Below are 56,768 nucleotides of genomic sequence, written 5' to 3' on the forward strand. Positions count from 1 at the left end.
CCGCTACGAAGCGACCGTGCTGGTCGCAGCCATCAACGAGTGGCTGTGACCAGCACTTTCACAACAGGCCCTAGTCGCGTCCCCCATTGCCGTTCCCGTTCGACTGGCCCTGCCACCAGCCCTCCGGGATCGAGAACGTCGGCGTCGGGAACGTGCCGCCGTCCGATCCGCCGTTGCCCCCGCCGTTGTCGCCGCCGCCGATCAGGCCGCCGATGACGTTGTCGTCGCCGTTGTTGCCGTCGTCGCCCTCGTCGTCGTCATCCCTGTCCCTGTCGCGGTCCTTGTCGTCAGGGATGTAGATGGTGTTGAAGTCCTCGACGGGCTTGCCCTCCAGGGCGCCCACCATGGCGTCCCGCCAGATCGGCCCCGGCACCTTGCCGCCGTAGACCAGGTCGTGGTACTGGCCGCCGATGTAGATGTTGCGCATCTTGACCTTCTGGGTGGCGCTGCCGACCCAGACGGCGCCCGAGAGGTTCGGCGTGTAGCCGACGAACCAGGCGTTGCGGCGCTCGTCCGTCGTACCGGTCTTGCCGGCGCTGTCGCGGTCGGTGAGGCCGGCCTCCCGGCCCGTACCGGAGTCGACCACGCCCTGCAGCAGGCTGCTGACGGTGTCCGCGGTCTTCTCGGACATCGCGCGCGAGCAGGTCGACTTCGGCACCTCCAGGGACTTCTGCTGGCCGCCGACCTTCTGCGAGATCGACTCGATGGCGATCGGCGTGCAGTACATGCCGCGGGAGGCGAAGGCGGCGTACGCGCTCGCCATCGTCAGGGGCGAGAGGCCGACCGAGCCGAGGGTGACGGCGGGCGTCTCCGGGAGCTTGTCGCCGTTGCCCTGGCGGACGTGGAGCTTGTCGGTGACGTTGACCACCGGGCACAGGCCGATGTCGGCGACCATCTGCACGAAGTAGGTGTTCACCGACAGCTCCATCGCCTTCTTCAGGCGGTAGGGGCCGCGCTCCGACTCGCTCTCGTTCTCGAGCTTCTCGCCCCTCCGGTTGGTCCACGGCGCGCTCTCGCACGTCTGGACCGGGCTCGGGTACTCCATCTGGTACGGCGACGAGTACTGCTGCGTCGGCGGTCGGCCCTCCTCCAGCGCGGCCGCCGCGACGAACGGCTTGAACGTCGAACCGGTCGGGAAGCCGAAGTTGGAGCCGCCGTACTTCGCGTCGACCGAGTAGTTGTACTCGGTCTCGTTCTTGCCGTAGCCGTACGGCTTCGACTGGCCCATGCCGAGGATCTTGCCGGTGCCGGGCTCGACGAGGGTGGCCGCGGCGGCGACCTTGTCGTCCTGGTTGACGTGGTCCTTGAGGGAGGCCTGGACCGACTTCTGGGACTGCGGGTCGAGGGTCGTCGTGATGGTCAGGCCGCCCTGGTTCCAGATCTTGGCGCGGGCCTCGCGGTTCTTGCCGAAGACCGGGTCGGCGAGGAACACCTTCTCGACGTACTTGCAGAAGAAGCTGGCGCCCTTGACCGCGGTGATGCAGCCGTTCTTGGGCTTGCTGACCTTCAGGCCCAGCGGGGTCTTCTTGGCCTCGTCGGCCTCCGCCTGGGGGACGTCGCCGAGGTCGGCCATGCGCTGCAGGACGACGTTGCGCCGCTTGGTGGCCTCGGCCTCGTCGTTGACCGGGTCGTAGCGGCTGGGCGACTGGACGATGCCGGCGAGCAGCGCGGCTTCCTGGAGCTTGAGGTCCTTGGCGGACTTGGAGAAGTAGCGCTGGGCCGCGGCCTCGACGCCGTACGCCTGCTGGCCGAAGAACGTGATGTTCAGGTAGTTCTCGAGGATCTTCTTCTTGCCGAGCTCCTCCTCCACCTGGATCGCGAACTTCAGCTCCTTGATCTTGCGGCCGAGGGTCTGCTGGGTGGCCTGCGCGACCTTCGTCGCGTCGTCGCCGGCCTCCTCGACGAAGACGTTCTTGACGTACTGCTGGGTCAGCGTGGAGGCGCCCTCGCTGACGCCGCCGCTCTGGGCGTTGCGGTTGAGGGCGCGCAGGACGCCCTTCAGGTCGACCGCGCCGTGCTGGTAGAAGCGGGCGTCCTCGATCGCGACGATCGCCTGCTGCATGTACGGCGAGATGTCCTTGAGGTCGACCACCGTACGGTCGCGCGAGTAGACCGTGGCGATGGTGCCGCCCTCGGCGTCCAGGATCGTGGTGCGCTGGCTCAGCGGAGGTGTCTTGAGGTTGGCCGGGAGCTCGTCGAAGCTTTCGACGGACCCCTTGGCCGCGAGCCCCAGCGCGCCGACGGCGGGCAGCGCGATTCCGGCCAGCACGGCTCCCGCGAGCACACTGACACCGAGGAACTTGGCGGCCTGCTGCGTCGGCGACAGACCACCGCCCGAGCGGTTCTTTGGCATGGGGGCAGCCTAATCCGTAGGAATGAGCGATCCGAGTGCGGGCGGCCGTGAGTCACGGCACGGCAAAGCGCACCGCAGGCCTTCCCATTCGCCGGACAGGCGTGCAGGCCTTGGCCTAAGCTGCTCTCAACTGTCACAGCAACGCGGCCACGTATCAATACGTCCGGCGACCCCGAATCGTTCTGGCGATGGCCCACTTTTTTGGTGGGGGCGTGTCCGAATCCGCCTTGTGTGTCATCCGGCGTCCGTTGTGACTCAGTGGAACTGTCCCGGTTTGCCGGGAAAGTTACGCATGTCGTCAGCTCACTCCCCCGGGTGATCTGCCGCTTACCCATAGTCCGTTCGGGCCATTCAAGATTGGGCCCGAAGGGGGTGTTGCGCTGTGCCCACCTTCCGTAACGTCCTCAACTGGCGGCGGTGAATATGCCGCTGCCGCCGTGGGGGAGCCTCGATTCGGGAGAGGACGGCGCCGGTATGGGCTGGGTAACCGACTGGAGTGCGCAGGCGGCCTGCCGCACTACCGATCCGGATGAACTGTTCGTTCAGGGAGCAGCGCAGAACAGGGCCAAGGCGGTGTGCACCGGATGCCCGGTGCGCACGGAGTGCCTGGCGGACGCGCTGGACAACCGCGTCGAGTTCGGCGTGTGGGGAGGAATGACGGAGCGGGAGCGCCGAGCGCTGCTGCGCAGGCGGCCGACGGTCACCTCGTGGCGCCGGCTGCTGGAGACCGCGCGCACGGAGTACGAGCGCGGGGCGGGCCTGCTGCCGCTCGACGACGACGAGGTGTACGAGAACTACGCGGCGGTGGGCTGAGGGGGCCACCCCGTCAGGCGCCTCAGGCGGGGGCCACGAGGCCGTCCCCAGGAACCGACCGCGGTATCACGCCCCGGGATCGGGCAGCTCCGGCCGCTGGGCCGCGAGCCGGTTTCCGATGTCCCGCAGCCCCACGAGGTCATGTACGTCGCCGGGCAGCGCGGCCACTTCGGTCACCGCCACCTCGGGGTGGAGCGCGGTGAAGCGGTCACGCGTGCGCTGCTCGCGGGAGAGCAACTGCATCCGCTCGGCGTGCAGCCTCAGCAGGCCTGCGGTGAGCTGGTCGACGGACCGCTCCACATGCGGCGCGATGGGCTGTGGATCGACGTGCTGTGGGTCAACGGACTGTGGGCCCACGGGCGGCGGCTCGTCCGTGGCTGCGGATCGCTCCAAGTCCGCGGCGGGGGAGCCTGCGTCGGGAGCCGATGCCTCGGATGTGGCTGCCTCGGAAGTGACCGATTCTGAACTGTCGTACGTGTCGGGGGAGTTACGAAGTCCAGCTTTCCCGCCCTCCTGATCGACAATGCGGGGCTCTTCAAGATTTTCCGCGGCGGCGAGCGCCCGCTCGGCCGACAGCCGGTCGGCGCCGCTGCCGTGGACCCGGTTGAGCACCAGACCCGCCAGCGGCATGTCCTCGGCGGCCAGCCGCTCCACGAAGTACGCCGCCTCCCGCAGCGCGTCCCGCTCCGGCGCCGCCACCACCAGGAACGCCGTCCCGGGCGCCTGAAGCAGCTTGTACGTGGCGTCCGCGCGCGTGCGGAAGCCGCCGAACATCGAGTCCATGGCGGCCACGAAGGTCTGTACGTCCTTCAGCAACTGCCCGCCGAGCAGCTTGCCGAGCGCTCCCGTCATCATCGACATGCCGACGTTCAGGAACTTCATCCCCGCGCGTCCGCCGACCTTCGCCGGGGCCAGCAGGACCCGGATCAGCTTGCCGTCGAGGAAGGACCCGAGCCGCTTGGGCGCGTCCAGGAAGTCCAGCGCCGAGCGGGACGGCGGGGTGTCCACGACGATGAGGTCCCACTCGTCCCGGGCCCGCAACTGGCCCAGCTTCTCCATCGCCATGTACTCCTGCGTGCCCGCGAAGCCCGCCGAGAGCGACTGGTAGAAGGGGTTGCCCAGGATCGCGGCCGCCCGCTCGGGGTCCGCGTGCGCCTCGACGATCTCGTCGAAGGTGCGCTTCATGTCGAGCATCATCGCGTGCAGCTCGCCCTCGCCCTCGACGCCCTTGACCCGGCGCGGGGTGTTGTCCAGCGAGTCGATGCCCATCGACTGGGCGAGCCGGCGGGCCGGGTCGATGGTCAGCACGACCACCTTGCGCCCGCGCTCGGCGGCCCGCAGGCCCAGCGCCGCCGCGGTGGTGGTCTTGCCGACGCCGCCCGAGCCGCAGCACACCACGATGCGGGTCGTCGGGTCGTCGAGCAGCGGGTCGAGGTCGAGGGCGCGCGCGGGGGACAGATGCGGGGGGTGCGCGGGGTGGTGCGGCTGGCGAGCGGCGTCGTGTGCGTGGGCCGGTTCCGGACTCATGACATCCCCTGCTTCCGACGTACCGCGTACGGCTCCCGACGTACCGCGTACGGCTTTCGACGTACCGTGTACGGCTCCCGACTAGTGAACGGACTCATGACAGGCCCTGTTCCCGCAGCTCGTTCGCGAGTTCGTACAGGCCCGCCAGGTCCATGCCCTCGGCGAGCAGCGGCAGTTCGTGCACCGGCAGCCCCAACTCGTCCAGGACCGCCCGCTGCTCGTGCTCCAGCGCGTGCCGCTCGGCGTACTCGTCGGCCTGCGTCAGCAGCGGGTCCACCAGCTTCTCGGCGTTCCCGCCGCGCCGTGCCCCGCCGAGCCCGGCCGAGGACAGCGACTTGGCGAGGGCCGCGCGCGGGACGCTCCGTACGAGTTCCAGGTCGGTCGCGTCCAACACCTCGGGCCGCACCATGTTCACGATGACCCGCCCGACCGGCAGCCGCGCCGCGCGCAGCTCGGCGATCCCGTCCGCGGTCTCCTGGACGGGCATCTCCTCGAGGAGCGTCACCAGATGCACGGCCGTCTCCGCCGACTTCAGCACCCGCATCACGGCCTGCGCCTGATTGTGTATCGGCCCGATCCTGGCGAGCCCCGCGACCTCGTCGTTGACGTTCAGGAAGCGGGTGATGCGCCCGGTGGGTGGCGCGTCCATGACGACACAGTCGTAGACGAACCGTCCGGCCTTGTCCTTGCGGCGCACCGCCTCGCACGCCTTACCGGTGAGAAGCACGTCTCTCAGCCCCGGTGCGATGGTGGTGGCGAAGTCGATCGCGCCGAGCTTCTTCAGGGCCCGGCCCGCACCGCCCATCTTGTAGAACATCTGGAGGTAGTCCAGAAGGGCCAGTTCGGGGTCTATGGCGAGGGCGTACACCTCCCCGCCCCCAGGAGCGACGGCGATCTTCCGCTCCTCATAGGGCAGCGCCTCTGTCTCGAAGAGCTGCGCGATGCCCTGCCTGCCCTCGACCTCGACGAGAAGCGTCCGCTTCCCCTCGGTGGCGAGGGCGAGCGCGAGCGCGGCGGCGACCGTGGTCTTTCCGGTCCCGCCCTTGCCGCTGACGACCTGGAGCCTGCTCACGTCTTCGAGCCTAACCAGTCGGTGCGCCGGGCACGCGGCAGCCTGTGGATAACTTGGGGGCGGTCGGCCGCGTGGCGCCCCGTGGCCAACGGATAAAGTCGGCCACATGACCAAGTGGGAATACGCAACCGTGCCGCTGCTCGTCCATGCCACGAAGCAGATTCTGGACACCTGGGGCGAGGACGGCTGGGAGCTCGTCCAGGTCGTGCCCGGGCCGAACAACCCCGAGCAACTCGTGGCCTACCTGAAGCGGGAGAAGCAGGCATGAGCGCGGTCGAGGCGAAACTCGCCGAGCTGGGCCTGACGCTTCCGGAGGTCGTGCCGCCGCTCGCCGCGTACCAGCCGGCGGTCCGGTCCGGCGCGTATGTCTACACCGCCGGCCAGCTCCCCATGGTGGAGGGCAAGCTTCCGGTCACCGGCAAGGTGGGCGCGGAGGTCACCGCCGAGGAGGCCAAGGACCTCGCCCGCGTCTGCGCACTGAACGCCCTCGCGGCCGTGAAGTCGGTGGCGGGCGACCTGGACCGCATCGCGCGCGTGGTGAAGGTCGTGGGCTTCGTGGCGTCGGCCTCCGACTTCACGGGGCAGCCCGGTGTCATCAACGGCGCGAGCGAGCTCTTCGCCGAGGTCCTGGGCGACAAGGGCGTGCACGCGCGCAGTGCGGTCGGCGTGGCCGTGCTTCCGCTGGACGCGCCGGTCGAGGTCGAGGTTCAGGTGGAGCTGACGGAGGCGTAGGCCTTCGGGGGTGCGGTCTGTCCGGGGGTGTCCCGGGCAGACCGATCAGCGGCCGTGCCGGCCTGGCTTTGTGCCTGCCGTGCCTGGCGCCGTGCCGAAAATGGGCGGCGCTCCGGCTCTACGGCGGGGCACAGTGACCCCCATGGCCGGAACCGTTCAGGGCAGGGGGCTCGACGCCCAGGGGTACATCGCGCGCGAAGGGTCCCTCGGGCTTGTTCCGCGTGGCTTCCGGCACATCGTCGCCGCCGCGCGGGACCGTCTGCCGGCCGTGTTCGGGGCGCGGCTGCACAGCGCCTACCTCTACGGGTCGATCCCTCGCGGCACCGCGCGCGTGGGGCGCAGCGACCTGGATCTGCTGGTCGTCCTGCACGAGGAGCCCGGAGCCGAGGACCGGGCGCGGGCCCGGGCGCTCGATGCGGCGCTGGACGAGGAGTTCCGGGAGATCGACGGGGCCGGGACGCTGCTGGAGAGCCGGGCGCGGGTGCTGAGCGAGCTGGAGAGGCACGACCTGGGATGGTTCGTCGCCTGTCTGTGTACGCCGCTGCTCGGCGAGGATCTCGCCCGGCAGCTGCCGCGCTATCGCCCCGACTCACTGCTCGCCCGTGAGACCAACGGGGATCTCGCCCTGCTGCTGCCCCGCTGGCGCACCCGCATCGCTGACGCCGACGTCGCCGACGACGCCGACCGGGCCCGGCGGCGGCTCGTGCGGTTCATGTCCCGGCGTCTCGTCCGTACCGGCTTCACACTCGTCATGCCCCGCTGGAACGGCTGGACCAGCGATCTGAACGACATGGCCGAGGCCTTCGGCACGTACTACCCCGACCGGGCCCGGCAGATGCGGGCGGCGGCCGTGCTCGGGTACGAGCCGGTCGGGGATGCCGGCGTGCTCCGCTCCTACGTCGACGACCTCGGGCCCTGGCTCGCCGAGGAGTACGCGCGCGTGCACGGCATCAAGGCGCCGCGGCCCGATCGGCCGGCCTAGGCCGTTCGACGCTGGTCCGGGCCGGACTAGATGAGCCCGTGCTCCTCCAGGTAGTCCATCTGCGCCCGCACCGACAGCTCCGCCGCCGGCCACAGGGAGCGGTCCACGTCCGCGTACACATGGGCGACGACCTCGGCCGGGGTGCCGTGGCCGTCCTCGACCGCCGTCTCGACCTGGGCGAGGCGGTGGGCGCGGTGGGCGAGGTAGAACTCGACGGCGCCCTGGGCGTCCTCCAGGACGGGGCCGTGGCCCGGGAGGACGGTGTGCACGCCGTCGTCGACCGTGAGGGACCGCAGGCGCCGTAGCGAGTCCAGGTAGTCGCCGAGGCGGCCGTCGGGGTGTGCGACGACGGTTGTGCCGCGGCCCAGGATCGTGTCGCCGGTCAGGACGGCGCGGTCGGCCGGGAGGTGGAAGGAGAGGGAGTCGGCGGTGTGCCCGGGCGTCGGTACGACGCGCAGCTCCAGGCCGCCGACGGTGACCACGTCCCCGGCGCCCAGCCCTTCGCCGCCGAGTCGCAGCGCCGGGTCGAGGGCACGCACGCGCGTGCCGGTCAGTTCGGCGAAGCGGGCGGCGCCCTCTGCGTGGTCGGGGTGGCCGTGGGTGAGCAGGGTCAGGGCGACGCGCTTGCCGGACTTCTCGGCCATGGCGACGACGTTGCGCAGATGACCCTCGTCCTGCGGGCCCGGGTCGATCACGACGGCCAGGTCGGAGTCCGGCTCGGAGACGATCCAGGTGTTGGTGCCGTCCAGGGTCATCGCGGAGGGGTTGGGGGCGAGGACGTTGACGGCGCGGGGGGTGGCGGGGCCGGTGAGGACCCCGCCTCGCGGCTGGCCGGGGAGGGCTGCGGCGTCCGTCATGCGTGGGGGCCTTCCGGGGCTGCGGGTGCGGTCATGTGGGGGTTCCGGTTCCGCCGGTCGGGATGTGCTTGGTGAACTCGTCGTGGCCGGGCCAGGCGAGCACGATCTCGCCGTCCTCGAGGCGTGCCTGCGCCAGGACGGGGGTGAGGTTCCGGGCCGGGGCAGCGGCGAGGGCCTGGGCGGCGCTGTCGTACGGGGTCAACTGGCGCAGTGTCGCGATGGTGGGCGGCATCATCAGCAGCTCGCCCTTGTCGTAGGAGGCGGCGGCGTCCGTGGGGCGGATCCATACCGTGCGGTCGGCCTCTGTGGAGGCGTTGCGGGTGCGCTGGCCCTCCGGGAGGGCGGCCACGAAGAACCAGGTGTCGTAGCGGCGGGGCTCGAACTCCGGGGTGATCCAGCGTGTCCAGGCGCCCAGGAGGTCGGAGCGCAGGGCGAGTCCTCGGCGGTCGAGGAACTCGGCGAACGACACGTCGCGGGCGACCAGGGCGGCGCGGTCCCTCTCCCAGCCGTCGCCTGTGGTGTCGCCTACGACGGAATCGGCGGTGGGGCCGGCCAGGAGGACGCCTGCTTCCTCGTACGTCTCCCGTACCGCGGCGCACACGATCGCCTGAGCCGTGGCCTGCTCGACGCCGAGCCGCTGGGCCCACCACGCGCGCGTGGGGCCCGCCCAACGGATGGGCTGCTCGTCGCGTGGGTCGACGCCGCCGCCGGGGTAGGCGTACGCGCCGCCGGCGAAGGCCATGGAGCTACGGCGGCGCAGCATGTGCACGGCGGGGCCGGTGCTGGCGTCCTTGAGCAGCATGACGGTGGCCGCCCGTTTCGGGGCGACGGGGGTGAGGCTTCCGTCCGCGAGTGCGCGGATACGGTCCGGCCACTCCGGTGGGTACCACTGCCCGTTTGCCATGGGCGGAGGCTATCTCTTGGTGGGCGGATGTTCGAGGGGTGGTCTTGGGGCGTGGCTGGTGGGTGGGGGTTCGCGTTGATGCCTGCGGCGCCGCTGCGGGTGTGTGGGGGTTCGCGTAGCGCCTGCGGGTGCGTTGTGGGTCGGGGCCGTGCGGGGGGTGCCCGTCCTCGGACCGGCGGTTGGGGTTGGGCAGGGTGGTCATCGTTTCTTGACGCCGGCCACTGCGGGCGGACACCCCCCGCCACGGCCCCTTCCCGCCGTACGCGGCTGCCCGTGCGTGGGGGTGCGCCTCCTCGCAGGCAGGAACGCTAGCGCGAGCGCTTTGCCAGGCGCTCCACGTCCAGCAGGATCACCGCGCGGGCCTCCAGGCGCAGCCAGCCGCGCTGGGCGAAGTCGGCCAGGGCCTTGTTGACCGTCTCGCGGGACGCGCCGACAAGCTGGGCCAGCTCCTCCTGAGTGAGGTCGTGGACGACGTGGATGCCCTCCTCGGACTGCACGCCGAAGCGGCGGGAGAGGTCCAGGAGCGCGCGGGCCACGCGGCCGGGGACGTCCGAGAAGACGAGGTCGGACATCGCGTCGTTGGTGCGGCGCAGGCGGCGGGCCACGGCGCGCAGCAGTGCGGTGGCCACCTCGGGGCGGGCGTTCAGCCAGGGCTGGAGGTCGCCGTGGCCCAGGCCCAGCAGCTTGACCTCGGTCAGCGCGGTGGCGGTCGCCGTGCGCGGGCCCGGGTCGAACAGGGACAGCTCGCCGATGAGCTCCCCGGGGCCGACGACGGCGAGCATGTTCTCGCGGCCGTCGGGGGATGTGCGGTGAAGCTTGACCTTGCCCTCGGTGACGACGTAGAGCCGGTCGCCCGGGTCGCCCTCGTGGAACAGGGAGTCGCCACGTGCGAGGGTCACCTCACTCATGGAGGCGCGCAGTTCCGCGGACTGCTCGTCGTCGAGAGCCGCGAAGAGCGGGTTGCGCCGCAGAACGTCGTCCACGAGTTCTCTCCTTGTCGACCTGCTCAGGGGATCTTGCTCCCCCTTGGTACCAGGGGACCGTGCTCCCCATTTTGCCGGACGGTCCAAACAGTGTGATCTGTCACAAGGATGCCGCACACATGTCCCGAGGTAAGCGGCAGGGGTCCAATTGGGGGCCGATCATCGGGGTCCGGGGCGGATGTCGGTGGTGGGCTTTAGGCTGGCCGGGTGTCCAAATCGCCGGTGAGAGCACAGGCCAAGGGGGCTGGGCGGGTGGTTGTACATCGCGATTCCGCTGTGGGCGAACAGGACCCCGGTGGCGGAAGAAAAACGGCAAAAGCGGCGAAAAAGGCGCCGGGCGGGACGGCTTCCGGTGGCGGGAAAGAGGCGGTGAAGAAAGCGGTGAGTGCGAAGAAGGCGGCTGCCAAGAAAGTGACCGCCAAGAAGGCGATCGCCAAGAAGCCCGTCGTCGCCCCTGCGAAGGCCTCCGTCGCCGCGAAGGGTGCCTCGGCCGTCAAGACCGTCGGGGCCAAGCCGTCGACCGCCCTCGTCCGTCGGGCCCGGCGTATCAACCGCGAGCTCGCCGAGGTCTATCCCTACGCCCATCCGGAGCTGGACTTCGACAACTCCTTCCAGCTCCTGGTCGCCACCGTGCTGTCCGCCCAGACCACCGACCTGCGCGTCAACCAGACGACCCCGGCGCTGTTCGCCAAGTACCCGACCCCCGAGGACCTGGCCGGTGCCAACCCGGAGGAGGTCGAGGAGATCCTGCGGCCGTGCGGCTTCTTCCGGGCCAAGACCAGGTCGGTCATGGGGCTGTCCAAGGCGCTGGTGGAGAACCATGGGGGTGAGGTTCCCGGGCGGCTGGAGGAGTTGGTGAAGCTGCCGGGGGTGGGGCGCAAGACGGCGTTCGTCGTTCTCGGCAACGCCTTCGGGCGGCCCGGCATCACCGTGGACACGCACTTCCAGCGGCTGGTGCGGCGCTGGCAGTGGACCGAGCAGACGGACCCGGACAAGATCGAGGCCGAGATCGCCGCCCTGTTCCCGAAGAGCGACTGGACGGATCTGTCGCACCATGTGATCTGGCACGGCCGGCGCATCTGCCACGCCCGCAAGCCCGCGTGCGGCGCCTGCCCCATCGCGCCGCTCTGCCCGGCGTACGGCGAAGGCGAGACGGACCCGGAGAAGGCGAAGAAGCTGCTGAAGTACGAGAAGGGCGGCTTTCCGGGGCAGCGGCTCAAGCCGCCGCAGGCCTATCTGGACGCGGGCGGGAAGCCGGCTCCGCCGCTGGGGGCCGGATGACGGGGCGGGAGGCCCGGGCGGAACGATCTAGGTGCCCTCGGGCGTTGGACTCGGCAGGACGACGGGGGTGGCTATGACGAGGGCGAGCGATACGCGGGACGGGTCAGTGGTGCTCAGCAAGGATGGGCTGCCGGGGTGGCTGGAGCCCGTGGTGCGGGTGGTGGAGACCGTCGAGCCGCTGGAGCTGAGCCGCTTCCTGCCGCCAAAGAGCGGGGCCGGGCGGCAGTCCGCCGTACTGATTCTCTTCGGTGACGGTGAGCGCGGGCCCGAGCTGCTGCTCATGGAGCGGGCCAGTTCGCTGCGGTCGCACGCCGGGCAGCCGTCCTTTCCCGGTGGCGCCCTCGACCCCGAGGACGGCGACCCGCAGGCCGACGGGCCGCTGCGGGCCGCTCTCCGCGAGGCCGAGGAGGAGACCGGGCTCGATCCGAGCGGCGTCCAGCTCTTCGGGGTCCTGCCCAAGCTGTACATCCCGGTCAGCGGCTTCGTCGTCACGCCGGTGCTCGGCTGGTGGCGGGTGCCCAGTCCGGTCGACGTCGTCGATCCGAACGAGACGGCGCGTGTTTTCACCGTCCCCGTGGCGGATCTCACGAATCCGGACAACCGCGCCACGACCGTCCATCCCAGCGGCCACAGAGGTCCGGCATTTCTGGTCGAATCGGCACTGGTATGGGGCTTCACAGCCGGAATCATCGACCGTCTGCTCCATTTCTCGGGCTGGGAGCGGCCCTGGGACCGGGGCAAGCAGGTCCCGCTCGACTGGCGGTCATGACAGGGTGTCTGCCGTGGACCGGAGAGTGACGAGGCGAGGCCTGAATCGGTGAACGTGCTGGACATCCTGCTGCTGGTCGCCGCCGTCTGGTTCGCGATCGTGGGCTACCGCCAGGGCTTCGTCGTCGGCATCCTGTCGGTGATCGGCTTCCTCGGCGGCGGCCTCGTGGCCGTCTATCTGCTGCCGGTCATCTGGGACGCGCTGACCGACAACGCCGAGGTCAACACGACCGCCGCCGTCGTCGCGGTCGTCGTCGTGATCGTCTGCGCCTCCGTCGGCCAGGCCCTGACCACCCATCTCGGCAACAAGCTGCGCCGGTACATCACCTGGTCCCCGGCCCGCGCCCTGGACGCGACCGGCGGCGCCCTCGTCAACGTGGTCGCGATGCTCCTTGTCGCCTGGCTGATCGGTTCCGCACTCGCCGGGACGACACTGCCGACGCTCGGCAAGGAGGTCCGTAACTCCAAGGTGCTGCACGGCGTCTCGCAGGCGCTGCCCGACCAGGCGAACACCTGGTTCGCGGACTTCTCCTCCGTGCTCGCGCAGAACGGCTTCCCGCAGGTCTTCAGCCCGTTCGCGAACGAGCCGATCAACGACGTCCAGCCGCCCGACCCGGCCCTGGCCAACAGCCCGGTGGCCACCCGCGCCCAGCGATCCATTGTGAAGGTCATGGGCACGGCGACGAGTTGCGGCAAGGTCCTGGAGGGCACCGGCTTCGTCTTCGCCGACCGCCGGGTCATGACCAACGCGCATGTCGTCGGCGGTGTCGACGAACCCACCGTCCAGATAGGCGGAGAGGGCAGGCGGTACGACGCGAAGGTCGTCCTCTACGACTGGGAGCGCGACATCGCCGTACTGGACGTACCGGACATGGACGCGCCCGCGCTGCGGTTCACCGCCACCGACGCCGAGAGCGGCGACAGCGCGATCATCGCGGGCTTCCCGGAGAACGGGGCGTACGACGTGCGGGCCGCGCGGGTGCGCGGGCGCCTGCCGGCCAACGGCCCGGACATCTACCACCGCGGCACCGTGCGCCGTGACGTCTACTCGCTGTACGCGGTCGTCCGCCAGGGCAACTCCGGCGGACCGCTGCTCACGCCCGAGGGCAAGGTGTACGGCGTGGTGTTCGCCAAGTCGCTCGACGACGCCGAGACCGGCTATGCGCTCACCGCGGACGAGATCCAGGAGGACATCGTCAAGGGGCGTACCGCCAACCAGCAGGTGGACAGCGACAACTGCGCGCTGTGACGTTCGGGTCCGGCGTCAGCCGCGCGGGTGGCGCAGGCGCACCGAGACCCAGCGCGCACGACGGCGCAGGATGCGCGGAATGCCCACCCGGGGATCGGCGCTCGCTATCTGCGGGGCGCTGCCCCGTTGGTGGGAGCTCAGGCCACTGGCCGAGCGGCGATTGCGTGCTGCGTCACTGTAGTCGTGCGTCCAGCCCATACCCCGACGTCTGCCCCTGCCCCATGGTCGATAACCGCCTCACGCGCCCCCAATTGGCCTATGCGCCGGGCAATTGGCTGTTCGTAGTACAGGTGTTCAGTTCCGGATACCGGGCGCATCGGCGCGGTCACCGATCGGGTTCGGGGTCTTTCAGCCAGTTGATGAGTTCGGTGGAGAAAGCGACCGGGTCCTCCTCGTGCGGGAAGTGCCCGAGGCCGTCGAACAGGCGCCAGCGGTACGGCGCTTCGACGTACTCGCCGGAGCCGGCCGCGCTGCGGGTGCGCATCACCGGGTCGAGGGAGCCGTGCAGATGCAGCGTCGGCACGCGCACCGGTCGCTTCATACGCCGGTTGAACTGGATGCCGTCGGGGCGGGCCAGCGAGCGCACCATCCAGCGGTACGGCTCGATCGAGCAGTGCGCCGTGGACGGGATGCCGATGGCGCGGCGGTACGTGTCCACCGCGTCGTCGTCCGGCAGGCGCGGGCCGGACCAGTCCCGGATCAGCCGGCCGACCAGCGCCCCGTCGTCGGCGGTGAGCCGCCGCTCGGGAATCCAGGGGCGCTGAAACCCCCAGATGTAGGAACCCGCACTCGTCTGCTTGACGTCGGAGAGCATCGCCGAGCGCCAGCGCCGGGGGTGCGGCATGGACGCGACCGCGAGCCGTCGCACCAGCTTGGGGCGCATCACGGCCGCCGTCCACGCGAGGTATCCGCCCAGGTCATGGCCGACCAGCGCGGCGTCGGGCTCGCCGAGCGAACGGACCACGCCGGTGATGTCGAGGGCGAGGTTGGCCGGGTCGTAACCCCGCGGCGTACGGTCGCTGCCGCCCACCCCCCTCAGGTCCATCGCCACCGCCCGGAACCCCGCGTCGGCGAGCGCGACGAGCTGGTGCCGCCAGGTCCACCAGAACTGCGGGAAGCCGTGCAGCAGCAGGACCAGCGGGCCGTCGCCCAGCTCGGCGATGTGGAAGCGCGCACCATTGGCGGCCACGTCCCGGTGTGTCCAGGGACCATCCAGTCGTACGACCGAGGCCGGTTGCGGCGTAGGGGCGGCGGGATCCGTCATGACGACGAGCGTGCCACAGCCTCGATGGCCGCCGGTTCCCGGATCTCCAGCTCCGGAGCGGGGGCCGACCGCGGGTGCGGCTTGGCCTTCTGCAGGACACCCGCGGTCTCCTTCACCGAGGCGGCGACCTTCTGCGGGCCCTTGCTCTTCTTGGCCTTCTTCGCGAAGACGACGCCGATCAGCCCCAGGACGACGGCGACGAGGACGTTCGCCGCGAAGGACAGCACGAAGCAGATCGCGAGGTTCCAGTCGCTCCAGGTCCGAATGCCGTACGCGAGGGCGAAGTTCAGCATCGGCAGGGAGAACAGCAGGACACCGCCGGCCACCATGAACAGGCCGCCGCTTGTCGCACCGCGCTTGACGTCCTGCTTGAGCTGCGCCTTCGCCAGGGCGATCTCGTCATGCACCAGCGCCGACATCTCGGTCGTGGCCGAGGCGAACAACTGGCCGATGCTGCGTTCGGCGCCGACCGGGCTGCCGTCGGGTGCGCTCATCGCGGTCTCCCTCGTAGTCACGGTTCCGTCTTCCGCCTGAGTGCGTACGGTTCCGTCTTTTGTACCGTCCCGTCAGATCATGCCCGACGGTGCTCCTCCTCGCCTGCCCTGCCCGCCACTTCGGCAAGCGCGTGGCGTGCGGCGGCCTTCTCCTCGGCGAGGCGGCGGTGCTCGGCGGCCTTGTGTTCGAAGATGGCGGCCATCCGAAGGTGGTACTCCGGCTCGTCCTGCTCGTAGATGTCCGGGATGCCGTCGGCGTCCTCGTCGCGGTCCTCTTCCTCGCACATCCGGCGGTACTTGGCGTTCCGTATCTTCAGCAACACCGTCGCCAGGGCCGCCGCGGTGAGCGAGCCGAGTAGTACGGCGGCCTTGATCTCGTCGGTCAGGGTGGCGTCGCCCTCGAAGGCGAGCTCGCCGATGAGCAGCGAGACGGTGAAGCCGATGCCGGCGAGGGTGGCGACGGCGAACACGTCGGCCCACTCCAGGTCGTCGCTGAGGGAGGCCCTGGTGAAACGTACCGTCAGCCAGGTGCCGCCGAAGATGCCGACCGTCTTGCCGACCACGAGACCGAGGACCACGCCAAGCGTCTCCGGCTCGGTGAACACATCGCGCAGCGCGCCGCCGGAGATGGCCACACCGGCGCTGAACAGCGCGAACAGCGGCACGGCCAGGCCGGCCGACAGGGGCCGTACGAGATGCTCGATGTGCTCGCCGGGGGAGTGCTCCTCGTCCTCGTGGCGATGGCAGCGCAGCATCAGGCCCATCGCCACGCCCGCGATGGTGGCGTGGACGCCGCTGTTGTACATCAGGCCCCAGATCACCAGGGCGAGCGGGATGTACACGTACCACCCGCGTACGCCCTTGCGCAGCAGCAGCCAGAACACGCCCAGGCCGACGACGGCGCCGCCGAGCGCGGCGAAGTTGATCTGGTCGGTGAAGAAGACCGCGATGATCAGGATCGCGAACAGGTCGTCGACGACGGCGAGCGTGAGCAGGAACGCGCGCAGGGCGCTCGGCAGGGAGGTGCCGATGACGGCGAGCACGGCGAGGGCGAAGGCGATGTCCGTGGCGGTCGGGACCGCCCAGCCCGCCAGTGAGCCGTCCGCGGTGACATTGGTCACGACGTAGACGAGCGCGGGCGCCGCCATCCCGCACACCGCGGCGACGACCGGCAGCACGGCCGCCTTGGGGTCTCTGAGATCGCCGGCCACCAGCTCACGCTTGAGCTCGATCCCGGCGACGAAGAAGAAGATCGCGAGCAGCCCGTCGGCCGCCCAGTGCTCGATCGACAGGTCGAGGCCGAGGGCCTCGGGGCCGAGGTGGAAGTGGCTGACGCTCTCGTAGCTGTCGTGCAGCGCGGGTATGTTCGCCCAGAGCAGCGCGGTGATCGCGGCGAGCAGCAGCAGGACACCGCCGACCGTCTCGGTGCGCAGCGCGTCCGCTACGAAGTTCCGCTCGGGCAGGGAAAGACGTCCTAGGGCCTTGCGGGAGGGAGCGGGGGGACGGGGCGCAGCCACGTGGAGACCTCCGGTCGGTGGGTAGGACAGAACACTTGCCGACCAGACTTCCCGGCACACCTGAGGACATATTTGTTTTGCTTAGCTTACCTAAGGGTGGCCGGAAGTGCATCCGTCGATGTCCACCGTACGTACACGAAGGGCACCCGGCGCGCTTGCCGCCGGGTGCCCTCGGGGGTTGTGCTCAGCCCTCGGCCGTGCTCAGTCCTCGCTCGGCGCCGCCGGAAGCTTCGCCTGGATGAGGTCCATGACGGTCGAGTCGGTCAGCGTCGTCACATCCCCGAGCTGGCGGTTCTCGGCTACGTCCCGCAGCAGCCGGCGCATGATCTTGCCGGAGCGGGTCTTGGGCAGCTCGGCCACCGGCAGGATCCGTTTCGGCTTGGCGATCGGGCCGAGGGTGGCGCCGACGTGGCCTCGCAGGTCGGCGATGAGGTTCTCGTCCTCGGCGTTCGCCGTGCCGCGCAGGATCACGAAGGCGACGATGGCCTGTCCGGTGGTCTCGTCGGTGGCACCGACGACGGCGGCCTCGGCGACCGACGGGTGGGAGACGAGCGCCGACTCCACCTCGGTGGTGGAGATGTTGTGGCCGGAGACGAGCATGACGTCGTCCACGCGGCCCAGCAGCCAGACGTCCCCGTCGTCGTCCTTCTTCGCCCCGTCACCGGCGAAGTACTTGCCCTCGAAGCGCGACCAGTACGTGTCGATGAACCGCTGGTCGTCGCCCCAGATGGTGCGCAGCATCGACGGCCACGGCTCGGTCAGGACCAGATAGCCGCCACCGCCGTTGGGCACCTCGTTCGCCTCGTCGTCGACGACGGTCGCACAGATGCCGGGCAGCGGACGCTGTGCCGATCCGGGCTTGGTCTCGGTGACGCCCGGCAGCGGTGAGATCATCATCGCGCCGGTCTCGGTCTGCCACCAGGTGTCGACGATCGGCGTCCGGTCGCCGCCGATGTGCTTGCGGTACCAGATCCACGCCTCGGGGTTGATCGGCTCACCGACCGAGCCGAGGACGCGCAGGCTGCTCAGGTCGAACTTCGCGGGGATGTCGTCGCCCCACTTCATGAACGTACGGATCGCGGTGGGCGCCGTGTACAGGATCGTCACCCCGTACTTCTGCACGATCTCCCAGAAGCGGCCCTGGTGCGGGGTGTCCGGCGTGCCCTCGTACATCACCTGCGTCGCGCCGTTCGCCAGCGGCCCGTACACGATGTACGAGTGGCCGGTGACCCAGCCGACGTCGGCGGTGCACCAGTAGACGTCGGTCTCCGGCTTGAGGTCGAAGACGGCGTGGTGGGTGTACGCGGCCTGGGTGAGGTAGCCGCCGGAGGTGTGCAGGATGCCCTTCGGCTTCCCCGTCGTACCGGACGTGTACAGGATGAACAGCGGGTGCTCGGCCTCGAAGGCCTCGGGGGTGTGCTCGGCGGACTGCCGCTCGACGATCTCGTGCCACCACACGTCACGGCTGTCGTCCCAGTCGACGTCCTGGCCGGTACGCCGTACGACGAGCACATGCTCGACGTTGTCCACCTTGCCGATCGCCTCGTCCACGGCCGGCTTGAGCGCGGACGGCTTGCCGCGCCGGTAGCCGCCGTCGGAGGTGATGACGACCTTGGCGTCCGCGTCCTGGATACGGGTGGCGAGGGCGTCCGCCGAGAAGCCGCCGAAGACGACGGAGTGGGCGGCGCCGATCCGGGCGCAGGCCAGCATCGCGACCGCCGTCTCCGGGATCATCGGCATGTAGACGGCGACCCGGTCGCCCTTCTGAACTCCCAGCTCCAGCAGGGCGTTGGCGGCCTTGGCGACCTCGTCCTTGAGCTGGGCGTAGGTGATGGCGCGGCTGTCGCCGGGCTCGCCCTCGAAGTGGATGGCGACCCGGTCGCCGTGCCCGGCCTCCACATGCCGGTCCACGCAGTTGTACGCGACGTTGAGCTCGCCGTCCTTGAACCACTTCGCGAACGGCGGGTTCGACCAGTCCAGCGTCTCCGCCGGCTCCTTGGCCCAGGTCAGCCGGCGGGCTTGCTCGGCCCAGAAGCCGAGCCTGTCAGCCTTGGCCTGTTCATACGCCTCCGCCGTGACATTGGCGTTGGCGGCCAGGTCGGCGGGGGGTGCGAACCTGCGCTCTTCCTTCAGCAGGTTGGCCAGGCTTTCGTTGCTCACGACATCTCCCTTTCCCAGGGTGTCCGTTGTGTCCCAGGCCACAGCTCATCAGACCCGAGGGCCCGATGACAAGGGTCGACGGAAAATTGGTTTAGACCTGTCACGGAGGTGCGGACCGAGCTGCTGTCGGTGCCGGGTCATTCGTTCCCACGGATGCCGGAGTGAGGCGGTTCATCTGTGTAATCCCTTTCACATCCGGGCCGTGTGCAGGCGAAACGGGGAGCCGGTGGAGCACGGCGGCCCCGCACCGGACGGGGCCGCGCTCACCTCTCGCCCGTCAGACCGACAGGTCCGCCACCCCCACGTGATCGAACACCTCGTCCCCGCGCCCCTCGGCGAGCAGATACGCCTGTGCCTCGCCCACGTGGAAGTACATCCCGTGCAGCTCCAGCGCCCCCGCCCGCAGGGCCCGGGCCACCGACTCATGGGCGCGCAGATGCTCCAACTGCTGGACCACGTTGGTCAGGCAGAGCTGCTCGACCGCGTCGGCCGGTGCCCGCCCGGCGAGCCGGGCCCAGGGCCGGCTCTCGTCGGACAGCCGCTCCAGGCTCGGTCGCCCATGCCGCAGCCACCGCCTGAGCGGGGTCTGCGGGCCGTCGGGCTCGGAGGCGAGCAGCGCCTGCATGGCCCCGCACCCGGAGTGCCCGCACACCGTGATCGACCGCACCCGGAGCACGTCCACGGCGTACTCGATCGCGGCCGCCACCGAGTCGTCCCCACTCTCCTGGCCGGGCTGGGGGCACCTCCCGGCGTCGGCCGGGGGAGGGACGAGGTTGCCCACATTGCGCACCACGAACAGGTCGCCGGGACCACTGGAGGTGATCATCGATGTGACCAGCCGTGAGTCGGCGCAGGTGAGGAAGAGCTGCGAGGGCTGCTGCCCCTCCCGCGCCAGCCGCGCCAGCTCGCCCCGCACCAGGGGCGCGGTGTTGCGCTGGAACGCGCTGATGCCACGGGCCAGTTGACGCGCGCTCGGCCAGCTGTCGTCGGCGCCACCGCCGCCGCCCGCACCGGCCGGGCTGTCCTCGGGTCTGCGGGACTCGACGGTGCCGTCGGCGGCGCTGGGTGCGCCGGACTCGCCGGCCGTGTCGAGCTTGCCGGTGCCGTTGGCGGTGTGGGCGTCGGTGGGCGCGCCGGACTCGTCCGTGTCACGGGTCCCGGTCGCCGGGGCTCCCTCTGGCCGCCCGTCGCGGGACGGGGCTGCTGCGGTCTCGGGGATCTCGCACTGGTGGTTGCGCCAGGGCGTCCAGGGGTGGCAGCGGCAGTCGGCGGACTCGGCCGTGGATCTCCCGGCGTCGGCATTCAGGCCGGCCGGTCCCGTCGGCTCACCGATCCGGACCCCGGCCTTGCGGCCGACCAGCTCGACGGAGCCGCCGTGCGCGGTGTGTGTGTTCTGCCAGTCCTGCAGTGACTCGTACGCCGCGTGGTCCATGAACGAGCCGTCCAACTCCACGACGGCGTCGGCACCCCGGGGTACGAGATGCAGGGCCCGGCTGAGCCGTGGCACCGCGAGGAACGTCAACTGTCCTCGTACCTGTACGTGATGGACTCCTTCCTTCTCGTCGTGCGTGATCCGGGTGCGGGTGAGGCGGTGCAGGGCGACGCCGACGGCCATGGCGATGCCCAGGGTGACGCCCTCCAGGACGCCGAGGAACACCACGCCGAGGGTGGTGACGGCGTACACCAGCACCTCTCGGTGGCGGGTCACCGTGCGGATGTGGTGCAGGGACACCATCTGGATGCCGACGGCCATCACCAGGGCGGCGAGCGAGGCGAGCGGGATGAGCTCCAGGATCGGGACCATCAGCAGCGCGGCGACTACTACGAGAACGCCGTGCAGCATCGTGGAGTTCCGGCTGACGGCACCGGCTCGCACATTCGCGGAACTGCGCACGGCGACACCGGCGATGGGCAGTCCGCCGAGTGCGCCGGAGACGACGTTGGCAGCGCCCTGGCCGAGCAGTTCGCGGTCCAGGTCGGAGCGGCCGACGTGGGCGGAGACCTCCGGTCGGCCCGCGACCAGCTTGTCCACGGCGACCGCGCCGAGCAGCGACTGCACGCTGCACACCAGCGTGATGGTGAGCACGGCGGCGACGAGGCCGAGCACCGGGCCCTCGGGGAGTGCGGCCAGCGCGTGGCTGCTCCAGGACGGCAGGTCGACCTTGGGCAGGTGGAGCCCGGCGATCGAGGCGGTCGTGGTGGCGGCGGCCACGGCGACGAGCGGGGTCGGCACCTTGCGCAGCCAGCGGCCGATCCGGCCGGGGAGCCGGGGCCAGACCACCAGCAGGGCGAGGGTCAGCGCGCTCACCGACAGGGCGGCGGGATGGATGCGGGCCAACTGGCCGGGCAGCTCGCGCAGGTTGTCCGGGACCGAGCTGTGCGGGGTGCCGCCGAGGACGATGTGCAACTGGGCCACGGCGATGGTGACGCCGATGCCGGCGAGCATGCCGTGCACGATGGCGGGGCTCACGGCGAGCGCGCCGCGCGCCACGCGCAGGAGTCCGAGGCCGAGTTGGGCGAGGCCGGCGAGGACGGTGATGGCGCAGGTCGTGCGCCAGCCGTAGCGCTGGATGAGCTCGGCGGTGACCACGGTGAGTCCGGCGGCGGGGCCGCTGACCTGGAGCGGGGCACCGCCGAACCGCCCGGCGACCAGTCCTCCGACGGCGGCGGCGACGAGGCCGGCCTGGAGGGGCGCGTCGGTGGCCAGGGCGATGCCCAGGGACAGGGGGAGTGCGATCAGGAAGACCGCGATCGAGGCCGACACATCGGCGCCCGCGATACGAGGAAGGCGGGGCCGGGTCGGGGGTGGGCTGTGGGGTTCGTGGACGTGCTCTTTGCGATGTGGTTCGTCGGCGCGGGTGGGAACGCAGGCTGACATGTTTCCCGTCTCCTCCGGGTCAGCGCGGTCGCGTATCTGGTGGTCCCCCGCTCGGGGCGAGGGGTCGGGTCGCGGCCGTGTGGGCACGGCGTGCAGCGGCGGGATGTAACAGTCGGTAAACGAATCGTAATGCAAAGTAAAGGGAGGGAATAGTTTTTCCGAGCAAATGGACTAATAAATCCTCCTAGAGAGTGAAGTGGTTAATTAGTCGGCTTGTCGTACTAATTCCTTCGCGATCTCCGTGCGACCTTTGCGGCGCTGTCGGCACCGAGAGAAGGAAAGAAGGTGGACGGAACATGGCCGCCACCCGCAGGTCCACCGCCCCCCGCGCCATCGCCGCGACGCACAGGATCGCGGCGGGCTCCGCCGTCGCCGCGGTCTGCGCCGCGTCGCTCGCCGGCTGTACGAGTGGTCAGGACGCCACCGGGCGCGCCGCGCCCGGGCCGCACAAGGCCAAGCCGGGGGCGCCCGCACCCCGGAGCGCGCCCCGCCTGATCGGCGACGGGTCGACCGCGTACACCGGCGCGCAGCCGCATCTGCCCAGACCCGAGCGGATGAAGCCGGGCCAGAAGCCCCCGCAGTTCGTGGTCTTCTCCTGGGACGGCGCCGGCGAGGACGGCCAGAAGCTGTTCTCCCACTTCCGCAAGGTCGCCAAGGCGAACAACGCGACGATGACGTACTTCCTCAGCGGCGTGTACATGCTGCCGGATCACAAACGCGACCTCTATCGGCCCCCGCAGCACTCTCCGGGCCGCTCCGACATCGGCTTCAACGACGAGGAGGGCATCGCCGACACCGTGCGGCAACTGCGCCATGCGTGGCTGGAGGGCAATGAGATCGGCACCCACTTCAACGGCCACTTCTGCGGCGGCAACGGCGGAGTCGGCGAGTGGTCGGTGGAGGAGTGGAAGGACGAGATCACCCAGGCGAAACGATTCGTCAAAACCTGGAAGACCAATACCGGGATGACCGAGGCGGCCCCCCTGCCCTTCGACTACGACAAGGAGCTGATCGGCGCCCGCACGCCCTGTCTGGAGGGCCGGAAGAACTTCGTGAAGGCCGCCCGCGAGATGGGCTTCCGCTATGACTCCAGCGGCGTCAACAACCAGCTCTGGCCCACGAAGAGGGCGGGGCTGTGGGACCTGTCCATGCAGCTCGTGCCGTTCCCCGGGCACTCCTACGAGCAGCTCACCATGGACTACAACTTCATGGTCAACCAGTCGGGCACCACGAGCCAGGGCGACCCCGACAAGCACGAGTTCTGGGGCGACCAGATGCGCGACGGCCTGCTCATGGGCTTCCGCCGGGCCTACGACGGCAACCGCGCGCCCCTGATCATCGGCAACCACTTCGAGTCCTGGAACGGCGGCACCTATATGCGCGCCGTCGAGGAGGTCATCGAGGCCGTCTGCAACAAGCCCGACGTGCGCTGTGTCTCCTTCCGGCAGCTCGCCGACTGGCTGGACGCCCAGGACCCGGCCGTCCTGAAGAAGCTGCGCACCCTGGGAGTCGGCGAGGCCCCGAAGCAGGGCTGGGCCGCCTTCCTGTCGAAGCATCCGGCTCCGGCCCCGAAGGGGGTGCCCGGGGCGCCGGCGGTCAAGCGGTAGAAGTCATACGGGAGTTGTCCTCGGGCAGGGTGGCGGGGCTTTCGACGGTGTTCTCACCGAGGACGAACCCGGGGTCGATCTGTGCCGCCAGGTCGACCCCGGTGCGCTCGTTTCCCCAGGTCCGGGCGTTCTTCAGGTGGAAGTGCGCCATCTGGTGGGTGTAGCGCTCCCAGTCCCGCAGCTCGTACGTCGCGTCCACGGCCGTGCGCAGCCGGCGCAGGGCGAGGTGGCCCGCGTCCTCCAGGAGCTCGAACCGGGGCGGGCGACCCTTCTCCATGGAGCGCACCCAGTCCGAGTGCCCGAAGGTCACCAGCAGGTCGTCCCCGACCTCGGCGCGGAGGAAGTCGAGATCGTCCTGCCCCTGCACCTTGTTGCCGACGACCTTCACGACGACCCCGAAGTCGCGGGCGTACTCGCGGTACTGGCGATAGACGCAGACCGCCTTCCGGGTCGGCTCGGCGACGAGGAACGTGATGTCGAAGCGGGTGAACATGCCGGAGGCGAAGGAGTCCGAGCCGGCCGTCATGTCGACCACGACGTATTCGCCGGGGCCGTCCACCAGGTGGTTCAGGAACAGCTCCACCGCCCCCGTCTTGGAGTGGTAGCAGGCGACCCCCAGATCGGAATCCGTGAAGGGGCCGGTGACCATCAAACGGACGGTGCCGCCGTCGAGTTCCACCGGCCGGGCGCAGGCGTCGTAGACCGGGTTGTCCTCGCACACCCGCAGCAGCCGCGAACCCTCGCCGGGCGGTGTCGTCTTGATCATCGTCCGGGCGGAGGCGATCCGTGGATTCGTGCCGCGCAGACAGTCCTTGATCATCGGCAGCCGCTCGCCCATCGCGGGCAGCGCGGCGGCCTCCGCCTCGTCGAGGCCGAGCGCGGCCCCCAGGTGCTGGTTGATGTCGGCGTCCACGGCCACGACCGGTGCGCCGGCGGCCGCGAGATGGCGGATGAAGAGGGATGACAGGGTCGTCTTGCCGCTGCCGCCCTTCCCGACGAAAGCAATTTTCATGTTCACGAACGGTAGTCGGAAGGTAGCTGTATGTGTCAGGTGTGCGTGAAGAAGGCCACTCGATCGAGGGGGGAGGCTCCGGGGTGCGTAATGTCGTACTCATGAGTGCGACAGGTGCGAGCGCCGATCCGCTGGCGGCCCTCGGTTCACTGCCCGGGGTGCCCGAGTCCGTGGAGTCCGTGCGCAAGGCGGTGGACCGGGTCTACGGGCACCGGATCATGCGGCGCCGCAGCAACGAGATCACCTCCGAGGCCGCCCTGCGCGGCGCCCGCGGCTCCGCCGCGCTGTCCGGCGCCGACTGGGCGCTCGAAGAGGTGCGTCGGCGTAGCGACTTCAGCGGCGACGACGAGGCGCGTGTCATGGGCGCGGCCCTGCGGCTGACGGCCGAGGCGGGTCAACTGCTGTCCATCTGGCGGCAGTCGCCGCTGCGGGTGCTGGCCCGGCTGCACCTGGTGGCGGCGGCCGGCAGGGAGGACCAGATCGGACGCCCGCGTCAGGAGGGCGAGCCGGTCGACGAGCCACTGGTCGAGCTGCCGCTGCCGAGCGCGGCGGAGGTGCACGGCCGGCTGGAGGGGCTGTCCGAGCTGATCATCGGAATTGAAGGGGCGCGAAGCTCGGTTGAGGGTGGTGGCGGGAGACGGGCGGGTGGTTCCGCGCCCGCCCTGGTGACCGCCGCCGTCGTGCACGGCGAACTGCTCGCCCTGCGCCCCTTCACCTCCCACAACGGGCTGGTCGCGCGCACGGCCGAGCGCATCGTCCTGGTCGGCAGCGGCCTCGACCCGAAGTCCGTCTGCCCGGCCGAGGTCGGCCACGCCGAACTGGGCCGCGCGGCCTATCTGGCGGCGCTCGACGGCTATGTCTCCGGCACCCCCGAGGGTGTGGCCGCGTGGATCGCGCACTGCGGCAGGGCGATCGAGCTCGGGGCGCGCGAGTCGACGGCGGTGTGCGAGGCGTTGCAGCGCGGGGCGGCGTAGCGGGCGTAGCGCACGCGCGCGTGGGCGCATATGAGTTGCGGCGGTACGAGGATTCGTACCGCCGCTGGCATGTTCACCGGGTTACCAAGCGTCCTCGATATGTTGCCCATCAGGTCGGGAACTTTGCCCGTCACCTGGTGCGGCTGGCCCGTAATCGACGGGTCGACGTCGCGTGGGTGCCCAATGTTCATGCTCGGTCCGTGGGGCCAAATGCGTATTAAAGGTGATCCTCTCGGATGTCCTTGGTCTCGCGGGCCGTTGAGTCCTTTGTACTCCAGGCCGCAACCAAGCGGAAGGCCTCGCCACGGTTCTTTACTTTTACTCGCAAATCACTTCAAACGGGCAGCGGATTGTCGGCCGAGGTGCGGGTAAAGCGGGTGCGCAGGTCAGGCTGTCGCCGTCCGGCGTCGGCTGGCGTACCAGACGAGGCCCGCGGTGGCCGCCGCCGCCCCTATGGCCGCCGCCGCGACGAGCGCGGGTCGCGGCGGCACGGAGAGGGAGGGGATCCGCTGCTTGAGCCGGACCGGCCGATGGAAATCGAGAATCGGCCACCCGCGCGCGAGAGCCTCGCGGCGCAGGGCGCGATCCGGGTTCACGGCGTGCGGATGTCCGACCGTCTCCAGCATCGGCAGGTCGGTCGCCGAGTCGCTGTAGGCGTAACAGCGGTCGAGGTCGTAGCCCTCGGACTCGGCCAGCTCCCGGATCGCCTCGGCCTTCGTCGGGCCGTACGCGTAGTACTCCACCTCCCCGGTGAAGCAGCCGTCGTCGCCCACGACCATGCGTGTGGCCACCACGCGGTCGGCGCCGAGCAGCTCGCCGACCGGCTCGACCACCTCGGCGCCCGATGTGGACACGATCACCACGTCGCGGCCGGCGGTGTGGTGCTCTTCGATCAGGGAGGCGGCCTCGTCGTAGATGATCGGATCGATCAGGTCGTGGAGCGTCTCGGCGACGAGCTCCTTGACCTGCTGGACGTTCCAGCCGCGCACGAGCGCGGAGAGGTACTCGCGCGTGCGCTCCATCTGGTCATGGTCCATACCGCCCAAGCGGAAGACGAACTGGGCATATGCGGTCCGCAAGGCGGCCCTGCGGTTGATCAGACCGCCTTGGTAGAACGACTTGCTGAACGTGAGCGTGCTCGACTTCGCAATGACCGTCTTGTCCAGGTCAAAGAAGGCAGCTGTGCGGGGCAAGGAGTGGTTTTCCACGCCCCTGAGCATAGGCGCAGCCCATTCGGCGTAAGGTGGGCGCGTGGGTTTGCCTGAGAGGGCTCTCGGGTACACCATGGAAGTCACGGATCGTTCGCGACCGTGCTAACCCGGTCCGACTCCTCCCCCCCCGAGTCGGCCGTGGAGACGACCCCCGCTCTCCCCCCCGGCGGGGGTCGTCGCATGTCCGGGTGGGTTTTCCTTTTCCGAGCGCGGCCGTGGGGCCGGTACGGGGCGGCTGCGGCCGTCCGCTCGGCACATCCATGATCCGTGACTGTGCGTAGTCGTCGCGCTGCTCTGCGGGAGTCGTACTGAGGTCGGTCGGAGGGCGTCGCGGGGGTCACCGGTTTGGGTGACGGCGATATTCACAACCGCCGAGTTGTCCACAGTTTTCAAGCAAGATCCACACGATTTCCGGGATCGCTGCACCGTGATTCCAACGCGTCCCGCTCGAGCCGACTTCATGGCCGGTTCCGGTTAGTCGGGCGTGTTTGGCCGGTTCGTATCGGCCGTTCATATGGAGGCCGGGCGCCGGTTCTTCACACGTTTGGGAATCGCGGGGCCGCAGGGCTGCGCGAGTGATGCAGCGAAGGGGGACGGAAACCGTGACCGCAGCCGTCACACACGATCCGCAGCCCGCCGCCTCCGGGCAGCCGGGCAAGCCGTTGATCGTCACGGAGGATGCCGAACTGCTCGACGACCTGCTGCGCCTGTGCGCCGCGGCCGGCGCGACACCCGAGGTGCACCACGGGGTGCCCGAGCCCAGAGGGAGCTGGGAGGCCGCGCCGCTCGTCCTGGTCGGCGACGACGCCGCCCGCCGGGTGCGCGGGGCCGGACGCAGGCGCTCAGTGGTGCTCGTCGGGCGGGACCAGGACGACGCAGGGGTCTGGCGCCGGGCCGTCGAGATCGGCGCCGACCACGTCCTGATGCTGCCGGACGGCGAACAGTGGCTGGTCGACCGCATCGCCGACGTCGCCGAGGGCGTCGGCCGACCCGCCCTCACCGTCGGCGTGATCGGCGGCCGCGGCGGGGCCGGAGCCTCCACACTCGCGTGCGCCCTCGCCGTCACGGCCGCGCGTGAAGGACTGCGCACGCTCCTGGTGGACGCCGATCCGCTGGGCGGCGGGCTCGATGTCCTGCTGGGCGGCGAGGCGGCCGAGGGGCTGCGCTGGCCCTCGTTCGCCGGCTCGCGCGGGCGGCTCGGCAGCGGCGCGCTGGAGGAGTCGCTGCCGAAACTGCACTCCCTGCGGGTGCTGAGCTGGGATCGCGGCGAGAGCCTCGCCGTTCCGGCGCCGGCGATGCGAGCGGTGCTCGCCGCCGCCCGGCGCCGGGGCGGTGCGGTCGTCGTCGACCTGCCCCGCCGCATCGACGACGGGGTCGCGGAGGCCCTCGCCCAGCTCGACGTCGGGATCCTCGTGGTCCCCGCCGAACTGCGCGCCGTCGCCGCGGCTCGCCAGATGGCCTCCGTGGTCCGGCTGGTCCTACGGGACCTGCGAGTGGCCGTACGCGGACCCCACGCACCCGGCCTGGACGACCACGAGGTCGCCCGGCTGCTGGACCTGCCGCTGGTGGGCGAGGTGCCGGTCGAGTCGGGCCTGCTGCGACCGCACGAGAGCAAGGAACCGCCCGGGGCGACCGGGCGCGGTCCGCTGGCGCGCTTCTGCCGGGAGTTCTGGGAGCGGGCACTGCTGGAAGCGAGGGTGGCGTGAGTACGGCTTCGGGGCGCGAGCGGGTGAGCGGTGGCGAGGCGGGGTCGGTGCGGGCGTCGGGCGGGCGGCGGCGGTCGGGTGGCTCGGTGGAGGGCGGGATGCGCTCGGGCGCGTCTCGTCCAGGAAGGCCTCAAGGGACTTCGGGTGGTGGGGCGCGTACGCGGGTGCCTCGTTGGGCGTCGGGGGGTGGGTCGCGTACGGGGGTGCCTCGGTGGGCGTCCGGGGGTGGGTCGCGTATGGGCGCGTCTCGATCGGCTTCGGACGGTGGGGCGAGTGCGCGTGTGGCTCGGCGGGTCCCGGACGGCGAGGTGCGGGTGAGCGGGCCGCGCGGGGTGTCTGGCAGCGGGGCTTCTGGGGGTTCGTCGCGATCGGTGTCGGGCGGTGCGGTGCTGTCGGGTGAGGGTGGATCGGTGTCGGATGGCGCGGTCTTGCCGGACGCGAGTGGGTCGGTGTCGGGCGGTGCGGTGCTGACGCGCGTGGCCGGATCGGCGTCGGACGGTTCTGGTGACGTCGGTGGCGGGCGGCGGTTGGCGCAGGGTGCGGTGAGTACGGCCGGTCCGGGGATGGACGGTGTGCGGTGGGGGTCGGTCGAGTGGGCTGGTCCGCCGGGTGCGCGGTGGGCGTCGAGCGGGTCGGCTGCCCGGGCGGGCATGCCGTCGCAACTGCTCGACGGGGTGCGGCAGTGGCTGGCCGAGAGTGGGGCCGAGCCGACGCCCGCGCGGGTGGCGCAGGCCCTGCGGCAGCAGGGCAGGGTGCTGGGGGATGCCGAAGTCCTCGGGGCGGCCGAGCAGTTGCGCTCGGAACTGGTCGGAAGCGGACCGCTGGAGCCGCTGCTCGCCGACCCGTCGGTGACGGACGTGCTGGTGTCGGCACCGGACCGGGTCTGGGTGGACCGGGGCGGCGGCCTGGAGCTGACGTCCGTGTCCTTCCCGGACGCGGCGGCCGTACGACGCCTCGCGCAGCGCCTCGCCGCGGTGGCCGGGCGGCGACTGGACGACGCCCGGCCCTGGGTGGACGCCCGGCTGCCCGACGGGACCCGGCTGCACGCGGTGCTGCCACCGGTCGCCGTCGGCTGCGCCTGCTTGTCGCTGCGGGTCGTACGGCCGCGTGCGTTCACGCTCGACGAGCTGGTCGCGGCGGGCACGGTGCCGCCGGGCGGTGACCGGGTGCTGCGCGCGCTGCTCGACGCGCGGCTGTCGTTCCTCATCAGCGGCGGCACGGGAAGCGGCAAGACCACGCTGCTCAGCGCGTTGCTCGGGCTGGTCGGGCCGGGCGAGCGGATCGTGCTCGCCGAGGACTCGGCGGAACTCAGGCCGGAGCACCCGCATGTCGTACGGCTGGAGAGCAGACCCGCCAACCAGGAGGGCGCCGGGCTGGTCACCCTCGAGGACCTGGTGCGACAGGCGTTGCGGATGCGGCCGGACCGACTGGTCGTGGGCGAGGTGCGCGGAAGTGAAGTCGTCCATTTGCTGGCGGCGTTGAACACCGGCCACGAAGGAGGCTGCGGGACCGTCCATGCGAACGCGGCGGCCGATGTGCCGGCCCGCCTGGAGGCACTCGGCACGGCGGCCGGGTTCGACCGGGCCGCGCTGCACAGCCAGCTGGCGGCCGCGCTGTCGGTCGTACTCCATCTCGCACGCGACCGGACCGGACGTCGGCGGATCGCCGAGGTGCATGTGCTGGAGCGGGATCCGTCGGGGTTGGTGCGGACGGTGCCTGCTCTGCGGTGGGGCGCGGAGGCGTTCGTGCGCGAGCGGGGGTGGGAGCGGCTGCGGGTTTTGCTTCGGGGCGAGGGCGATGGCAGGGGCCCGGTTCGGGCGGGTGTGGGCGCGGGTGCTGGTGCTGGTGGTGTGGAGGGGTGTTCAGCGGGTGTGGGTGTCGGCGGGCCGGAGTCCCGTCGGGCCCCTGAGGCCGCGGGAGTCGTGGCGGGGCGTGGTGATCGTGAAGGGCTCGGTGATTTGAGTGGATGAGATGTCGGCGGGCGCGGCCGTGCTGTGCCTGGGCGCGGCGGTCTGCTTGCTGGGCGGGCCGAACTCCGGGGCGCGGCGAGCGCAGTTGCTGCTGGCGGGCGGCGGGGCAGTGGGCGCCGGGCCGCATGACTGGCGGCGGTGGGCCGGGGAACTGCGGCGGCTGTCGGCGCGGGCGCGTGCCGAGTGGTGGGCGCTCGCCGTCGGGCTGGTGCTGGGCGTGCTGGGGTCGTCGGTGCTGCCGGTCGTCGCGGGGGCGGCCGGGGTGCCGTTGCTGCGGCGGGTGCGGCTGGCCCGGGAGGCGCGGCGGGCGCGGGAGCGTCGCGGGGCCGCGGTGATCGCGCTGTGCGCGGGGCTCGCCGGGGAGGTGCGGGCGGGGCGGCAGCCGGGTGAGGCGCTGTTGCTGGCGGCACGGGATTCCGGCGGGCTCGGTGAGGCGCAGTCCGCGGTGCTGGCGGCGGCGAGGTTCGGCGGGGATGTGCCGGGCGCGCTCGCCTTCGCGGCACGGCAGCCGGGCGCGGAGGGCCTGTCGGGCCTGGCGGCGTGCTGGCGGGTGGCCGTGGACCAGGGCGCGGGGCTCGCGGCGGGCCTCGATCGGCTGGAGGGGGCTTTGCGCGCCGAGCGGGACCAACGTGCCGACCTGCGCGCTCAGTTGGCCGGAGCCAGATCGACGGTGGTGATGCTCGCGGGGTTGCCGGTCCTGGGGCTGCTGCTCGGGGCTGCCATGGGGGCCGACCCGCTGTATGTGCTGCTGCACACCGGGGCGGGGTTCGGGTGCCTGGTCGTCGGCGGAGTGCTGGAGGGGCTGGGGATGTGGTGGGCGACGCGGATTGTGCGGGGAGCGGAGGCGGTGTGAGCGCGGAGTTTGTCCACAGGCTGGGGATGGCGGTGGGTGCGGTGCCGGTCGTCTGGTGGCTGGTGCGGTGGTCGGCGGAGATCCGGTGCGAGCGGAAGGCCCGGCGACGGCTGGCCGGGGTGATGACGACGACCGGCGACGTGGTGGCGATTCGAGGACGGGTCGATGTCCGGCAGGTCATGCGGCAGTGGCTGCCCCTGGTGGCGGTCGGGGCCGCGGGCTGGGCGCTGGTCGGTGGGATCGCCGGGCCGGCGGTGGGGCTGGTCGTCGCGGGTGGGCTGTGGCTGTGGCGGCGTCGGCAGGGAGCCGTTGGCAGGGACACGGAGGAGGTCGACGCCGGTGAGGTGGCACGTCGGCTTCCGCTCGCCGCCGATCTGCTCGCGGCCTGCATCGCGGCGGGAGCCGGTCCGGTGATCGCGGCGCAGGCCGTGGGCGACGCCCTGGGCGGTCCCGTAGGGGACGGGCTGGCGCGAGGTGCGGCTGAGGTGCGGCTCGGCGGTGAACCGGGCGAGGCGTGGCAGCGGCTGGCCTCGATGCCCGGGGTCGGGGCGCTGGCGCGGTTGCTGGAACGGGCCGATGTGACGGGGCTTCCGGCGGCCGAACCGGTTGCACGGCTCGCCGCGGAGGCCCGCGCCGACTGGACGCGGAACGCGACGGAACGGGCCAGACGGGCGGCCGTCATGGTCAGCGCACCGGTGGGGCTGTGCTTCCTGCCCGCGTTCATCGCGGTGGGCGTGGCGCCGGTCGTGATCGGGCTTGCGGGCGGGGTGCTGGGAGGAGGCAGCGGATGACGGGGTGAGGACGGCAGACACGCCGTGGCAGACACGCCACGACAGACAAGCCAGGCAGAGATTCAACGGCCGGTTTCAACGGGACCGAACCTTACGGGGGTTGAGATGTACAAGGCGGTATGGGCGCGGATGCGCGCGCTGGTGGGCAAGGTCAGGGTGCGCGCGGCGCGAGGGGACGCGGGGATGGTCACCTCCGAGTACGCGATGGGGATCGTCGCGGCGGTGGCGTTCGCCGTAGTGCTCTACAAGGTCGTGACGAGCGGGCAGGTCAGCGCGGAGTTGCAGGCCATCGTGAAGCAGGCGCTCGATGCGCGGATGTGAGCGGGAGAGGGAGCCGGGATCGGCCCGGAGGCCGGGCTGGGGCTCGGACCGGGGGTTCGTGACGGCGGAGTCGGCCGTCGTACTGCCCGTGCTGGTCATGTTCGCGATGGCGCTGGTGTGGGGGCTGCTCGTGATGGCGGCGCAGATCCAGTGCGTGGACGCGGCCCGGACGGGCGCCCGTGCGGCCGCTCGGCAGGATCCGGAAGATGCGGTGGTCGAGGTGGCCCGTGAGGCGGCACCGCGCGGATCGACGATCACCGTCGCCCGGGAGGGGGACCAGGTCCGCGTGGTCGTCGTCGCCAAGCCGCCGCTGTTGAGCGGGCTTCCCTTCGAGGTGCGGGAGGAGGCCGTGGCGTCGGCGGAGGAGATGGTGGGGGCGGGGACATGAGGGGAGGTTTCGCAACCGTCCGGAGGGCTGTTTCCGGGCGCGGGTCCGGGCAGGATGCGGCCGACGGTCGGCACACGGCCCGAGAGCCTGCGGTCCGCAAGCCTGCGGTCCGCAAGGCTGCGGTCCGCAAGGCTGCGGCCCTTGAGCCTGCAGCCGGCCTGCGCTCCGATCGGGGTTCCGCCACCGTGTGGAGCCTCGGTGTCATCACCGTGCTCTGCGTCGTCTTCGGCGTCGCACTCGCCCTGGGCCAAGCCGCCGCGACCCGGCATCGCGCGGCAGGCGGTGCGGATCTCGCGGCGCTGGCGGCGGCTGATCACTGGGAGGAGGGCGGTACGGCGGCCTGCGCCTGGGCGGAACAGGTAGCCCGGGCGCAGGGCGTGCGGCTCGTACGGTGCGTGGTGGTGGGCGAGGTCTCGGATGTGACGGCGGCGTCGGGCCGGGGCCCCTTCGCGGCAGAGGTCAGGGCACGGGCGGGGCCTGCGGGGCCGACGGAGTCTGTGGGGGTGCCTGAGCCGACGGGGACTTCGCCGCCTGGCCCTTCGGGACCGGCGGAGCCTGCGAGGGCGGCTGAGCTGACGGGGGACTTCGCCGCCGGCCCCTTCGAGGTCGAGGGGACCGGCGGGGGTGCCTGAGCCGACAGGGACTTCGCCACCCGGCCGTGCAGAGCCGAGGGAGCGTGCAGGCGCGCCGAGCCGACCAGGCCTTTAGCCGCGCGGCTCTTCGGAGCCGACCGAGCCTTCGAGGCCCGGCCGCCCTGCGGCCCCGACAGCGCGCCCCTCCCCAACCAACGCGGACATCGCACCCTCACCCTCGCTGGACTCCCGCTCCCCGGACTCTCCCTCCCCGGACTCCCGCCCCCCGGCCTCCCCCTCCTTGGACTCCCGCTCCCGCTCCCCGGCCTCCCCCTCAGCCACCCCCTTCAACAGCACGTCGAGCAACCGCACCGCCCCCCTCTTGTGCAGCGGATCGTTGCCGTTGCCGCACTTGGGGGACTGGATGCAGGACGGGCAGCCGGCGTCGCAGTCGCAGGAGGCGATGGCCTCGCGGGTGGCCGTGAGCCAGGAGCGGGCCGTGTGGAAGGCGCGTTCCGCGAAGCCCGCGCCGCCGGGGTGGCCGTCGTAGACGAAGACCGTCGGGAGGAGCGTGTCGGGGTGGAGCGGGATCGAGACGCCGCCGATGTCCCAGCGGTCGCAGGTCGCGAAGAGGGGCAGCAGGCCGATGGAGGCGTGCTCGGCGGCGTGCAGGGCGCCGCCGAGGATCTCCGGGTTGATCCGGGCCTCGTCGAGCTGGTCCTCGGTGACCGTCCACCACACCGCGCGGGTGCGCAGCGTACGAGGAGGGAGGTCGAGTTTCGTCTCGCCCAGTACTTCGCCGGTGATCAGCCGGCGGCGCAGGAAGGAGACCACTTGGTTGGTGACCTCGACGGAGCCGTAGCACAGGCGGCCGTCGCCCCAGGGGACCTCGATGTCGGTCTCCAGGACGGAGATGGCCGTCGTGTCCCGGGCGACCGTCGAATACGGCGGGGCCGCCTCCTCGACCAGAGCGACCGAGTCCTCCAGGTCGAGGGAGCGGACGAGATACGTGCGGCCCTGGTGCAGGTGCACCGCGCCCTCGTGCACCGTGCTGTGCGCGGCGCCCGCGTCGACCGTGCCGAGCAGCCGGCCCGTCCCGGACTCGACGACCTGGACCGGGCGGCCGCCCTCACCGCGGATGTCGGTCAGATCGGCGGCCCGCTCCCGGCGTGTCCAGTGCCAGGCCTTCGTGCGGCGGCGCAGCAGCTTCGCGGCCTCCAGTTGCGGCAGCAAACCCTCGGTCTCGGGGCCGAACAGCGCCAGGTCCTCCTCCGTCAGGGGGATCTCCGCGGCCGCGGCGCACAGGTGCGGGGCGAGGACGTACGGGTTGTCGGGGTCGAGGACCGTCGATTCCACCGGACGGTCGAACAGGGCCTCGGGATGGTGGACGAGATAGGTGTCCAGCGGATCGTCGCGGGCGATCAGGACGGCCAGTGCCCCCTGCCCGGAGCGGCCGGCGCGGCCCGCCTGCTGCCACAGGGAGGCGCGTGTGCCCGGGTAACCGGCGATCAGGACGGCGTCCAGGCCGGAGACGTCGATGCCGAGTTCCAGGGCGGTGGTGGCGGACAGGCCGAGCAGTTCGCCGGAGTGGAGGGCCTGTTCCAGGGCGCGGCGTTCCTCGGGGAGGTAGCCGCCCCGGTAGGCCGCGACACGCCGGGCGAGGGAGCGGTCGACCTCGGCGAGGCGTTCCTGGGCGATCACCGAGATCAGCTCGGCGCCGCGCCGGGAGCGGATGAAGGCGACCGTACGGGTGCCCTGGACGGCGAGGTCGGTCAGCAGGTCGGCCGTCTCGGCGGTGGCGGTACGGCGGACGGGGGCGCCCTTCTCGCCCTGGAGCTCGGTGAGCGGGGGCTCCCAGAGGGCGAAGACCAGTTCGCCGCGCGGGGAGGCGTCGTCGGCGACCTCGACCACCGGGAGGCCGGTGAGGCGGCGGGCGGCGACCGCGGGCTCGGCGGCGGTCGCGGAGGCCAGCAGGAAGACGGGAGAGGCGCCGTAGCGGGCGCACAGGCGGCGCAGGCGGCGCAGGACCTGGGCGACGTGGGAGCCGAAGACACCGCGGTAGGTGTGGCACTCGTCGATGACGACGTACTTCAGCGCCTTCAGGAAGGAGGACCAGCGGGGGTGGGACGGGAGTATGCCGCGGTGCAGCATGTCGGGGTTGGTCAGGACGTAGTTGGCGTACTGGCGGATCCACTCCCGTTCCTCGAACGGAGTATCGCCGTCGTACACAGCGGGCCGGACGGAATTGCCCAGCGGATGTGAAAGTTCCTTCACCGAACGGCACTGGTCCGCCGCAAGTGCCTTGGTGGGAGCCAGGTAGAGGGCGGTGGCGCCGCGGCCGTTGGGAGCCTCGGAGCCGTCCAGAAGCGTCGAGAGGACCGGCACGAGGTAGGCCAGGGACTTGCCGGACGCGGTGCCCGTGGCGACGACCACCGAGTCGCCGTCGAGGGCGTGCTCGGCGGCTTGTGCCTGGTGAGCCCAGGGATGTTCGATTCCGGCCGTCTGCACCGCGGCGATGACCTCCGCGCGGATCCGGTCGGGCCAGACGGCATGGCGGCCCTCGCGCGGGGGCACATGCTCCGTATGAGTGATGCGCGAAGCCCGGCTCGGTCCCGTGGCGAGCCGGCCCAGCACCGTGCTCGGGTCCACCCGGGAGACGGGGCCCGTCGGGGATCGATCGGATCGGTGATTCTTGGCCATCGGCACCGAGTGTGTCACTGGCGTGACGGACAATGGGACCAAGGCGTCGTGCACGCCTGCCGGTAAGTGATTGAATGCCATCGCGGCTGGCGAACCGTCCTGGGGGCTGCAAGCCGAAGGTGTCCCGAGGGACGACCGCTCGATAGCAAGGTGCTGGAGGATCCGTGGACCTGTCCCTGTCGACCCGTACCGTCGGCGATCGTACGGTCGTCGAGGTCGGTGGCGAAATCGACGTATATACCGCGCCCAAGCTGCGCGAGCAGTTGGTCGAGCTGGTGAACGACGGGAGTTTCCACCTCGTCGTCGACATGGAGGGCGTGGACTTCCTCGACTCCACCGGGCTCGGCGTGCTGGTCGGCGGCCTGAAGCGGGTGCGCGCCCATGAGGGCTCACTGCGCCTGGTCTGCAACCAGGAGCGCATTCTCAAGATCTTCCGCATCACCGGCCTCACCAAGGTGTTCCCGATCCACACCTCGGTCGAGGAAGCGGTGGCGGCGACCGACTGACCACCGGACCCGGGCCCGCCGCAGTGCGGGCCCGGGGCGGCAGAAGTTGAAAGAGAGGCGGGGGACCGGGCTTTCGGCGGACCGGTCCCCCGGCACAGCACGCCCGAAGTTCCGAGGGGGATGCATGGCCACCGTTGAACTCCGCTTCAGCGCGCTGCCCGAGCACGTCAGGACCGCCAGGTTGGTGGCGGCAGCGGTGGCGCGCAGGGCCGGAGTGGACGAGGCCGTCCTGGACGAGGTCAGGCTCGCTGTCGGCGAGGCCTGCACCCGGGCCGTCGGACTGCACCAGAGCGTCGGCATCACGGCGCCGGTGAAGGTGTCGCTGATCGAGGAGGAGAAACAGTTCTCCATCGAGGTCGGCGACGAGGCGCCGCGCACCGCTCCCGGCGAGCGGGCACCCGGCGCCGCGGGCGCCGACGGAGACGTCGACGCCGAGGAGGACGAGATGGGCCTCGCGGTCATCAGCGGCCTCGTCGACGACGTGGAGGTCTCCGCAGGGGAGCATGGTGGGCTGATCCGTATGACCTGGCCGACCACACCGCCGGCCGTGGTGCTCTCCTGAGTCCCACCCGCTGTTCTGTACCGAAGGGCCCTACCGAGTAGGGCCCTTCGGCATGTCGGGGGCGCGGTTGCCCGGCCTACAGTGGCCTCGTCCAGTCCCGTCCAGCCCCGTGCGACACATTTCGTGAATTCCTTCACGACCAACTTCACGATCTACTTGACGATCAATCGCGTGGTCATTTGATCAAGTAAATGTCCGCGTCAATGCCTTTGGGGCATTACCACTTTCGGGTTCCGTGATCGATGGTCGATCATTTGCTGAACGGCATGTGAAGGCCAATTCCGTTTACCGCCATCTGTTTTGATCAGGTTCCGGTACCTAGAATCCGTCCACATCTTGAGCTCAGCCCAAGCGTCAAGGAGGACGAATGGCGGGGCTTTCTACCCCTCATCAGCTAGACCACCCCACAACCCTCGCAGCGGCAGTGCTGACCGACGACAACCGGATCATCATCACGATCATCGGGGTCGTCGCACTGGCCGCGCTCGTGGTCGCCGGCGTCCTGGTGCGCCAGGTGCTCGCGGCGGGCGAGGGCACCGACAGCATGAAGAAGATCGCGTCGGCGATCCAGGAAGGCGCGAACGCCTATCTGGGACGGCAGATGCGCACGCTCGGCGTATTCGCCGTCGTCGTGTTCTTCCTGCTCATGCTGCTGCCCGCGGACGACTGGAATCAGCGCATCGGCCGATCGGTGTTCTTCTTGATCGGCGCCGCGTTCTCGGCGGCCACCGGTTATATCGGCATGTGGCTCGCCGTGCGCAGCAATGTGCGGGTCGCCGCGGCCGCACGGGAAGCGACCCCGGCGCCGGGAGAGCCGGAAAAGGATCTCACCGCCGTCTCGCACAAAGCCATGAAGATCGCTTTCCGTACGGGCGGCGTCGTCGGCATGTTCACGGTGGGGCTCGGTCTGCTGGGCGCCTCCTGTGTGGTGCTGGTGTACGCGGCCGACGCGCCGAAGGTGCTCGAAGGATTCGGTCTCGGTGCCGCGCTGATCGCGATGTTCATGCGTGTCGGCGGCGGCATTTTCACCAAGGCCGCCGACGTCGGCGCCGACCTGGTCGGCAAGGTCGAACAGGGCATTCCGGAGGACGACCCGCGCAATGCCGCGACCATCGCCGACAACGTGGGCGACAACGTCGGCGACTGCGCGGGCATGGCGGCCGACCTCTTCGAGTCGTACGCCGTGACCCTGGTCGCCGCGCTGATCCTCGGGTCGGCGGCGTTCGGCGACTCGGGGCTCGCCTTCCCGCTGATCGTGCCCGCGATCGGCGTGATCACCGCGATGATCGGTATCTTCGCCGTCGCCCCGCGCCGCAGCGACCGCAGCGGCATGACGGCGATCAACCGCGGGTTCTTCATCTCCGCTGTGATCTCGATCGCACTTGTGGCGGCCGCCGTGTTCATCTACCTGCCGTCGTCGTACGCCGACCTCGACGGCATCACCGACGAGGCGATCGCGGCCAAGGGCGGCGACCCGCGGATCCTCGCGCTCGTCGCCGTGGCGATCGGCATCCTGCTCGCCGCCGTCATCCAGCAGCTCACCGGCTACTTCACCGAGACCAACCGACGCCCGGTCAGGGACATCGGCAAGACCTCGCTGACCGGTCCCGCCACCGTCGTCCTCGCCGGCGTCTCCGTCGGCCTGGAGTCGGCCGTCTACACCGCGCTGCTGATCGGGCTCGGCGTGTACGGGGCGTTCCTGCTCGGCGGCACGTCGATCATGCTGGCGCTGTTCGCGGTGGCGCTGGCCGGCACCGGCCTGCTCACCACGGTCGGCGTGATCGTCGCCATGGACACCTTCGGCCCGGTCTCCGACAACGCGCAGGGCATCGCCGAGATGTCCGGCGACGTCGAGGGCGCCGGCGCCCAGGTGCTCACCAACCTGGACGCGGTCGGCAACACCACCAAGGCCATCACCAAGGGCATCGCCATCGCCACCGCCGTCCTGGCGGCGGCGGCGCTCTTCGGGTCGTACCGCGACGCCATCACCACCGGCGCCCGGGACGTCGGCGAGAAGCTCAGCGGTGAAGGCGCGCCGATGAGCCTGATGATGGACATCTCGCAGCCCAACAACCTCGTCGGACTGGTCGCGGGCGCGGCGGTCGTCTTCCTCTTCTCGGGGCTCGCCATCAACGCCGTGTCGCGGTCGGCGGGTTCCGTGGTGTACGAGGTGCGGCGGCAGTTCCGCGAGAAGCCCGGGATCATGGACTACAGCGAGAAGCCCGAGTACGGCAAGGTCGTCGACATCTGCACCAAGGACGCGCTCCGGGAGCTCGCGACGCCCGGTCTGCTCGCCGTGATGGCGCCGATCTTCATCGGGTTCACGCTCGGCGTCGGCGCCCTCGGCGCGTTCCTCGCGGGTGCGATCGGTGCCGGCACCCTGATGGCGGTGTTCCTCGCCAACTCCGGCGGCGCCTGGGACAACGCCAAGAAGCTCGTCGAGGACGGCCACCACGGCGGCAAGGGCAGCGAGGCCCACGCCGCGACGGTGATCGGCGACACGGTCGGCGACCCCTTCAAGGACACCGCCGGTCCGGCGATCAACCCGCTGCTGAAGGTGATGAACCTCGTGTCGCTGCTCATCGCGCCCGCGGTCATCCAGTTCAGCTACGGCGAGGACAAGAGCGTCGGCGTGCGGATCACGATCGCCGTGCTCTCGCTCCTCGTGATCGTCGGCGCGGTCTATGTCTCCAAGCGGCGCGGCATCGCCATGGGTGACGAAGGCAACGCCGAACGAGTGCCCAACCCGGCGGACCCCGCGGTGGTTTCGTAGGCGGTCTTACGACGGCCCAGCTCAAGAGGCGGGCGGACGGCGCGTGTTGCTGCGCCGCCCGCCCGCTTCGTGCTTGTTCACGCCCTTGCCGTGACGCTTCTCTCGCATGGTGTAAAGGGCTAGAAAAACGCACGTATGTGGCATTCGGTGCACTCCCGTTCCCCCAGCGACGTGTAGGGTCCCGTGGCCGAGAGCCGTGGAAGGGACCAATCCGGTGAACAAGAAGCTGGCGGCCGCACTGTCCGGCGGTGCGGTACTGACACTGGCGCTGACGGGATGCTCGGGCGACGAGGGCAACAAGGAGCTCGACGCCTGGGCCAAGAAGGTCTGCGACGCCGTGCCGGCGCAGAACGCGAAGATCTCGGCGGCCTATGTCGCGATCACCAAGGCGGCCAAGGACACCACGAGCACGCCCAAGGAGCTCCAGGAGGCCGATGCCAAGGCCTTCCAGGACCTCGCCGACGGCTACAAGGCGCGCGCGAGCCTCATCAGCAACGCCGGGGCGCCTCCTGGCGTCGACAACGGCGCGACGATCCAGAAGGACGTCGTCACCAAGCTCACCGCCCTCTCCGCGGCCTACGCCGACCTGAAGAAACAGGTCGACGATCTGGACACCAAGGACCAGGCGAAGTTCGCGTCCGGCCTGAAGGACGTGTCGGCCGAGATGAAGCAGGTCGAGACCCAGCGCAAGAGCGCGGTCGACGCGCTGAAGAAGCTGGAGTCGGGCGACACCAAGAAGGCGCTCACCTCGCAGGAGGGCTGCAAGCAGGCCGCCGTGGCGTCCGCGTCGGCCGGGACCGCCACCGGCTGAGCCGCCCGAGGGGCGGGCGCGGGTGACAATGAGGGCGTGAGTGACTCCACGCTGCCCTCCCTGCCCACCTCCGACCGCCCCGACGTTGCCACGAGGCTGCGGGAGGCCCTGCTGAGGGCCTCCTTCACGGCCGACGGGTTGCTCGAACTGCTGGGCGCGCCCGCGTACGCGGCGCTCGCCCGGAGCGAGACCGTGCCCGCACTCCGGGCGACCCGGGGAGACACGCCGCTGGAGGCGCTCGTACGGCTGTTCCTGTTGCAGCAGCCCGTGCCGCACGCGCGCGTGGCGGACGTACTGCCCGTCGACGCGTGCCTGGAGAGCGGCTGGCTGATCCGGGTCGGCGGCGAGTCCGGCGACGACGTCTCGGCGACCGTGGACGTACGGCCGTACGGCGGCCCCGCGGGCGAGGACTGGTTCATCGTGTCCGACCTGGGATGCGCGGTCGGCGGGGCGGGCGGGATCGGCACCAAGGACGAGGGAGTCGTCCTTGGCGTCGGCGGCGCCTCCACCACCCTCGCCGGCATCACCGTCCGTACGCCCGTGTCCTCCGCCCTCGACCTCGGCACCGGATCCGGCATCCAGGCGCTGCACGCCGCGCAGCACGCCACGCGCGTGACGGCGACCGACCTCAACCCACGCGCGTTGCACATCACCGCGCTCACGCTCGCGCTGTCCGGCGCCCCGGCCGCGGACCTGCGGGAGGGCTCGCTGTTCGAGCCGCTCAGGAGCGGCGAGACGTACGACCTCATCGTGTCCAACCCGCCCTTCGTGATCTCGCCGGGCGCGCGGCTGACGTACCGCGACGGCGGAATGGGCGGGGACGATCTGTGCCGGTCGATCGTTCAGGGTGCGGGGGAGCGGCTGAGCGAGGGCGGGTTCGCCCAGTTCCTCGCCAACTGGCAGCACGTGGAGGGGGAGGAGTGGCAGGACAGGCTCAGGTCGTGGGTGCCGCGCGGGTGCGACGCGTGGATCGTGCAGCGCGAGGTCCAGGACATCACGCAGTACGCCGAGCTGTGGCTCAGGGACGCCGGGGACCACCGGGGTGACGCGGCCGAGTACCAGGCGCGGTACGACGCGTGGCTGGACGAGTTCGAGGCGCGCAAGGTCAAGGCCGTGGGCTTCGGGTGGATCACCCTGCGGAAGACGTCCGCCGCCGTGCCCTCGATCACCGTGGAGGAGTGGCCGCACCCGGTCGAGCAGCCGCTCGGCGACACGGTGCGGGCGCACTTCGACCGGCTCGACTACCTGCGCGCGCGGGACGACGCGGGGCTGCTGGCGGACCATTTCCGGCTCGTCTCCGAGGTCGTGCAGGAACAGGTCGGGCTGCCCGGCGCCGAGGACCCGGAGCACGTGGTGCTGCGCCAGCACCGCGGCATGCGCCGGGCCACCCAGGTGGACACGGTCGGCGCGGGCTTCGCCGGCGTGTGCGACGGCTCGCTGAGCGCGGGCCGCATCCTGGACGCGATCGCCCAACTGATGGGCGAGGACCCGGTGTTGCTGCGCGACCGCACGCCCGCGCAGATCCGGCTGCTGGTGGAGCAGGGGTTCATCGAACCGGCGCGGTGACCTTGCGGGGGCGGCCTGCGCCTGCGTCGGGGACCAACCCGGCCCCGGCCAGGTCATAAGCACTGTTCGGGCACCCGGCGAAAAGACGCGCAAGAACCGGAGCCGACAACGCCGACAAGCTGCGCGGGAACAAATTCGAGTCGATCTGGTGCCGAGTTTGCAAGATCATGCGCACGGTCCGCAGGGCCGACAACACCAGGACGACCGGAAAGATACCCGCGCACGGCGCCGTCTGAGGCTGGAGGGGGCGACGAGGGTGGAGGATCTTGTGGGGCTGTTGTGGCGGTCGGGGCCGGAGGGCTCGCCGGTCCGCAGCCGTGTCAGTCCCGCGTTCACCTGAGGTTCGCCTGTGCGCCGTCCGCGCGTGTCAGCCTCGCCGGGCTGGGCGTTCGCGGACGGGAGAAAAGGGGCAAGCGGCACCATGGAAAGGGGACCGGCGATCTTCGCGGGGGCGGTGTTCGCCCTGTTCGGAGGCGCGCTGCTGGTGTGGACCGCGGCCCGGGTGCGACAGCGCCGGCCCGTCGCCCACGGTGTGAACCCCGTCGCATCGGCGACCCTCGCGAGCCTGGTCTCGGTGATCGCATTGATCCTCGGAACATGGTGCTTCTCCCGCCTCTGAGAACGGCCCACGAGCTGGGCGGCCGGTAATTGGCAGGCCGTCTTCCGGAAAGGCTCGAAAAGGCCTGTGGGCACTCCGGGCGGCAGGAATGGCGGAAGTCGGGTTACCGTTCGAGTGGCCGTTGCGGGCTTTTCCCGTTTGACAACAGGGCGGGATGTACCGTCACACTCCGCAGCGTCACCACCACCCGACCCCGGGACCAGCGACCCCGGGGAGGCCCAGCGTCGACCGGAGAGAAGAGCGAAGTTGTCCCCGACCAGCGAGACCGCACAGGGCGGCCGCCGACTCGTCATCGTCGAGTCGCCTGCCAAGGCGAAGACGATCAAGGGCTACCTCGGCCCCGGATACGTTGTCGAGGCGAGCGTCGGGCACATCCGCGACCTCCCGAACGGCGCCGCGGAGGTGCCCGAGAAGTACACCGGCGAGGTCCGCCGCCTCGGCGTGGACGTCGAGCACGACTTCGAGCCGATCTATGTCGTCAACGCCGACAAGCGGGCACAGGTCAAGAAGCTCAAGGACCTGCTCAAGGAGTCCGACGAGCTCTACCTCGCCACCGATGAGGACCGCGAGGGCGAGGCCATCGCCTGGCACCTGCAGGAGGTGCTCAAGCCCAAGGTCCCGGTCAAGCGGATGGTCTTCCACGAGATCACCAAGGCCGCGATCCAGGCCGCCGTCGCCAACCCGCGCCAGCTCAACCAGAAGCTCGTCGACGCCCAGGAGACCCGCCGCATCCTCGACCGCCTCTACGGCTACGAGGTCTCGCCGGTGCTGTGGAAGAAGGTCATGCCGCGGCTGTCGGCCGGCCGGGTGCAGTCGGTGGCCACACGACTTGTGGTGGAGCGGGAACGCGAGCGCATCGCGTTTCGTTCTGCCGAGTACTGGGACCTGACGGGGACCTTCGCGACCGGCCGCGCCGGGGATCCGTCGGACCCGTCGTCGCTGGTCGCCCGCCTGCAGACCGTCGACGGCAGGCGGGTCGCGCAGGGCCGCGACTTCGACTCCCTGGGACAACTCAAGAGTGCGAACACCCTCCACCTCGACGAGGCGAACGCCCGCGCGTTGGCCGCCGCCCTGGAGCAGACGCAGTTCGCCGTCCGGTCCGTCGAGTCCAAGCCCTACCGCCGCTCGCCGTACGCCCCGTTCCGTACGACGACCATGCAGCAGGAGGCCAGCCGCAAGCTCGGCTTCGGCGCGAAGGCCACGATGCAGATCGCGCAGAAGCTGTACGAGAACGGCTACATCACGTACATGCGTACGGACTCCACGACGCTGAGCGACACCGCCGTCGCGGCCGCCCGCGCCCAGGTCACGCAGCTGTACGGCGCCGACTACCTGCCGTCCGCCCCGCGCACGTACGCCGGCAAGGTCAAGAACGCGCAGGAGGCGCACGAGGCGATCCGCCCCTCCGGCGACCGCTTCCGCACCCCTGCCGAGACCGGGCTGACCGGCGACCAGTTCAAGCTCTACGAGCTGATCTGGAAGCGGACCGTGGCCTCCCAGATGAAGGACGCGACCGGTAACTCGGTCACCGTCAAGATCGGCGGCACGGCGGCCGACGGACGCGACGTCGAGTTCAGCGCGTCCGGCAAGACGATCACTTTCCACGGCTTCCTCAAGGCCTACGTCGAGGGCGCCGACGACCCGAACGCCGAGCTGGACGACCGCGAGCGCCGACTGCCGCAGGTCAGCGAGGGCGACGCGCTGAGCGCCGAGGAGATCACGGTCGACGGGCACGCCACCAAGCCCCCGGCCCGCTACACCGAGGCCTCCCTGGTCAAGGAGCTGGAAGAACGCGAGATCGGCCGCCCGTCGACATACGCGTCGATCATCGGCACGATCCTCGACCGCGGCTATGTGTTCAAGAAGGGCACGGCCCTCGTCCCGTCCTTCCTGTCCTTCGCCGTCGTCAACCTCCTGGAGAAGCACTTCGGGCGGCTCGTCGACTACGACTTCACCGCCAGGATGGAGGACGACCTCGACCGCATCGCCCGCGGCGAGGCCCGGTCCGTGCCGTGGCTGAAGCGGTTCTACTTCGGCGAAGGCACCCACAACGGCGACGCGGCCGACGCCGGCAACGGCGACGGGGACCACCTCGGCGGCCTCAAGGAGCTGGTGACCGACCTGGGCGCGATCGACGCGCGCGAGGTGTCGTCGTTCCCGGTGGGCAACGGCATCGTCCTGCGGGTCGGCCGCTACGGCCCGTACATCGAGCGCGGCGAGAAGGACAGCGAGCAGCACCAGCGCGCCGACATCCCGGACGACCTCGCGCCGGACGAGCTGTCCGTCGAGCTGGCCGAGGAACTGCTGGCCAAGCCCAGCGGCGACTTCGAGCTGGGCACCGACCCGAAGACCGGTCACGCGATCGTCGCCAAGGACGGCCGCTACGGCCCCTACGTCACCGAGGTGCTCCCCGAGGGCACCCCGAAGACCGGCAAGAACGCCGTCAAGCCGCGTACGGCCTCGCTGTTCAAGTCGATGTCGCTGGACACGGTGACCTTGGAGGACGCGCTCAAGCTGATGTCCCTGCCCCGGGTCGTCGGCACCGACGCGGAAGGCGTGGAGATCACCGCGCAGAACGGCCGCTACGGGCCGTACCTGAAGAAGGGCACGGACTCGCGCTCGCTGCAGTCCGAGGAGCAGCTCTTCACGATCACCCTCGAAGAGGCGCTGGCGATCTACGCCCAGCCCAAGCAGCGGGGCCGCGCCGCCGCCAAGCCGCCGCTGAAGGAGCTGGGCACCGACCCGGTGAGCGAGAAGCCGGTCGTCGTCAAGGACGGTCGCTTCGGGCCGTACGTCACCGACGGGGAGACCAACGCGACCCTGCGCTCCGGCGACAGCGTCGAGGCGATCACCCCGGAGCGCGGCTTCGAGCTGCTCGCCGAGAAGCGCGCCAAGGGGCCCGCCAAGAAGACGGCGAAGAAGGCCGCCGCGAAGAAGACGACCGCCAAGAAGGCCGCCCCGGCCAAGAAGACGGCCGCCAAGAAGACCGCGGCGAAGAAGACGACCACGGCGGCGAAGAAGACGACGGCGAAGAAGACGACGGCGAAGAAGACGGCCGCCAAGAAGGCGACGGCCGCCAATTCGTCGGCGGAGGACTGAGCCGCCGCACTTCGGGACCGACCAGGCCCCAATAAAGGCCGGTTGAGGGCCGGTTGACGGCCTGGTTCTTCACCTACGGTTCGCAAAACGAACGCCTCGGCATCAGTTTGGTGTCGGGGCGGCCGTACGTTCGGGCGCGCGGGCCGGGCTGTCGGTGGCTCCCGATAGGCTGAAAGCATGACGCGAGCCGAGCAGCCAACGGCCCCCAACACGGCCCCCGACGACACCCTCGCGGCGGACTCCCGCGAGCGCGCCGTCCGCGCCCTGCTGCGCCGGCCGCAGCTCAAGCGGCTGTGGAGCGCGCAGTTGGTGGGCGGTGTCGGCGACATCCTCGCGCTCCTTGTGCTGGTGCTGCTGGCCCTCCAGGCGGCGATCGCCGAGGGGTCCTTCGGCGGCGGCTACCGGGGCGTGGCGTTCGCAGTGGCGACCGTCTTCGGTGTGCGCATCCTGGCCACCCTGCTCTTCGGCGCCGTACTCCTCGGCCCGCTGACGTCGCTGACCTCCCAGGAGGGCCCGCTCGACCGGCGCTGGACCATGGTCGGCGCCGACGGGCTGCGGGCCGCCCTGCTGATCGTCGCGCCCCTGTGGATCGACTGGATGCCGGACAACGCGCTGGCGCTCTTGCTGGTCACCGTCTTCGTGACCGGCGTCGCCGAGCGCTTCTGGACGGTGTGCCGGGAGAGCGCGGCGCCCGCGCTGCTGCCGCCCCCGCCGCCGGAGGGCGCGACGGTACGGCCGCTGCCGGACCACCTGGACGCCCTGCGCCGCCTGTCGCTGCGCACGAGCTTCGTGTCGGTCCCGCTGGCCGCCGCCGCGCTCGTCGTCGCCGCCCTGCTGAACAATCTGCTCGGTGCCGGGCTCGACTGGTTCGAGCAGCACCAGGCGGCCCTCGCGTCGTATGTCGCGGCCGGCCTGTTCGCCGCGTCCCTGTCCGTGCTGACCTTCCTGGAGCTGCCCGGCACGCGCACCCCGCGCGCGCGGTCGCCGCTGGAGGGGCTGCGCCGCCCGAAGACCGGCTCCGGCGTCGACAAGGGCCGTACCGGCGCGATCGCGCTGCTGGTGACGGCGTGCGCGGCGGTCGCCGGCGCGGTGTCCGTGGCGGTCGCCGTCGCGGTGCTGCACGCCAAGGACCTGGGCGGCGGACCGGTGCTGTACGGCCTGCTGGTGCTCGCGCTGACCGGCGCGGTGGTCGTCGGCATCCGTACGGCCCCCGCCGTGCTGCCCGCCCTGTCGCGGCGCCGCCTGCTCGCGCTGGCCATCGCCTTCACCGGCGTCGCCCTGCTGGCCGCGGGCCTCGTCCCGGACGTCACCACCGTCCTGCTGATCATCGCGCTCGCCGGATTCGGCGCGGGCATGGCCGCCAACACCGGCCACACCCTGATCGACCAGGAAGCCGAGGAATTCCGTCGGCCGCGCACGACGGAGCATCTGCACGCCGTCGTACGGGTCTGTGTGGCGCTCGGCGCGGTGATCGCCCCGCTGGTGGCCGCGCTCATCGGACCGCACCGGCTGGAGAGCGGCAAGTTCGTCTTCGCGCACGGCGGCGCGGCGTTCACGCTGATGCTGGTCGGCGCGCTGCTGCTGCCGGTGGCCGCGCTGGTGCTGGCCAAGGTCGACGACCGCTCCGGCGTGCCGCTGCGCCAAGACCTGCGGGACGCCCTGCTCGGCGGGGACGACCCGGAGCAGGTGCCCGCGACGTCCGGCTTCTTCATCGCCCTGGAAGGCGGGGACGGCGCGGGGAAGTCCACCCAGGCCGAGGCGCTCGCCGAGTGGATCCGCGGCAAGGGCCACGAGGTCGTCGTCACGCGCGAGCCGGGCGCGACGCCGGTCGGCAAGCGGCTGCGGTCGATCCTGCTGGACGTGTCGAGCGCCGGTCTTTCGCACCGCGCGGAGGCGCTGCTGTACGCCGCCGACCGCGCGGAGCACGTGGACACCGTGGTCCGCCCGGCCCTGGAGCGCGGCGCGGTCGTGATCTCGGACCGCTACATCGACTCCTCCGTCGCCTACCAGGGCGCGGGCCGCGACCTGTCCCCGACGGAGATCGCCCGCATCAACCGCTGGGCGACGAACGGGCTCGCACCGCATCTGACCGTGCTGCTGGACATCTCGCCGGAGAGCGCCCGCGAGCGGTTCACCGAGGCACCGGACCGGCTGGAGTCGGAGCCGGCGGAGTTCCACGCGCGCGTGCGCTCCGGTTTCCTGACGCTGGCCGCGGCCGACCCCGGCCGCTACCTGGTGGTGGACGCGGGCCAGGAGCCGGAAGCCGTGACGACGGTCGTCCGGCACCGGCTCGACCAGATGCTGCCGCTGTCCGAGGCCGAGATCCAGGCGCAGGAGGAAGCGCGCCGCAAGGCCGAGGAGGAGGCCCGGCGCAAGGCCGAGGAAGAGGCCGCCCGCAAGGCCGAGGAGGAGCGCCTGGAGCGCGAGCGCCAGGAGCAGCTGGCCCGGCTGCGCGCCGAGGAGGAGGAGCGCAAGCGGCGCGAGCTGGAGGAGGCGCAGCGCCGCGAGGCGGAACGGCAGGCGGAGGAGGCCCGGCAGCGGGCCGAGGAAGCGCGTCGACGGGCTGAGGAGGAGCGTCAGCGACTCCTTGCGGAGGAGAAGGCGCGCGCGGAGGAAGAGGCGCGCCGCAAGGCCGAGGAGGAGCGGCGCCGCAAGCAGGCAGAGGAAGAGGCCCGGCTGCGCGCGGAGGCGGAGGCAGTCCGCCTGGAGAAGCAGCGCAAGGCGGAGGAGGCCCTGCTGCGGGCCGAGGAGGCCCGGCGACTGGCCGAGCAGGCGGCGGCCGCGGCAGAGGCGGGTCCGAAGCCGACGGGGCCTGCGGCCGGGGCCGGCTCCGGGGACGCGGTGACGGTGCCCACGCCCGTGGTGACGCCGGGCGGGTCGTCGTCGGACGAGACGACCGTGCTGCGTCCGGTGCGGGACGAGGAGCGGCAGGGGAGGGGCGACGAGCCGGCTTCCGGTGACCGTCCTTCGGGCGATCGTCCCTCGGGCGAGTCCGAGTCCGAGGTGACGGCGAAGCTGCCGCAGCCGCCGGTGCCGTCGGAGGCGGACGAGACGGCTGTGCTGCCGCCGGTTGCGCCGGGTGCGGCCGACGAGACGGCCGTCCTGCCTCCCGTGTCGGGGGACGAGCCCGGGGTTCGGGTTCCGCCCGGGTACTTCCGCGACGAGGAACGCACGCGCGAGATGCCTCAGGTCGACGAGCAGGGCGCCCCGCGACGCAGGGCTCGGTCCGACTGGGCCGAGGAGACGCCGCTGGACGATCTGCCGACGTTGGCGGACGAGCTGTTGGGTCCGCATGAGGACGAGTACGACGAGGACGGGGGCCGGGGGCGGGGCCGACGGCGCTGACGCCGGCGGGGCCGGGTACCACTGGGAAGGCGTGACCGGGCCGACCCAAGGGGCGCGGGGAACTGCGCGATCAGCCCCCGCCGGCCGCATGCGCGTGAACAGCCGCCACCGCCTCGGCCGCCATCGTCGCTGGTCTCTCCCGAAGCCGTGCGACACCCCACCGGCCCGCACCCGCACGACTGCCCGATGCCATCCGATACCGGAGGGGCGCCGCCATACCGGAGGGGCGCCGCCCGTTCCGCCCCCGTTGTCAGTGCCGCCCCCCACAATGGATCGTGCAACGCGAAGTGTGACGAAAGGCGGGCGTGACCCATGACCGTGTGGGACGACCTGGTCGGCCAGGAGCGGGTCAGTGAGCAGTTGGGCGCTGCCGCTCGGGACGCCGACGCGCTCGTCACCGCCGCGGCCGCCGACGCGCCGCCCCCCCAGGCGTCCAAGATGACGCACGCCTGGCTGTTCACCGGACCGCCCGGCGCGGGCCGGAACCAGGCGGCGCGGGCCTTCGCCGCCGCGTTGCAGTGCGTCAGCCCCGACCGGGCACTCGGCGGCACCCCCGGCTGCGGCTTCTGCGACGGATGCCATACGGCCCTGGTCGGCACGCATGCCGACGTCACCACCGTCGCCGCCGTCGGCACCCAGATCCTCGCCGACGACATGCGGGACACCGTCCGCAAGTCGTTCACGTCCCCGGCGAACGGCCGCTGGCAGATCATCCTCGTCGAGGACGCCGAGCGGCTGAACGAGAAGTCCGCCAACGCCGTCCTGAAGGCCGTGGAGGAGCCCGCTCCCCGCACCGTCTGGCTGCTCTGCGCTCCCTCCCTCGAGGACGTCCTGCCCACCATCCGCTCCCGCTGCCGCCACCTGAACCTGAGCACGCCCTCGGTCGACGCCGTCGCCGACATGCTCGTACGGCGGGAGGGCGTCGAGCCCGACGTAGCCGCGGCCGCCGCCCGCGCCACCCAGGGCCACGTCGACCGGGCCCGCCGCCTGGCCACCGACCCGGCGGCCCGCGAGCGCCGGGCCGCCGTCCTCAAGCTGCCGCTGCGCCTCGGCGAGGTCGGCGCCTGCCTCAAGGCCGCCCAGGAGCTGGTGGACGCCGCCGCCGAGGACGCCAAGCAACTCGCCGAGGAGATCGACGCCAAGGAGACCGAGGAGCTGAAGGCGGCGCTGGGCGCGGCCCAGGGCGGCCGGATGCCGCGCGGCACGGCCGGCGTGATGAAGGAGCTGGAGGACAAGCAGAAGCGGCGCCGTACGCGCACGCAGCGCGACAGCCTCGACCTCGCCCTGACCGACCTCACCGCGTTCTACCGCGACGTCCTCGCCCTCCAGCTGGGCTCCCGCGTCGCCCTCGCCAACACGGACGCCGAGGACGCCCTGGAGCGCCTGGCCCGCGACAGTGCCCCGGAGTCCACACTCCGCCGTATCGAGGCGATCGCCGCCTGCCGCGACGCCCTAGAGAGCAATGTGGCGCCGCTGCTGGCGGTGGAGGCGATGACGATGGCACTCAGAGCGGGCTGAAGCCGAACCGCACGGGCCGAATCGCACGGGCCAGGCCGGCCGCCCACCGCTTCGCCCCACCCGCTGATCAACAGGAGGTTGACCATGTAACACGTACGAGCCACACCGTGCACGCACGGCATTCAATTCGCTGCGCAGAGTTACGCTCGCCTGATGCACACCAGGCGCAGCTCTCCAGTCAGCCCAGCGCCGAGCCCGACCGGGCCCGGCGCACGCAACCGCCGCCCGCACCGCAGGCGAGCCGGCACGCTAGGCAGCCTCCTCGCCGTTGCCGCGCTGCTGGCCTCCGCCTGCACCTCCGGCGGGCCGGCGCGCTCGGGGAGCCCGGCGGCCGAGGCCGCGCTGGCCGCGCTGCCGCAGTCGACGCCGACCGCGCTCACGCCGTACTACGAACAGAAGCTGACCTGGCGCAGTTGCGGGGTGCCCGGATTCCAGTGCACCACGATGCGGGCGCCGCTCGACTATGCGAAGCCGCAGGCCGGGGAGACCCGGCTCGCCGTGGCCCGCAAGAAGGCGACGGGGCCGGGCAAGCGGATCGGGTCACTGCTGGTGAACCCGGGCGGGCCCGGCGGCTCGGCGATCGGCTACCTCCAGCAGTACGCGGGGATCGGCTACCCGGTCGACGTGCGCGCCCGCTACGACATGGTCGCGGTCGACCCGCGCGGAGTCGCCCGCAGCCAGCCCGTCGAATGTCTCGACGGACGGGAGATGGACGCGTACACGCAGACGGACTTCACGCCCGACGACGCCGAGGAGACCGGCAAGCTCATCGCGGCGCACAAGAAGTTCGCGGAGGGGTGCGGGGCGGACGCGCCGGGCCTGCTGCGCCATGTCTCCACCGTGGAGGCGGCCCGGGACATGGACATCCTGCGGGCGCTGCTGGGCGACGAGAAGCTGACGTATGTGGGGGCGTCGTACGGCACCTTCCTCGGCGCGACGTACGCCGGGCTGTTCCCCGACCGGGTGGGCCGGCTGGTCTTGGACGGCGCGATGGACCCCTCCCTGCCCGCGCGCCGGCTGAACCTCGACCAGACGGCGGGATTCGAGACGGCGTTCCAGGCGTTCGCGAGGGACTGCGTACGGCAGCGCGACTGCCCGCTCGGCACCAAGGCGACCGACGTCGGCCGCAACCTCAAGGCCTTCTTCGGCAAACTCGACGCACGGCCCATTCCGACCGGCGACGTGGACGGCCGTGAGCTGGGCGAGTCCCTCGCCACCACCGGTGTGATCGCGGCGATGTACGACGAGGGGGCGTGGCCGCAGTTGCGCGACGCGCTGAACGCGGCGATGCGGGAGAACGACGGGGCGGGCCTCCTCGGCCTCTCCGACAGCTACTACGAGCGCGAGGCCGGCGGCCGCTACACGAACCTGATGTTCGCCAACGCGGCGGTCAACTGCCTCGACCTCCCGCCGGCGTTCTCGACCCCCGACGAGGTCCGCAAGTCCCTCCCCGCCTTCTCAAAGGCGTCCCCCGTCTTCGGCAAGGGCCTGGCCTGGGCCACCCTGAACTGCGCGTACTGGCCGGTCGCCCCCACCGGTGAGCCCCACCGCATCGAGGCCAAGGGCGCGTCCCCAATTGTCGTGGTCGGCACCACCCGCGACCCCGCGACCCCCTACCGCTGGGCCCGAGCCCTCGCCGCCCAGCTCTCCTCCTCCCGCCTCCTCACCTACGAGGGCGACGGCCACACCGCGTACGGCCGGGGCAGCTCCTGCATCGACGACACGATCAACGCATACCTCCTCCGAGGCACTCCGCCGACCGAGGGAAAGCGCTGCTCATAGCCTTGATCGCGACGACCGAAGGGGCTGGTACGGAGCGCCCCGGAAACTGTGTAGACTTACCGACGTTGCCGATCGCACCATAGTGCGGACGGCGCGCCGCCTTAGCTCAGATGGCCAGAGCAACGCACTCGTAATGCGTAGGTCTCGGGTTCGAATCCCGAAGGCGGCTCAGCACCTGACCAGCGGTTTCCCCCGGGAAGCCGCTGAGTCGTTTCCAGGGCAGTTGCAGTCCTAGTTGCAGTTGCTACAGCTCCTGGTACAACGTTCAGCCCCACAGCGCGTCTCCCATCTTCGTCGCGGCGTCCTCCGCGAGCGGAGACGAGACGTGGGTGTAGCGCTGCGCGACGCGCGGCTGTGAGTGGCCGAGGATCTCCATCACGACTCGCAGCCCGACGCCGTTTTCCGTCAGCAGGGTGCCCGCCGTGTGCCGGCCGCTGGCGTGCGTGCCCCTGGGGACCACGCCGGAGGCGTCCAGGATGTCCTGAAGCTCTTCCCAGTCGTGCCGCGGATCGATCGGCTTGCCGTTCTCCTGGCAGAACACGAGGTCGTGTTCCTTCCACAGCTCGCCGGCCGCCAGGCGCTCCCGCTTCTGCGTGGTCCGGTGCACTCGCAGCGCGGTCAGTAGCGGCGCGGGCACTGGCACGATTCGCTTGTTCTTGCCCTTCGGCGTGCGGAAGACGAGGCCGCCGTCCTTGCGCTGCGGGCAGCGACTCGCGTGCTCCGTGCAGTCCTTCGCGCACGGCTTCGGGCACCCGCGCTTGTAGTTCTTGTGCGTGGTGCAGTTCTTCTTGCACGCCTTCCTGTGGAGCCGCGCCCCGCAGGCGTGAGGGTCCTCGCACCCGTGCTGCCACTTCAGCCGCTGCAGCTGCCAGTGGACGCGCATCATGCCCGTCTCGAAGTCGATGTACGACCAGCGCAGCCCGAGGGCCTCGCCCTGGCGCAGTCCGAGGGCGGCCCCGACCGACCAGCGCGTCCCGTTCCGTCGGCGGGCGGCCTCGTCCAGCACCGCGCGGGCCTCCGCGCGAGTCAGCGGCTCGATCTCCGTCTCGTCGGCGGACGGCGCATCGAGCAGGGTCGCGACGTTCCGCGTGATCATCTCCCGTTGCATGGCCACCTTCAGCGCGCGGCTGATGATCCGGTGCACCTTCAGCACGGTGGAGCTGGCGAGCGGTTCCCCGTCCTCGCCGCCCGTGCGCAGCAGGTTCAGGTACAGCTTGTCGAGGTGCTCGGGGGCCAGGCGGTCGATGCGGTGCTTGCCGACGCCGGGCACGATGTACAGCCGGTTCTTGCTGCGGTAGTCGTCCAGCGTCCGAGGCGCCATCGAGCGGTCCTCGACCTTCCGCGCGCACACGGTGTCCAGGAAGGTGTCCATCCACTGCTCGATGGTCGGCGGTCGGCCGGCCTTGCGGACCTTGCCCGCGGCCCGCTGCTTCTCCAGCTCCTGGACCTTCTTCTTCACCTCGGCCTCGGTCGCGGCCATGCGGTGCCGGCGGTCCGGGCGGCCGTCGGGCTTCGTGCCGACGGTCACCCAGCCGTGCCACTTCCCGTCCGCCTCGGAGAAGTAGATGGACGATTCGCCGTTCCCGCGGCGCCCGCTCATCCGGCCTTACCTCGCTTCCCGGGTGGCAGCTTTCCGCGCAAGCGTGCTTCTCGAATCCAGCCATGCACCGTGGGCGCTGGAACTCTGGAGTGATCAGCGATCATCTTTGCGGGCTTCGAGGTGAAGACAGCGAACTGGCGGTAGTAGGCAGCGACGCGCTCAGAGAATCGCTCTGGATCCTCTCCGCTTCGGCGCCGGAGCGGCTGAAGCTCTCGGAGGAACTGTTCGACAGGCATAGCCGCTTTCCCTGCCTTCATGTTCTCGAGCCTGCCGACCGGAACTGAGCGGAGAAGGTCCGCGGTGATCGGGACGTCTGCGAAGCACAGGCCGGACAGATGGCTCTGTCCTCCCTCGGTGTCTGTCCATTTCGCGTACAAGCGGCCCCCTGCAATGACGCCGTCGACGGCCACCCACTCATCACCCAGGGCGTCCCAAGCCGGGTCTTCGCCGGGCTCGCGCCTCGTTAGGAGGTGCCATACGTCGGCGCCTTCCGTTCGCTTCTCATCGCTCACGTTCATCAACGTACCGCGCAGGCCATCGAGCCTGTCAACAAGGGCGCTGGTTCTGCTACTGAACTAAGCGGAACTCATTGATGTGCCCCGCGTACTTGACTGAACGCGTGTGAACCTGCTTGGCTCTCGATGACTGCCAAATGGCCGTCTGAGAACGCAACGGCGCCGTCCGGTGGGTGCAACCACCGAACGGCGCCTTGATCCAGACCCTTCGCATCAAGGAGTCCAGACCCATGACCGACCGTATCGAACCTTCCGCCGGGGAGCTGCGCGCGCTCCTGGCGGCTGTCCTCGAGGCCGTCGATATCCCGCACGCCGCGACCGTGGGCGATGGCGAGGTGCACGACCGCATCCTGTTGGACCGCGTGATGGATGCCCGGGTTGCCCTCGAGGGCGTCCTGCGCCGCGGCGATGACCCCGGATGGTCCGCGGACTACCTGCGGGCCCGACTCAGTGAGAAGCCGGCCACCGGCTACCGGGCCGCGGGGCAGCCGCGGCCGCGCATCGATGAGCCGCTGTACGGCGGCGACGCCGAGCGGTTCGTCTCCGACGCCTACGACAGCATCGCTCTGGCCGACTTCGACGACGACCAGGACGACGAGGACCACGCGAGCGACGAGCACGAGCGGGAGGCCGCAGCCGTACAGCGCTCCGTCGACGCCCAGTTCCCCGCCGAAGAGCGCACCCAGGCCGACCGCACCACCGTCGACATGCGGACCGAAGCCGGCGCCGTCGAAGTGGAACGGTGGAACACGGCGCACCCAGTGGGCACTCAGGTGAAGGCCTATCCGCTCACCCGCGACGACGACGGCTTGATGACGCGCACGCGTAGCGAGGCGTGGCTGTTGGGCGGTCACACGCCCGTGGTGCTCGTCGACGGCTACTCGGGCGGGATCGCCCTGAGCCACATCGACGTCGTGACCCACGCGGAGCGGGGTGAGGGCCGATGACCGCGCTCCTGTACGTGCTCCTCGTCCTGGTCGTCGTCCTCGTCGTCGCGTTCGTGTGGCTGTGGCGGCGCGTGCGCAGGCTCGCTCGGCAGGCGGACGCGTTGCGTCAGGGCCTCGATGGCGTGCGCGTGCGGCTGCGCAGGCACGCGGAGACGGCTCACAGGGCGCGGCTCGTGGTCATCGCGGACCGGCCTACCGCTGAGTCAGCGGAGCGCATGAAGGCTCAGGCCGCGGAGTGGGGGTGGGAGGTATGACGCAGTCGACCGAGCAGCGCCTGGCGGCCGCCGAGCGGCAGTTGTCCGAGCTGCGCGTCCAGGTGGCCGAGCTGGACATGCTCGTTCAGGTCCTGCTGTGCCGGGACGCTCCGGGGAACGCCGACACGGACCGCATCAAGAAGTCCTTGAAGGTGATGAGGGAGGCCTCGCCGCGCGGCCGTGGTGCGGAGCGGCCGCAGCTGCGCCTCGTCTCCGGAGCCGACAGCGTCTGCGGACAGGACATGGACGAAGGCCTTCGCCGCGTACGCGCCGCACGGGGTGAGGGCCGGTGAAGCATCCTCGCCGCTACCCGGTTCCGCGCCCGACCGAGCGTGAGGCGCTTGGCGCGGCCGCGCGGCGCCCCATCGAGCCGGTACCGACGCCGGTCCTGTTCGCCTGCCTGCTCGCCGCGTACGCCGTGCGCGACCGCGAGGGCATGCGCCTCTTCGCGCACGCCCTTGCCAGGCGGGGTGGTGCGTGATGGCTGCCATGTCCCGTGCGACGCGCCGGATCGTCGTCGCCCATCTGGCCGACCGCGGCATGAACCCGGCGCAGATCGCTTCCGAGCTGGGCGTTTCCCGCGACACCGTGCGCAGGGACCTCGCCGAGACGCCCCCGCCGGCGCCCGCGGCCGCGCCCGATCCTGCGGCGCCTGCTGCGGCTGGTCTGCTGCTGCCCGAGAGCACGCAGCTGCGCCAGGACGTCGCTGTCCTCACAGCGCAGTTCCGCGGCGAGCCGGAGGACGTGGCACGGTTCGCGATCCACCAGCTCGCGCAGCACATACGCGCGCGCCGGCAGTCACGGCCGTAGCCGCGCCGCTCGTCACGGTCTGCGCCCCCGGCACCGTATGAACGGAGCACAGCGGGGCGTACGACGCGACAAGGCTCCGGCCATCCCCGGGGGAATCGGGGATGGCCGGAGCCGTTTCGGGA

General features: G+C 71.0%; 48 protein-coding genes and 1 tRNA gene. 32 read left to right on the forward strand and 17 right to left on the reverse strand.

What is annotated here, in order from left to right; all coding sequences use genetic code 11:
- Positions 1–70 precede the first annotated feature (70 nt).
- Positions 71–2,353, reverse strand: a complete 2,283-nt coding sequence (locus ACP4J3_RS43325) for a transglycosylase domain-containing protein (protein WP_426542453.1) — start codon at positions 2,351–2,353, stop codon at positions 71–73.
- Between the two features lie 474 nt (positions 2,354–2,827).
- Between ACP4J3_RS43325 and wblA the strand changes: the two genes are divergently transcribed.
- The gene (wblA, locus tag ACP4J3_RS43330) at positions 2,828–3,166 is read left to right on the forward strand and encodes a transcriptional regulator WblA (protein WP_194042842.1); all 339 of its coding nucleotides are present in this window, start codon (positions 2,828–2,830) and stop codon (positions 3,164–3,166) included.
- A gap of 66 nt (positions 3,167–3,232) precedes the next feature.
- On the opposite strand, the gene ACP4J3_RS43335 is transcribed toward wblA, so the two are convergent.
- Positions 3,233–4,693 (reverse strand): ArsA family ATPase, encoded by a 1,461-nt coding sequence (locus ACP4J3_RS43335; RefSeq protein WP_426542456.1) that lies wholly within the window; start codon positions 4,691–4,693, stop codon positions 3,233–3,235.
- A gap of 94 nt (positions 4,694–4,787) precedes the next feature.
- A complete protein-coding gene (locus tag ACP4J3_RS43340) occupies positions 4,788–5,765 on the reverse strand; it encodes an ArsA family ATPase (RefSeq protein WP_426542458.1) in 978 nt (325 codons plus the stop codon).
- Between the two features lie 106 nt (positions 5,766–5,871).
- Here ACP4J3_RS43340 and ACP4J3_RS43345 point away from each other — a divergent pair, with 106 nt between their 5' ends.
- The 3 genes from ACP4J3_RS43345 to ACP4J3_RS43355 all read left to right on the forward strand — a co-directional run bounded on the left by ACP4J3_RS43345 (position 5,872) and on the right by ACP4J3_RS43355 (position 7,479).
- Positions 5,872–6,033, forward strand: a complete 162-nt coding sequence (locus ACP4J3_RS43345; protein ID WP_003975360.1) for a DUF4177 domain-containing protein — start codon at positions 5,872–5,874, stop codon at positions 6,031–6,033.
- Entirely contained in the window at positions 6,030–6,497 is a 468-nt protein-coding gene (locus ACP4J3_RS43350; protein WP_426542460.1) for a RidA family protein, read from the forward strand. Before ACP4J3_RS43345 ends, ACP4J3_RS43350 begins: the two co-directional genes overlap by 4 nt.
- 142 nt (positions 6,498–6,639) lie before the next feature.
- Positions 6,640–7,479, forward strand: coding sequence for a nucleotidyltransferase domain-containing protein (locus ACP4J3_RS43355; RefSeq protein ID WP_426542462.1), 840 nt, complete (start codon positions 6,640–6,642; stop codon positions 7,477–7,479).
- A 26-nt stretch (positions 7,480–7,505) separates the two neighbouring features.
- On the opposite strand, the gene ACP4J3_RS43360 is transcribed toward ACP4J3_RS43355, so the two are convergent.
- The 3 genes from ACP4J3_RS43360 to ACP4J3_RS43370 form a co-directional block, all read right to left on the reverse strand.
- Complete coding sequence (locus tag ACP4J3_RS43360; RefSeq protein WP_426542464.1) at positions 7,506–8,336, reverse strand: MBL fold metallo-hydrolase; 831 nt, start codon at positions 8,334–8,336, stop codon at positions 7,506–7,508.
- Positions 8,337–8,367: 31 nt separating this feature from the next.
- The gene (locus tag ACP4J3_RS43365; protein WP_426542466.1) at positions 8,368–9,240 is read right to left on the reverse strand and encodes an NUDIX hydrolase; all 873 of its coding nucleotides are present in this window, start codon (positions 9,238–9,240) and stop codon (positions 8,368–8,370) included.
- 308 nt (positions 9,241–9,548) lie between these two features.
- Positions 9,549–10,223: a Crp/Fnr family transcriptional regulator gene (locus ACP4J3_RS43370; RefSeq protein ID WP_015658871.1), complete on the reverse strand. Its 675-nt coding sequence runs from the start codon at positions 10,221–10,223 to the stop codon at positions 9,549–9,551.
- Positions 10,224–10,499: 276 nt separating this feature from the next.
- On the opposite strand from ACP4J3_RS43370, the gene nth reads away from it, so the two are divergent.
- The 3 genes from nth to ACP4J3_RS43385 all read left to right on the forward strand — a co-directional run bounded on the left by nth (position 10,500) and on the right by ACP4J3_RS43385 (position 13,521).
- A complete protein-coding gene (gene nth, locus ACP4J3_RS43375; RefSeq protein ID WP_426542469.1) occupies positions 10,500–11,504 on the forward strand; it encodes an endonuclease III in 1,005 nt (334 codons plus the stop codon).
- 73 nt (positions 11,505–11,577) lie between these two features.
- The gene (locus tag ACP4J3_RS43380) at positions 11,578–12,273 is read left to right on the forward strand and encodes an NUDIX hydrolase (RefSeq protein ID WP_426542578.1); all 696 of its coding nucleotides are present in this window, start codon (positions 11,578–11,580) and stop codon (positions 12,271–12,273) included.
- A gap of 48 nt (positions 12,274–12,321) precedes the next feature.
- The gene (locus ACP4J3_RS43385) at positions 12,322–13,521 is read left to right on the forward strand and encodes a MarP family serine protease (protein WP_426542471.1); all 1,200 of its coding nucleotides are present in this window, start codon (positions 12,322–12,324) and stop codon (positions 13,519–13,521) included.
- Between the two features lie 15 nt (positions 13,522–13,536).
- Here ACP4J3_RS43385 and ACP4J3_RS43390 read toward each other — a convergent pair whose 3' ends face one another.
- The 6 genes from ACP4J3_RS43390 to ACP4J3_RS43415 all read right to left on the reverse strand — a co-directional run bounded on the left by ACP4J3_RS43390 (position 13,537) and on the right by ACP4J3_RS43415 (position 21,834).
- Positions 13,537–13,719: a hypothetical protein gene (locus ACP4J3_RS43390; RefSeq protein ID WP_426542473.1), complete on the reverse strand. Its 183-nt coding sequence runs from the start codon at positions 13,717–13,719 to the stop codon at positions 13,537–13,539.
- A 127-nt stretch (positions 13,720–13,846) separates the two neighbouring features.
- Complete coding sequence (locus ACP4J3_RS43395; RefSeq protein WP_426542475.1) at positions 13,847–14,785, reverse strand: alpha/beta fold hydrolase; 939 nt, start codon at positions 14,783–14,785, stop codon at positions 13,847–13,849.
- The gene (locus tag ACP4J3_RS43400) at positions 14,782–15,279 is read right to left on the reverse strand and encodes a phage holin family protein (protein ID WP_426542477.1); all 498 of its coding nucleotides are present in this window, start codon (positions 15,277–15,279) and stop codon (positions 14,782–14,784) included. Before ACP4J3_RS43400 ends, ACP4J3_RS43395 begins: the two co-directional genes overlap by 4 nt.
- 77 nt (positions 15,280–15,356) lie before the next feature.
- Positions 15,357–16,796 carry a Na+/H+ antiporter NhaA gene (gene nhaA / locus ACP4J3_RS43405; protein ID WP_426542479.1) on the reverse strand — a complete coding sequence of 480 codons (1,440 nt, stop codon included), beginning with the start codon at positions 16,794–16,796 and terminating at the stop codon, positions 15,357–15,359.
- A 201-nt stretch (positions 16,797–16,997) separates the two neighbouring features.
- The gene (acs, locus tag ACP4J3_RS43410) at positions 16,998–18,956 is read right to left on the reverse strand and encodes an acetate--CoA ligase (RefSeq protein WP_426542481.1); all 1,959 of its coding nucleotides are present in this window, start codon (positions 18,954–18,956) and stop codon (positions 16,998–17,000) included.
- Positions 18,957–19,233: 277 nt separating this feature from the next.
- Positions 19,234–21,834 carry a SulP family inorganic anion transporter gene (locus tag ACP4J3_RS43415; protein WP_426542483.1) on the reverse strand — a complete coding sequence of 867 codons (2,601 nt, stop codon included), beginning with the start codon at positions 21,832–21,834 and terminating at the stop codon, positions 19,234–19,236.
- Between the two features lie 296 nt (positions 21,835–22,130).
- On the opposite strand from ACP4J3_RS43415, the gene ACP4J3_RS43420 reads away from it, so the two are divergent.
- On the forward strand, positions 22,131–23,441 hold the full coding sequence (locus ACP4J3_RS43420; protein ID WP_426542485.1) for a hypothetical protein: 1,311 nt from the start codon (positions 22,131–22,133) through the stop codon (positions 23,439–23,441).
- Here the strand turns inward: ACP4J3_RS43420 and ACP4J3_RS43425 are convergent.
- On the reverse strand, positions 23,431–24,453 hold the full coding sequence (locus ACP4J3_RS43425; RefSeq protein ID WP_426542487.1) for an ATP-binding protein: 1,023 nt from the start codon (positions 24,451–24,453) through the stop codon (positions 23,431–23,433). The genes ACP4J3_RS43420 and ACP4J3_RS43425 overlap by 11 nt on opposite strands.
- 101 nt (positions 24,454–24,554) lie before the next feature.
- On the opposite strand from ACP4J3_RS43425, the gene ACP4J3_RS43430 reads away from it, so the two are divergent.
- Complete coding sequence (locus tag ACP4J3_RS43430) at positions 24,555–25,427, forward strand: oxidoreductase (RefSeq protein ID WP_426542489.1); 873 nt, start codon at positions 24,555–24,557, stop codon at positions 25,425–25,427.
- Positions 25,428–25,813: 386 nt separating this feature from the next.
- Here the strand turns inward: ACP4J3_RS43430 and ACP4J3_RS43435 are convergent, their stop codons facing one another.
- Entirely contained in the window at positions 25,814–26,647 is an 834-nt protein-coding gene (locus tag ACP4J3_RS43435; protein WP_426542491.1) for an HAD family hydrolase, read from the reverse strand.
- A gap of 593 nt (positions 26,648–27,240) precedes the next feature.
- Here ACP4J3_RS43435 and ssd point away from each other — a divergent pair.
- The 7 genes from ssd to ACP4J3_RS43470 all read left to right on the forward strand — a co-directional run bounded on the left by ssd (position 27,241) and on the right by ACP4J3_RS43470 (position 33,299).
- Positions 27,241–28,344: a septum site-determining protein Ssd gene (gene ssd / locus ACP4J3_RS43440; RefSeq protein ID WP_426542493.1), complete on the forward strand. Its 1,104-nt coding sequence runs from the start codon at positions 27,241–27,243 to the stop codon at positions 28,342–28,344.
- A gap of 650 nt (positions 28,345–28,994) precedes the next feature.
- Positions 28,995–30,314, forward strand: coding sequence for a TadA family conjugal transfer-associated ATPase (locus tag ACP4J3_RS43445; RefSeq protein WP_426542495.1), 1,320 nt, complete (start codon positions 28,995–28,997; stop codon positions 30,312–30,314).
- Position 30,315: 1 nt separating this feature from the next.
- Positions 30,316–31,167 carry a type II secretion system F family protein gene (locus ACP4J3_RS43450; RefSeq protein ID WP_426542580.1) on the forward strand — a complete coding sequence of 284 codons (852 nt, stop codon included), beginning with the start codon at positions 30,316–30,318 and terminating at the stop codon, positions 31,165–31,167.
- Complete coding sequence (locus ACP4J3_RS43455; protein ID WP_426542497.1) at positions 31,164–31,958, forward strand: type II secretion system F family protein; 795 nt, start codon at positions 31,164–31,166, stop codon at positions 31,956–31,958. Before ACP4J3_RS43450 ends, ACP4J3_RS43455 begins: the two co-directional genes overlap by 4 nt.
- Positions 31,959–32,063: 105 nt before the next feature.
- Positions 32,064–32,279 carry a DUF4244 domain-containing protein gene (locus tag ACP4J3_RS43460; RefSeq protein ID WP_426542499.1) on the forward strand — a complete coding sequence of 72 codons (216 nt, stop codon included), beginning with the start codon at positions 32,064–32,066 and terminating at the stop codon, positions 32,277–32,279.
- Positions 32,266–32,667 carry a TadE family type IV pilus minor pilin gene (locus ACP4J3_RS43465; protein WP_426542501.1) on the forward strand — a complete coding sequence of 134 codons (402 nt, stop codon included), beginning with the start codon at positions 32,266–32,268 and terminating at the stop codon, positions 32,665–32,667. The genes ACP4J3_RS43460 and ACP4J3_RS43465 overlap by 14 nt, the downstream gene beginning before the upstream one ends.
- A 158-nt stretch (positions 32,668–32,825) precedes the next feature.
- Entirely contained in the window at positions 32,826–33,299 is a 474-nt protein-coding gene (locus ACP4J3_RS43470) for an Rv3654c family TadE-like protein (protein WP_426542582.1), read from the forward strand.
- Positions 33,300–33,371: 72 nt separating this feature from the next.
- On the opposite strand, the gene ACP4J3_RS43475 is transcribed toward ACP4J3_RS43470, so the two are convergent.
- Positions 33,372–36,020: a DEAD/DEAH box helicase gene (locus ACP4J3_RS43475; protein WP_426542503.1), complete on the reverse strand. Its 2,649-nt coding sequence runs from the start codon at positions 36,018–36,020 to the stop codon at positions 33,372–33,374.
- 83 nt (positions 36,021–36,103) lie between these two features.
- Here ACP4J3_RS43475 and bldG point away from each other — a divergent pair, with 83 nt between their 5' ends.
- The 11 genes from bldG (at position 36,104) to ACP4J3_RS43530 (ending at position 52,689) form a co-directional block, all read left to right on the forward strand.
- Entirely contained in the window at positions 36,104–36,445 is a 342-nt protein-coding gene (gene bldG, locus ACP4J3_RS43480; RefSeq protein WP_003975386.1) for an anti-sigma factor antagonist BldG, read from the forward strand.
- Between the two features lie 124 nt (positions 36,446–36,569).
- The gene (locus tag ACP4J3_RS43485) at positions 36,570–37,007 is read left to right on the forward strand and encodes an ATP-binding protein (protein WP_426542505.1); all 438 of its coding nucleotides are present in this window, start codon (positions 36,570–36,572) and stop codon (positions 37,005–37,007) included.
- 367 nt (positions 37,008–37,374) lie between these two features.
- Positions 37,375–39,780, forward strand: a complete 2,406-nt coding sequence (locus ACP4J3_RS43490; protein WP_426542507.1) for a sodium-translocating pyrophosphatase — start codon at positions 37,375–37,377, stop codon at positions 39,778–39,780.
- A 196-nt stretch (positions 39,781–39,976) separates the two neighbouring features.
- Entirely contained in the window at positions 39,977–40,591 is a 615-nt protein-coding gene (locus tag ACP4J3_RS43495; protein WP_426542509.1) for a small secreted protein, read from the forward strand.
- A 36-nt stretch (positions 40,592–40,627) separates the two neighbouring features.
- Positions 40,628–42,157, forward strand: coding sequence for a DUF7059 domain-containing protein (locus tag ACP4J3_RS43500; protein WP_426542511.1), 1,530 nt, complete (start codon positions 40,628–40,630; stop codon positions 42,155–42,157).
- A gap of 421 nt (positions 42,158–42,578) precedes the next feature.
- Positions 42,579–42,776 carry a hypothetical protein gene (locus tag ACP4J3_RS43505; protein WP_426542513.1) on the forward strand — a complete coding sequence of 66 codons (198 nt, stop codon included), beginning with the start codon at positions 42,579–42,581 and terminating at the stop codon, positions 42,774–42,776.
- A 246-nt stretch (positions 42,777–43,022) separates the two neighbouring features.
- Positions 43,023–45,875 (forward strand): type I DNA topoisomerase, encoded by a 2,853-nt coding sequence (topA, locus tag ACP4J3_RS43510; RefSeq protein ID WP_426542515.1) that lies wholly within the window; start codon positions 43,023–43,025, stop codon positions 45,873–45,875.
- Positions 45,876–46,052: 177 nt separating this feature from the next.
- Positions 46,053–49,220 (forward strand): dTMP kinase, encoded by a 3,168-nt coding sequence (tmk, locus tag ACP4J3_RS43515; RefSeq protein WP_426542517.1) that lies wholly within the window; start codon positions 46,053–46,055, stop codon positions 49,218–49,220.
- A gap of 312 nt (positions 49,221–49,532) precedes the next feature.
- Positions 49,533–50,738, forward strand: a complete 1,206-nt coding sequence (locus tag ACP4J3_RS43520) for a DNA polymerase III subunit delta' (RefSeq protein ID WP_426542519.1) — start codon at positions 49,533–49,535, stop codon at positions 50,736–50,738.
- Positions 50,739–50,891: 153 nt separating this feature from the next.
- Positions 50,892–52,520, forward strand: a complete 1,629-nt coding sequence (locus ACP4J3_RS43525; RefSeq protein WP_426542521.1) for an alpha/beta hydrolase — start codon at positions 50,892–50,894, stop codon at positions 52,518–52,520.
- Between the two features lie 95 nt (positions 52,521–52,615).
- A tRNA-Thr gene (locus tag ACP4J3_RS43530) sits at positions 52,616–52,689 on the forward strand.
- Positions 52,690–52,785: 96 nt separating this feature from the next.
- On the opposite strand, the gene ACP4J3_RS43535 is transcribed toward ACP4J3_RS43530, so the two are convergent.
- Together ACP4J3_RS43535 and ACP4J3_RS43540 are read right to left on the reverse strand one after the other, a co-directional pair.
- Complete coding sequence (locus ACP4J3_RS43535; protein ID WP_426542523.1) at positions 52,786–54,120, reverse strand: tyrosine-type recombinase/integrase; 1,335 nt, start codon at positions 54,118–54,120, stop codon at positions 52,786–52,788.
- The gene (locus ACP4J3_RS43540) at positions 54,117–54,632 is read right to left on the reverse strand and encodes a hypothetical protein (RefSeq protein WP_426542525.1); all 516 of its coding nucleotides are present in this window, start codon (positions 54,630–54,632) and stop codon (positions 54,117–54,119) included. The genes ACP4J3_RS43535 and ACP4J3_RS43540 overlap by 4 nt, the downstream gene beginning before the upstream one ends.
- Positions 54,633–54,865: 233 nt before the next feature.
- Between ACP4J3_RS43540 and ACP4J3_RS43545 the strand changes: the two genes are divergently transcribed.
- From ACP4J3_RS43545 to ACP4J3_RS43565, 5 genes are read left to right on the forward strand one after another with little or no spacing between them, the layout of a single operon-like run.
- Complete coding sequence (locus tag ACP4J3_RS43545) at positions 54,866–55,582, forward strand: hypothetical protein (RefSeq protein ID WP_426542527.1); 717 nt, start codon at positions 54,866–54,868, stop codon at positions 55,580–55,582.
- Positions 55,579–55,836 carry a hypothetical protein gene (locus ACP4J3_RS43550; RefSeq protein WP_426542529.1) on the forward strand — a complete coding sequence of 86 codons (258 nt, stop codon included), beginning with the start codon at positions 55,579–55,581 and terminating at the stop codon, positions 55,834–55,836. Before ACP4J3_RS43545 ends, ACP4J3_RS43550 begins: the two co-directional genes overlap by 4 nt.
- Entirely contained in the window at positions 55,833–56,129 is a 297-nt protein-coding gene (locus ACP4J3_RS43555; RefSeq protein ID WP_426542531.1) for a hypothetical protein, read from the forward strand. Before ACP4J3_RS43550 ends, ACP4J3_RS43555 begins: the two co-directional genes overlap by 4 nt.
- Positions 56,126–56,317 (forward strand): hypothetical protein, encoded by a 192-nt coding sequence (locus ACP4J3_RS43560; RefSeq protein WP_426542533.1) that lies wholly within the window; start codon positions 56,126–56,128, stop codon positions 56,315–56,317. Before ACP4J3_RS43555 ends, ACP4J3_RS43560 begins: the two co-directional genes overlap by 4 nt.
- An 8-nt stretch (positions 56,318–56,325) precedes the next feature.
- Entirely contained in the window at positions 56,326–56,646 is a 321-nt protein-coding gene (locus ACP4J3_RS43565) for a helix-turn-helix domain-containing protein (RefSeq protein ID WP_426542535.1), read from the forward strand.
- The last annotated feature ends 122 nt before the right edge of the window (positions 56,647–56,768 follow it).

The sequence above is a fragment of the Streptomyces sp. UG1 genome (assembly GCF_049974585.1).
Taxonomy (GTDB): Bacteria; Actinomycetota; Actinomycetes; order Streptomycetales; family Streptomycetaceae; genus Streptomyces.

What these genes read in the sequence shown, in the direction of transcription:
- ACP4J3_RS43325 (WP_426542453.1), bottom strand. Translation starts at nt 2,353, where the DNA reads ATGCCAAAGAACCGCTCGGGCGGTGGTCTGTCGCCGACGCAGCAGGCC.
- wblA (WP_194042842.1), top strand. Translation starts at nt 2,828, where the DNA reads ATGGGCTGGGTAACCGACTGGAGTGCGCAGGCGGCCTGCCGCACTACC.
- ACP4J3_RS43335 (WP_426542456.1), bottom strand. Translation starts at nt 4,693, where the DNA reads ATGAGTCCGGAACCGGCCCACGCACACGACGCCGCTCGCCAGCCGCAC.
- ACP4J3_RS43345 (WP_003975360.1), top strand. Translation starts at nt 5,872, where the DNA reads ATGACCAAGTGGGAATACGCAACCGTGCCGCTGCTCGTCCATGCCACG.
- ACP4J3_RS43350 (WP_426542460.1), top strand. Translation starts at nt 6,030, where the DNA reads ATGAGCGCGGTCGAGGCGAAACTCGCCGAGCTGGGCCTGACGCTTCCG.
- ACP4J3_RS43355 (WP_426542462.1), top strand. Translation starts at nt 6,640, where the DNA reads ATGGCCGGAACCGTTCAGGGCAGGGGGCTCGACGCCCAGGGGTACATC.
- ACP4J3_RS43360 (WP_426542464.1), bottom strand. Translation starts at nt 8,336, where the DNA reads ATGACGGACGCCGCAGCCCTCCCCGGCCAGCCGCGAGGCGGGGTCCTC.
- ACP4J3_RS43365 (WP_426542466.1), bottom strand. Translation starts at nt 9,240, where the DNA reads ATGGCAAACGGGCAGTGGTACCCACCGGAGTGGCCGGACCGTATCCGC.
- ACP4J3_RS43380 (WP_426542578.1), top strand. Translation starts at nt 11,578, where the DNA reads ATGACGAGGGCGAGCGATACGCGGGACGGGTCAGTGGTGCTCAGCAAG.
- ACP4J3_RS43390 (WP_426542473.1), bottom strand. Translation starts at nt 13,719, where the DNA reads ATGGGCTGGACGCACGACTACAGTGACGCAGCACGCAATCGCCGCTCG.
- ACP4J3_RS43395 (WP_426542475.1), bottom strand. Translation starts at nt 14,785, where the DNA reads ATGACGGATCCCGCCGCCCCTACGCCGCAACCGGCCTCGGTCGTACGA.
- ACP4J3_RS43400 (WP_426542477.1), bottom strand. Translation starts at nt 15,279, where the DNA reads ATGAGCGCACCCGACGGCAGCCCGGTCGGCGCCGAACGCAGCATCGGC.
- ACP4J3_RS43415 (WP_426542483.1), bottom strand. Translation starts at nt 21,834, where the DNA reads ATGTCAGCCTGCGTTCCCACCCGCGCCGACGAACCACATCGCAAAGAG.
- ACP4J3_RS43420 (WP_426542485.1), top strand. Translation starts at nt 22,131, where the DNA reads ATGGCCGCCACCCGCAGGTCCACCGCCCCCCGCGCCATCGCCGCGACG.
- ACP4J3_RS43425 (WP_426542487.1), bottom strand. Translation starts at nt 24,453, where the DNA reads ATGAAAATTGCTTTCGTCGGGAAGGGCGGCAGCGGCAAGACGACCCTG.
- ACP4J3_RS43430 (WP_426542489.1), top strand. Translation starts at nt 24,555, where the DNA reads ATGAGTGCGACAGGTGCGAGCGCCGATCCGCTGGCGGCCCTCGGTTCA.
- ACP4J3_RS43435 (WP_426542491.1), bottom strand. Translation starts at nt 26,647, where the DNA reads ATGCTCAGGGGCGTGGAAAACCACTCCTTGCCCCGCACAGCTGCCTTC.
- ACP4J3_RS43445 (WP_426542495.1), top strand. Translation starts at nt 28,995, where the DNA reads ATGCCGTCGCAACTGCTCGACGGGGTGCGGCAGTGGCTGGCCGAGAGT.
- ACP4J3_RS43450 (WP_426542580.1), top strand. Translation starts at nt 30,316, where the DNA reads ATGTCGGCGGGCGCGGCCGTGCTGTGCCTGGGCGCGGCGGTCTGCTTG.
- ACP4J3_RS43460 (WP_426542499.1), top strand. Translation starts at nt 32,064, where the DNA reads ATGTACAAGGCGGTATGGGCGCGGATGCGCGCGCTGGTGGGCAAGGTC.
- ACP4J3_RS43465 (WP_426542501.1), top strand. Translation starts at nt 32,266, where the DNA reads ATGCGCGGATGTGAGCGGGAGAGGGAGCCGGGATCGGCCCGGAGGCCG.
- ACP4J3_RS43475 (WP_426542503.1), bottom strand. Translation starts at nt 36,020, where the DNA reads ATGGCATTCAATCACTTACCGGCAGGCGTGCACGACGCCTTGGTCCCA.
- ACP4J3_RS43485 (WP_426542505.1), top strand. Translation starts at nt 36,570, where the DNA reads ATGGCCACCGTTGAACTCCGCTTCAGCGCGCTGCCCGAGCACGTCAGG.
- ACP4J3_RS43490 (WP_426542507.1), top strand. Translation starts at nt 37,375, where the DNA reads ATGGCGGGGCTTTCTACCCCTCATCAGCTAGACCACCCCACAACCCTC.
- ACP4J3_RS43505 (WP_426542513.1), top strand. Translation starts at nt 42,579, where the DNA reads ATGGAAAGGGGACCGGCGATCTTCGCGGGGGCGGTGTTCGCCCTGTTC.
- tmk (WP_426542517.1), top strand. Translation starts at nt 46,053, where the DNA reads ATGACGCGAGCCGAGCAGCCAACGGCCCCCAACACGGCCCCCGACGAC.
- ACP4J3_RS43520 (WP_426542519.1), top strand. Translation starts at nt 49,533, where the DNA reads ATGACCGTGTGGGACGACCTGGTCGGCCAGGAGCGGGTCAGTGAGCAG.
- ACP4J3_RS43525 (WP_426542521.1), top strand. Translation starts at nt 50,892, where the DNA reads ATGCACACCAGGCGCAGCTCTCCAGTCAGCCCAGCGCCGAGCCCGACC.
- ACP4J3_RS43535 (WP_426542523.1), bottom strand. Translation starts at nt 54,120, where the DNA reads ATGAGCGGGCGCCGCGGGAACGGCGAATCGTCCATCTACTTCTCCGAG.
- ACP4J3_RS43545 (WP_426542527.1), top strand. Translation starts at nt 54,866, where the DNA reads ATGACCGACCGTATCGAACCTTCCGCCGGGGAGCTGCGCGCGCTCCTG.
- ACP4J3_RS43550 (WP_426542529.1), top strand. Translation starts at nt 55,579, where the DNA reads ATGACCGCGCTCCTGTACGTGCTCCTCGTCCTGGTCGTCGTCCTCGTC.
- ACP4J3_RS43555 (WP_426542531.1), top strand. Translation starts at nt 55,833, where the DNA reads ATGACGCAGTCGACCGAGCAGCGCCTGGCGGCCGCCGAGCGGCAGTTG.
- ACP4J3_RS43565 (WP_426542535.1), top strand. Translation starts at nt 56,326, where the DNA reads ATGTCCCGTGCGACGCGCCGGATCGTCGTCGCCCATCTGGCCGACCGC.